Source organism: Liquorilactobacillus cacaonum DSM 21116 (genome assembly GCF_001436735.1).
GTDB classification, from domain to species: domain Bacteria; phylum Bacillota; class Bacilli; order Lactobacillales; family Lactobacillaceae; genus Liquorilactobacillus; species Liquorilactobacillus cacaonum.
Map to the genome: position 1 here is coordinate 118,557 of NZ_AYZE01000015.1, position 57,671 is coordinate 176,227.

General features: G+C 33.6%; 54 protein-coding genes, 1 tRNA gene and 1 pseudogene (2 of these 56 cut by a window edge). 10 read left to right on the plus strand and 46 right to left on the minus strand.

All coding sequences use genetic code 11. The features are described 5' to 3' along the window. The 14 genes from FC80_RS07235 to FC80_RS07300 all read right to left on the minus strand — a co-directional run. Positions 1 to 1,761, minus strand: partial view of a PBP1A family penicillin-binding protein gene (locus tag FC80_RS07235; RefSeq protein WP_057829472.1) — the 5' portion only. Its footprint begins 357 nt before the window's first position; 1,761 of the gene's 2,118 nt are visible here — the first part of the coding sequence; it begins with the start codon at positions 1,759 to 1,761; its stop codon lies beyond the left edge, outside the window. 102 nt (positions 1,762 to 1,863) lie between these two features. Further along, a complete protein-coding gene (locus FC80_RS07240; RefSeq protein WP_057829473.1) occupies positions 1,864 to 2,322 on the minus strand; it encodes an arginine repressor in 459 nt (152 codons plus the stop codon). A 74-nt stretch (positions 2,323 to 2,396) separates the two neighbouring features. Beyond that, entirely contained in the window at positions 2,397 to 3,116 is a 720-nt protein-coding gene (locus FC80_RS07245) for a Crp/Fnr family transcriptional regulator (protein WP_057829474.1), read from the minus strand. A 142-nt stretch (positions 3,117 to 3,258) separates the two neighbouring features. Further along, positions 3,259 to 4,308, minus strand: coding sequence for a recombinase RecA (recA, locus tag FC80_RS07250; RefSeq protein WP_057829475.1), 1,050 nt, complete (start codon positions 4,306 to 4,308; stop codon positions 3,259 to 3,261). Positions 4,309 to 4,410: 102 nt separating this feature from the next. Beyond that, a complete protein-coding gene (locus tag FC80_RS07255) occupies positions 4,411 to 5,649 on the minus strand; it encodes a competence/damage-inducible protein A (protein WP_057829476.1) in 1,239 nt (412 codons plus the stop codon). Positions 5,650 to 5,745: 96 nt separating this feature from the next. Beyond that, the gene (gene pgsA / locus FC80_RS07260) at positions 5,746 to 6,333 is read right to left on the minus strand and encodes a CDP-diacylglycerol--glycerol-3-phosphate 3-phosphatidyltransferase (RefSeq protein WP_057829477.1); all 588 of its coding nucleotides are present in this window, start codon (positions 6,331 to 6,333) and stop codon (positions 5,746 to 5,748) included. Positions 6,334 to 6,362: 29 nt separating this feature from the next. After that, complete coding sequence (locus FC80_RS07265) at positions 6,363 to 7,271, minus strand: helix-turn-helix domain-containing protein (protein ID WP_057829478.1); 909 nt, start codon at positions 7,269 to 7,271, stop codon at positions 6,363 to 6,365. An 88-nt stretch (positions 7,272 to 7,359) separates the two neighbouring features. Then, a complete protein-coding gene (ymfI, locus tag FC80_RS07270) occupies positions 7,360 to 8,085 on the minus strand; it encodes an elongation factor P 5-aminopentanone reductase (RefSeq protein ID WP_057829479.1) in 726 nt (241 codons plus the stop codon). A gap of 2 nt (positions 8,086 to 8,087) precedes the next feature. Next, entirely contained in the window at positions 8,088 to 9,383 is a 1,296-nt protein-coding gene (yfmH, locus tag FC80_RS07275) for an EF-P 5-aminopentanol modification-associated protein YfmH (protein ID WP_057829480.1), read from the minus strand. Continuing rightward, positions 9,370 to 10,641: an EF-P 5-aminopentanol modification-associated protein YfmF gene (yfmF, locus tag FC80_RS07280; protein ID WP_057829481.1), complete on the minus strand. Its 1,272-nt coding sequence runs from the start codon at positions 10,639 to 10,641 to the stop codon at positions 9,370 to 9,372. Before yfmF ends, yfmH begins: the two co-directional genes overlap by 14 nt. A gap of 150 nt (positions 10,642 to 10,791) precedes the next feature. Continuing rightward, positions 10,792 to 13,101, minus strand: a complete 2,310-nt coding sequence (locus FC80_RS07285) for a DNA translocase FtsK (protein ID WP_057829482.1) — start codon at positions 13,099 to 13,101, stop codon at positions 10,792 to 10,794. A gap of 46 nt (positions 13,102 to 13,147) precedes the next feature. Further along, entirely contained in the window at positions 13,148 to 13,660 is a 513-nt protein-coding gene (locus FC80_RS07290; RefSeq protein WP_057829483.1) for a tRNA (cytidine(34)-2'-O)-methyltransferase, read from the minus strand. A 205-nt stretch (positions 13,661 to 13,865) separates the two neighbouring features. Further along, complete coding sequence (locus FC80_RS07295; protein ID WP_057829484.1) at positions 13,866 to 14,726, minus strand: methyltransferase domain-containing protein; 861 nt, start codon at positions 14,724 to 14,726, stop codon at positions 13,866 to 13,868. 15 nt (positions 14,727 to 14,741) lie between these two features. Continuing rightward, complete coding sequence (locus tag FC80_RS07300; protein WP_057829485.1) at positions 14,742 to 15,239, minus strand: aminoacyl-tRNA deacylase; 498 nt, start codon at positions 15,237 to 15,239, stop codon at positions 14,742 to 14,744. 209 nt (positions 15,240 to 15,448) lie between these two features. On the opposite strand from FC80_RS07300, the gene FC80_RS07305 reads away from it, so the two are divergent. Next, positions 15,449 to 16,426, plus strand: a complete 978-nt coding sequence (locus FC80_RS07305; protein WP_057829486.1) for a GMP reductase — start codon at positions 15,449 to 15,451, stop codon at positions 16,424 to 16,426. 135 nt (positions 16,427 to 16,561) lie between these two features. Here FC80_RS07305 and FC80_RS07310 read toward each other — a convergent pair whose 3' ends face one another. After that, positions 16,562 to 16,918: a PTS glucitol/sorbitol transporter subunit IIA gene (locus tag FC80_RS07310; protein ID WP_057829487.1), complete on the minus strand. Its 357-nt coding sequence runs from the start codon at positions 16,916 to 16,918 to the stop codon at positions 16,562 to 16,564. Between the two features lie 141 nt (positions 16,919 to 17,059). Between FC80_RS07310 and FC80_RS07315 the strand changes: the two genes are divergently transcribed. After that, a complete protein-coding gene (locus tag FC80_RS07315) occupies positions 17,060 to 18,091 on the plus strand; it encodes a lactonase family protein (RefSeq protein ID WP_057829488.1) in 1,032 nt (343 codons plus the stop codon). A 136-nt stretch (positions 18,092 to 18,227) separates the two neighbouring features. Here the strand turns inward: FC80_RS07315 and FC80_RS07320 are convergent, their stop codons facing one another. The 5 genes and pseudogenes from FC80_RS07320 to FC80_RS07340 all read right to left on the minus strand — a co-directional run bounded on the left by FC80_RS07320 (position 18,228) and on the right by FC80_RS07340 (position 22,399). Then, positions 18,228 to 18,464 (minus strand): hypothetical protein, encoded by a 237-nt coding sequence (locus FC80_RS07320; protein WP_157055603.1) that lies wholly within the window; start codon positions 18,462 to 18,464, stop codon positions 18,228 to 18,230. Positions 18,465 to 18,604: 140 nt separating this feature from the next. Next, positions 18,605 to 19,972 carry a magnesium transporter gene (gene mgtE, locus FC80_RS07325; protein ID WP_057829490.1) on the minus strand — a complete coding sequence of 456 codons (1,368 nt, stop codon included), beginning with the start codon at positions 19,970 to 19,972 and terminating at the stop codon, positions 18,605 to 18,607. A gap of 7 nt (positions 19,973 to 19,979) precedes the next feature. Next, positions 19,980 to 20,882 (minus strand): RluA family pseudouridine synthase, encoded by a 903-nt coding sequence (locus tag FC80_RS07330; protein WP_057829491.1) that lies wholly within the window; start codon positions 20,880 to 20,882, stop codon positions 19,980 to 19,982. Next, on the minus strand, positions 20,872 to 21,678 hold the full coding sequence (locus tag FC80_RS07335) for an NAD kinase (protein WP_057829492.1): 807 nt from the start codon (positions 21,676 to 21,678) through the stop codon (positions 20,872 to 20,874). The genes FC80_RS07330 and FC80_RS07335 overlap by 11 nt, the downstream gene beginning before the upstream one ends. Before the next feature lie 88 nt (positions 21,679 to 21,766). Next, positions 21,767 to 22,399 (minus strand): annotated as a pseudogene (locus FC80_RS07340) (GTP pyrophosphokinase). A 210-nt stretch (positions 22,400 to 22,609) separates the two neighbouring features. Here FC80_RS07340 and FC80_RS07345 point away from each other — a divergent pair. Continuing rightward, a complete protein-coding gene (locus tag FC80_RS07345; RefSeq protein ID WP_235807260.1) occupies positions 22,610 to 23,233 on the plus strand; it encodes a DsbA family protein in 624 nt (207 codons plus the stop codon). Positions 23,234 to 23,417: 184 nt separating this feature from the next. On the opposite strand, the gene pepF is transcribed toward FC80_RS07345, so the two are convergent. The 5 genes from pepF to FC80_RS07370 form a co-directional block, all read right to left on the minus strand. After that, positions 23,418 to 25,244, minus strand: coding sequence for an oligoendopeptidase F (gene pepF, locus FC80_RS07350; RefSeq protein WP_057829494.1), 1,827 nt, complete (start codon positions 25,242 to 25,244; stop codon positions 23,418 to 23,420). A gap of 77 nt (positions 25,245 to 25,321) precedes the next feature. Beyond that, positions 25,322 to 26,332 (minus strand): competence protein CoiA, encoded by a 1,011-nt coding sequence (locus tag FC80_RS07355; protein ID WP_057829495.1) that lies wholly within the window; start codon positions 26,330 to 26,332, stop codon positions 25,322 to 25,324. Between the two features lie 52 nt (positions 26,333 to 26,384). Continuing rightward, the gene (locus FC80_RS07360; RefSeq protein ID WP_057829496.1) at positions 26,385 to 27,194 is read right to left on the minus strand and encodes an adaptor protein MecA; all 810 of its coding nucleotides are present in this window, start codon (positions 27,192 to 27,194) and stop codon (positions 26,385 to 26,387) included. Positions 27,195 to 27,422: 228 nt separating this feature from the next. Then, positions 27,423 to 27,821, minus strand: a complete 399-nt coding sequence (locus FC80_RS07365) for a Spx/MgsR family RNA polymerase-binding regulatory protein (protein WP_057829497.1) — start codon at positions 27,819 to 27,821, stop codon at positions 27,423 to 27,425. A gap of 369 nt (positions 27,822 to 28,190) precedes the next feature. Further along, on the minus strand, positions 28,191 to 28,931 hold the full coding sequence (locus tag FC80_RS07370) for an MBL fold metallo-hydrolase (protein ID WP_057829498.1): 741 nt from the start codon (positions 28,929 to 28,931) through the stop codon (positions 28,191 to 28,193). 70 nt (positions 28,932 to 29,001) lie between these two features. Here FC80_RS07370 and FC80_RS07375 point away from each other — a divergent pair, with 70 nt between their 5' ends. Next, a complete protein-coding gene (locus FC80_RS07375) occupies positions 29,002 to 29,463 on the plus strand; it encodes a hypothetical protein (protein ID WP_057829499.1) in 462 nt (153 codons plus the stop codon). A gap of 32 nt (positions 29,464 to 29,495) precedes the next feature. Further along, entirely contained in the window at positions 29,496 to 30,053 is a 558-nt protein-coding gene (locus FC80_RS07380) for a M15 family metallopeptidase (protein ID WP_057829500.1), read from the plus strand. A 146-nt stretch (positions 30,054 to 30,199) separates the two neighbouring features. Here the strand turns inward: FC80_RS07380 and nrdG are convergent, their stop codons facing one another. The 5 genes from nrdG to FC80_RS07405 form a co-directional block, all read right to left on the minus strand. After that, a complete protein-coding gene (nrdG, locus tag FC80_RS07385) occupies positions 30,200 to 30,790 on the minus strand; it encodes an anaerobic ribonucleoside-triphosphate reductase activating protein (protein ID WP_057829501.1) in 591 nt (196 codons plus the stop codon). Positions 30,791 to 30,796: 6 nt separating this feature from the next. Then, complete coding sequence (gene nrdD / locus FC80_RS07390; protein WP_057829502.1) at positions 30,797 to 32,944, minus strand: anaerobic ribonucleoside-triphosphate reductase; 2,148 nt, start codon at positions 32,942 to 32,944, stop codon at positions 30,797 to 30,799. A 218-nt stretch (positions 32,945 to 33,162) separates the two neighbouring features. After that, the gene (tsaE, locus tag FC80_RS07395) at positions 33,163 to 33,642 is read right to left on the minus strand and encodes a tRNA (adenosine(37)-N6)-threonylcarbamoyltransferase complex ATPase subunit type 1 TsaE (RefSeq protein WP_057829503.1); all 480 of its coding nucleotides are present in this window, start codon (positions 33,640 to 33,642) and stop codon (positions 33,163 to 33,165) included. A 26-nt stretch (positions 33,643 to 33,668) separates the two neighbouring features. Further along, positions 33,669 to 34,643 (minus strand): phosphate acetyltransferase, encoded by a 975-nt coding sequence (gene pta / locus FC80_RS07400; RefSeq protein ID WP_057829504.1) that lies wholly within the window; start codon positions 34,641 to 34,643, stop codon positions 33,669 to 33,671. Between the two features lie 11 nt (positions 34,644 to 34,654). After that, positions 34,655 to 35,347 carry a uracil-DNA glycosylase gene (locus FC80_RS07405; RefSeq protein WP_057829505.1) on the minus strand — a complete coding sequence of 231 codons (693 nt, stop codon included), beginning with the start codon at positions 35,345 to 35,347 and terminating at the stop codon, positions 34,655 to 34,657. Positions 35,348 to 35,506: 159 nt separating this feature from the next. On the opposite strand from FC80_RS07405, the gene FC80_RS07410 reads away from it, so the two are divergent. The 3 genes from FC80_RS07410 to FC80_RS07420 are packed head-to-tail and all read left to right on the plus strand — an operon-like array spanning position 35,507 to position 37,528. Beyond that, a complete protein-coding gene (locus tag FC80_RS07410; protein WP_057829506.1) occupies positions 35,507 to 36,373 on the plus strand; it encodes a Cof-type HAD-IIB family hydrolase in 867 nt (288 codons plus the stop codon). A 36-nt stretch (positions 36,374 to 36,409) separates the two neighbouring features. Continuing rightward, positions 36,410 to 36,925 carry an LURP-one-related/scramblase family protein gene (locus FC80_RS07415; protein WP_057829507.1) on the plus strand — a complete coding sequence of 172 codons (516 nt, stop codon included), beginning with the start codon at positions 36,410 to 36,412 and terminating at the stop codon, positions 36,923 to 36,925. 33 nt (positions 36,926 to 36,958) lie between these two features. Next, positions 36,959 to 37,528, plus strand: coding sequence for a GNAT family N-acetyltransferase (locus tag FC80_RS07420; RefSeq protein WP_057829508.1), 570 nt, complete (start codon positions 36,959 to 36,961; stop codon positions 37,526 to 37,528). A 254-nt stretch (positions 37,529 to 37,782) separates the two neighbouring features. On the opposite strand, the gene FC80_RS07425 is transcribed toward FC80_RS07420, so the two are convergent. The 10 genes from FC80_RS07425 to rpoN all read right to left on the minus strand — a co-directional run bounded on the left by FC80_RS07425 (position 37,783) and on the right by rpoN (position 49,966). Continuing rightward, complete coding sequence (locus FC80_RS07425) at positions 37,783 to 38,892, minus strand: 3D domain-containing protein (RefSeq protein ID WP_057829509.1); 1,110 nt, start codon at positions 38,890 to 38,892, stop codon at positions 37,783 to 37,785. 292 nt (positions 38,893 to 39,184) lie between these two features. Next, a complete protein-coding gene (gene smpB / locus FC80_RS07430; protein ID WP_057829510.1) occupies positions 39,185 to 39,652 on the minus strand; it encodes an SsrA-binding protein SmpB in 468 nt (155 codons plus the stop codon). 27 nt (positions 39,653 to 39,679) lie between these two features. Then, positions 39,680 to 42,031, minus strand: a complete 2,352-nt coding sequence (gene rnr / locus FC80_RS07435) for a ribonuclease R (RefSeq protein WP_057829511.1) — start codon at positions 42,029 to 42,031, stop codon at positions 39,680 to 39,682. Between the two features lie 112 nt (positions 42,032 to 42,143). Next, positions 42,144 to 42,380, minus strand: coding sequence for a preprotein translocase subunit SecG (secG, locus tag FC80_RS07440; protein WP_057829512.1), 237 nt, complete (start codon positions 42,378 to 42,380; stop codon positions 42,144 to 42,146). Between the two features lie 319 nt (positions 42,381 to 42,699). Then, positions 42,700 to 44,025 (minus strand): phosphopyruvate hydratase, encoded by a 1,326-nt coding sequence (gene eno, locus FC80_RS07445; protein ID WP_057829513.1) that lies wholly within the window; start codon positions 44,023 to 44,025, stop codon positions 42,700 to 42,702. Between the two features lie 105 nt (positions 44,026 to 44,130). Then, positions 44,131 to 44,886, minus strand: a complete 756-nt coding sequence (gene tpiA / locus FC80_RS07450) for a triose-phosphate isomerase (RefSeq protein WP_057829514.1) — start codon at positions 44,884 to 44,886, stop codon at positions 44,131 to 44,133. A gap of 34 nt (positions 44,887 to 44,920) precedes the next feature. After that, entirely contained in the window at positions 44,921 to 46,111 is a 1,191-nt protein-coding gene (locus FC80_RS07455) for a phosphoglycerate kinase (protein ID WP_057829515.1), read from the minus strand. A gap of 101 nt (positions 46,112 to 46,212) precedes the next feature. Next, the gene (gene gap / locus FC80_RS07460; protein ID WP_057829516.1) at positions 46,213 to 47,226 is read right to left on the minus strand and encodes a type I glyceraldehyde-3-phosphate dehydrogenase; all 1,014 of its coding nucleotides are present in this window, start codon (positions 47,224 to 47,226) and stop codon (positions 46,213 to 46,215) included. 61 nt (positions 47,227 to 47,287) lie between these two features. Continuing rightward, on the minus strand, positions 47,288 to 48,316 hold the full coding sequence (locus FC80_RS07465) for a sugar-binding transcriptional regulator (RefSeq protein WP_057829517.1): 1,029 nt from the start codon (positions 48,314 to 48,316) through the stop codon (positions 47,288 to 47,290). Positions 48,317 to 48,613: 297 nt separating this feature from the next. After that, positions 48,614 to 49,966, minus strand: a complete 1,353-nt coding sequence (gene rpoN, locus FC80_RS07470; protein ID WP_235807251.1) for an RNA polymerase factor sigma-54 — start codon at positions 49,964 to 49,966, stop codon at positions 48,614 to 48,616. Positions 49,967 to 50,030: 64 nt separating this feature from the next. On the opposite strand from rpoN, the gene FC80_RS07475 reads away from it, so the two are divergent. Both FC80_RS07475 and clpP read left to right on the plus strand, forming a co-directional pair. Further along, a tRNA-Arg gene (locus FC80_RS07475) sits at positions 50,031 to 50,102 on the plus strand. Between the two features lie 441 nt (positions 50,103 to 50,543). Beyond that, entirely contained in the window at positions 50,544 to 51,137 is a 594-nt protein-coding gene (clpP, locus tag FC80_RS07480) for an ATP-dependent Clp endopeptidase proteolytic subunit ClpP (RefSeq protein ID WP_057829518.1), read from the plus strand. A 104-nt stretch (positions 51,138 to 51,241) separates the two neighbouring features. Here the strand turns inward: clpP and whiA are convergent, their stop codons facing one another. The 6 genes from whiA to uvrB all read right to left on the minus strand — a co-directional run. Next, complete coding sequence (gene whiA / locus FC80_RS07485) at positions 51,242 to 52,183, minus strand: DNA-binding protein WhiA (protein WP_057829519.1); 942 nt, start codon at positions 52,181 to 52,183, stop codon at positions 51,242 to 51,244. A gap of 23 nt (positions 52,184 to 52,206) precedes the next feature. Then, the gene (locus FC80_RS07490) at positions 52,207 to 53,226 is read right to left on the minus strand and encodes a gluconeogenesis factor YvcK family protein (protein WP_057829520.1); all 1,020 of its coding nucleotides are present in this window, start codon (positions 53,224 to 53,226) and stop codon (positions 52,207 to 52,209) included. Next, positions 53,223 to 54,107: an RNase adapter RapZ gene (gene rapZ / locus FC80_RS07495; protein ID WP_057829521.1), complete on the minus strand. Its 885-nt coding sequence runs from the start codon at positions 54,105 to 54,107 to the stop codon at positions 53,223 to 53,225. The genes FC80_RS07490 and rapZ overlap by 4 nt, the downstream gene beginning before the upstream one ends. Positions 54,108 to 54,267: 160 nt before the next feature. Continuing rightward, positions 54,268 to 54,738 (minus strand): S-ribosylhomocysteine lyase, encoded by a 471-nt coding sequence (locus FC80_RS07500; protein WP_057829522.1) that lies wholly within the window; start codon positions 54,736 to 54,738, stop codon positions 54,268 to 54,270. Between the two features lie 76 nt (positions 54,739 to 54,814). Then, positions 54,815 to 57,646, minus strand: a complete 2,832-nt coding sequence (gene uvrA / locus FC80_RS07505; protein WP_057829523.1) for an excinuclease ABC subunit UvrA — start codon at positions 57,644 to 57,646, stop codon at positions 54,815 to 54,817. Between the two features lie 15 nt (positions 57,647 to 57,661). Then, positions 57,662 to 57,671, minus strand: partial view of an excinuclease ABC subunit UvrB gene (gene uvrB, locus FC80_RS07510; protein WP_057829524.1) — the final stretch only. The gene runs 1,994 nt beyond the window's last position; only the last 10 of its 2,004 coding nucleotides appear in the window; its start codon lies off the right edge, out of view; its stop codon occupies positions 57,662 to 57,664.

Consider the following 57,671-nt stretch of genomic DNA (forward strand, 5'->3'; position numbering starts at 1 on the left):
CGTCCCAGAGTCAGCTTTTGTAGTTCCAGTTTTTCCAGCAATTGTATAGCCATAAGGTTTCGCATTTACACCTGTTCCATCATTAAAGACATCAATCATCATACTAGTCATTTCATTTGCAGTCTTTTTACTAATTACTCGCTTGGATGATATTTTATTGTTAACAATCGTTTTCCCCGAGGCATTAACTATCTTAGTAATTAGATATGGTGAGCTTTTTACACCATTATTTGCAAATGCCGTATATGCCCCAGCCATTTCATATGGAGATACTCCCTTCGTTATTCCTCCTAAAGCCAAGCTTAAGTTATCATCACTTTTGGAAACATCTAGGCCAAATTTTTTAACCATATTGTAGCCATTTTGCACACCTATTTTATTAAGTAGCCATACTGTAGCAGCATTTTTACTCTCCGCTAAGGCTTTATACATCATTATTTTCCCTGCATATTCATTACCAACATTATGCGGGGTATAATTATTAGTCCCATACGATTGTAATTTGTCTTTTAAAATTGAATCATAATGATAACCCGCTTCAAGTGCCGGTGTATAAACCGCAATAGGCTTGATTGTTGAGCCAGGTGAACGAATTAACTGCGTTGCTCTATCATAACCACGAAAAACATGAGTTCCTTCTCTACCCCCAACAAGTGCAAGTACTCCTCCAGTTTTGGGATTAATTGCGATTGAAGCTCCTTGCGCTTTTGTACCATCACTTGCATTATAAGGAAATAAATTCGAATTCGAAAAACTGGATTGCATCTTAGTTTGGTACGTTTGATTAAGTGACGTATAAATTTTATATCCACCATTCATTATCTGTGTTTCTGTCAATCCATATCTATTTATTGCTTCACTAATCACAGCATCAAAATAATAAGGATACTTATACCCTGATTCATATTGATAATTATCATGCAAAGTCATTGCTGATTTTTTATACTGATTTGCTTGAGCTGTTGTTAATTTATTATTTTCGACCATTAAATTTAAAACAACATTTCTTCGATTTATTGAATATGTTAATTGATCTATTGGATTATATTTGGTTGGATTAGTAAGCATTCCAGCAAGTGTGGCTGCCTGAGCAACTGTCACATCTTTTGCAGAGACTCCAAAATATTTTTCAGAAGCATCTTGTACTCCCCAAACACCATTGCCAAAATAAGCGCTATTCAAATACATTTCCAAAATTTCTTTTTTTGTGTATTCGTTCTCAACCTGCATAGCAATAAATATTTCTTTTGCTTTACGTGAAAAAGTCTGTTCCTGCGATAAGAATGCATTTTTTACTAGCTGTTGAGTAAGCGTACTCCCACCACCACTAATATAGTCTCTCCCAAGTAATTTATTTTTGAGCAACAAAAATGCCGCACGACCAATACCCTTAAAAGAAAAACCATATTCGTGATAAAAGTTCCTATCTTCTGTTGAGAGTACAGCACTTGTGATATTTGTTGAAATATTATCCATATTCTCCCAAGTTCCTTTTTGAGAATATAAATATCCAGCTCTATTATTAGAACCATCATATATTTCAGTTGTTTGTTGTAATTCTTTTTTCAAATTTCCAACATTAGCTGTTTTAGCAACAAAAACTAAATAAATACTCATCATCAAAAAAAGAAATAAAAATAAAACAATCAGCCAACGTACTAGTTGATATCTTAGTATTTTTGTTTTTAGCCAATCACCGAGTTTTTTTAAAAAATGCATTGTAGCACTTAGTATTTTTTCCAAAAAAGAATCATTCTTCATTCACATTAATCCATTCCTTATAAGTGTTTCTACTAATTCTAACACACTTATAAATAGTACCAAAACTCAACGAAAAAAATTAAAAATATTTAAAATCCTTTATTATTCATTTTTCAAATATTTTTTAAATGTATCTCTTACCAATCGTGCATCTTGTTCATTCTTACTAATAATTAAAATCGTATCATAACCAGCAATAGTTCCCACTACCTCACTCACTTCAAGTTCATCAATAATTGCAGATAACACATTTGCTGTTCTCGGAAGTGTATGAACAACATTCATTGTTTGTACTAATGTTATATCTATTACAGATTCCGTAATCGCGTTATACATTTTTTCTTCTTCAGATGGTAGCCCACCTTTAAAAATTGCATAATGAATTTTTCCTTTTGCATTTTGCTCTTTAATTATTCTCATTTCTCTAATATCACGAGAAATAGTTGCCTGAGTTGCCTTGATACCATTTTGAGCTAAAATTTCCATTAATTCTTCTTGTGTACCAATTTCATTTTGTGTAATTAGTTGTTCGATTTTAGCTTGCCTAATTTCTTTTTTCATAATACGCAACCTCGTATTTATATTTTGCATTTATTATAGCAAAAAAAAGAGAGTACTTCGAATATTACATTAAATTAAAAGTATTCTTTAAATTTTTCAAAAAAAGCACTTGTTAACTCTATCTTTCTCAAACTTTGAGTCAACAGTTCTTCATTCTTCAACATTTTATAAGTTTTACCAACAGTTTCTCTTGTAGTTCCAGCTATCTTAGCAATTTTAACTTGAGTCAACCAATTTGGAATACTATAATCATCAGAATTACATTTCTCACCAAATTTTTTTGCCATATATATTAACGTCAATATAACTCGCAATCTCGGATGTGGAAGAGAGTTTATATAACTATTTTGCATTAAATCAGTTATAATTTTCCCGGTTTTATAGTGTAAAAAATCACTCACTTCTCTATTATTATTGACTATGTTTTGATATTTTTTTTGTGGCATAGACACGATTGTTAAATCCATACACGCTTCCATACTAAAATCTTCCAGATGCTTATTTAAACTCAATGAGAATGGTAAAAATTCATTTTTACCCAAAAAAAATGAACTCATTGCTTCCCCATTAAAGCTACATTTATTTACTCGAATCACACCTTCTGTCAGCAAATATACTATCTGCTCACCTTTGTTATTGAGAAAAAATTTTTCGCCTTTTTTAAAATTTAAAATACTTGCTTCCCTTAAAATCTGATGTAACTCAATTTCAGTGAAATAAGAAAAAAATTCCTTCTTTTTTATTTCAAAAAGTGCTAAATTAACTTTACTTTGTTTAGTAATTCCTTCTTTCATATTTTATAGCTCCCCCTAAGATTAATTCTATAAAAATATATTTTAATTTAATACTATATTCATTGTATAACATGTAAATACGCAAAAAAAGATATTTATTCAAATCCTCTTCACAGAAAATTCAATAAATATCTTTTTAAAATTATTTAGTATCAAGTTCATCGAGTGGCAAATCCGTTGAAATTTCAGATGTTTCTTCTTCATCAGCAATCCCGTATGCCTGTCTCACTTTTAATGTAACTTCTTGCATTATTTCAGAATGATCAGCTAGATATTGTTTTGCATTTTCTCTACCTTGGCCAATTCTATCTTCCCCATATGAATACCAAGAACCACTTTTTTTGACAATATCTTTTTCAACTGCCATATCAACTAGTTCACCAGTTTTAGAAATACCCTCCCCGTACATTATATCAACTTCTGCACGCTTAAAAGGAGGCGCAACTTTATTTTTGACAACCTTGATTTTTACACGATTACCAATAATCTCAGTACCATCTTTAATTTGTTCAGCACGTCTAACTTCTAAACGAACTGTAGAATAAAATTTTAGAGCTCGTCCACCTGGAGTCGTCTCAGGATTTCCAAACATTACTCCGACCTTTTCACGTATTTGATTAATAAATATCGCGATCGTTTTAGTCTTATTTATAGTACCTGATAACTTACGTAACGCTTGTGACATTAATCTAGCTTGCAGTCCAACATGCGCATCCCCCATCTCACCTTCAATTTCTGCTCTGGGTACAAGTGCAGCAACGGAGTCAACCACTACAATATCTATTGCTCCAGAAGAAACAAGGGCATCTGCAATCTCCAACCCTTGTTCACCAGTATCTGGTTGAGATAATAATAATTCATCAATATTTACACCCAGCTTGGTTGCATAGGCAGGATCTAAGGCATTTTCAGCATCAATATATGCAGCTACTCCCCCATTGCTTTGTACTTCTGCAACAGCATGTAAAGCAACCGTTGTTTTACCAGAACTTTCTGGTCCATATATTTCAACGATTCTCCCCCTTGGGTATCCACCTACCCCCAAAGCTTCATCAAGAGCTAATGATCCACTTGATATGGTTGAAATTTGCGTATCAGCCTTTTCACCCATACGCATAATTGAGCCTTTACCAAAATTTTTTTCTATTTTTTTCAATGCAGCATCTAATGCTGCTTGTCGTTCATCTGCCAAATTTACTCCTCCTAGTGACACCAGTCATAGACAAGGTTTTATAATTATATAATACAGAATCATATAAAAAAAATCAAGAAAAAAGGGAACATAGGTTCGAAATTATAAAGATTTCCTTATATAGTCTAACCCAGATAAAACAGCTCGTTCTCTAACTAGATATCGATTACTAGAAAAATGATACAATTTTGCAGTCGTTTCTTTCCCTTTTATAGATAATCCAATCCAAACAGTACCAACCGGTTGCCCTTCTAATTCAGTTGGCCCTGCTACTCCCGTAAAAGAGATACCAATATCTGTTCCTAACTTTGTTCTTACAGATGTGGCCATTTCCTTAGCTGTTTCTTCACTAACAGCCCCTTTATTCAGCAATGTATCGTGTGAAACATTTAATAATTGTTCCTTAGCTTTATTAGAATACGTTACTACGCCTCCCAAAAAAACCTCCGAAACACCTGATATGCTTCCCAATGTTGACTGAAATTCACCAGCTGTTAGACTTTCAGCAGCAGAAATTGTTAGCTTTTTCTTTTTTAATTGTTCTACAATCACTGCAACTAAACTGTTATCATCTCCATAACCATACATAAATTCCCCAACTCTCTTAGCTATTTCTAGTTCGAGTTGATCCAATAAATTAACTGCTTCATCTTCACTCTTACTACTTGCAGTCAAGCGTAATGTAACCTCACTTGTCTTTGCATACGGAGCAATCGTAGGATTAGTTTGCCCATCTATCAAATCCTCAAGTTTGGTCACTAAAAGTGATTCTCCAATACCAAAAAAGCGTAAAACTCTTGAAAACAACAAATGATCATTAAAATATGCTTCTTGTAATATAGGTTGTGCTTGATGAACAAACATTGGTTTCATTTCGCTGGGAGGCCCTGGCAATAGAAGAAAATCTGTTCCATTCGCATTTTTGAAATAATTTCCGACTGCAAAACCTGTTTCGTTTTTTAATGCAATCGAATCTTCAATAAAAAGCGCTTGTAACTTGTTATTTTCTGTCATTGTCTTCCCAGTTTCATGATAATAACGGACAATTTTATTCATGGCTTTGCTATCTTCGATGAGTCGTTTACCAAGAAACTTTGCTACTGTTTGCTTAGTTAAATCATCCTTTGTTGGCCCAAGTCCACCTATTAAGATAACAAGATCACTTCTTGAGTCTGCTTTTTTTATCTCTTTTAAAAGCCGACTCTCATTATCCCCTACCACTGACTCAAAGTAGACATCAATACCCATGTCTGCCAATCTTTTAGCAACAAAAGTAGCGTTGGTATTAACTATCTGACCTAAAAGTATTTCTGTACCTACTGCAATAATTTCTGCATGCATTTTTTATGCCTCCTGTAGTTTATAAATACGCAAAATCTGAAAAAACAACTAATCTTTAACTTTCCAGTCTGTACAAGATTAGTTGTTATTATTAACTTATTTATTAAATGAATCCGAAAAAATATCTTTACTATTTATAAAATATTCAATGCCAGAATACACAGTAAAGAATAAACAAATGTACAGCAATATTTCTCCAACCGGAATCCCAATAATAGAAAAAAAGATATCATTTAAGAACAAGAAAATTATAGACAACATTTGCGTCATTGTCTTAATTTTTCCCGGCATTGCAGCTGCAATAACCTCGCCGTCATTTTCAACAACTATTAGGCGTAGACCTGTAACTGCAAGTTCCCGACAAACAATAATTGCTGCTACCCAAGCTGGGACTTTCCCAAAAGAAACTAAAATTACAAATGCTGTCATCACTAACATTTTATCAGCCAATGGATCAGCAAACTTCCCAAAATTAGTTACTAAATGCTGCTTACGAGCAATTTGGCCATCTGCAAAGTCAGTAATTGATGCAACTGCAAAAATTAATGCCCCAAAAATTTGAGTAACCGGAATCATCGCTCCACCAACAAAAACAGTCCCCCAGTCAAGCGGCAACAATAGGACTAACATAAAAATCGGGATTAAAATTATACGTAAAACAGTTAATTTATTTGGTAAATTCATTTGAAATACAAACCCCTATCCTTCAAAAACTAATTTTCTACATTAATCGTCAATGTTCTGACTGTTAACTCACTATTATCCTTTTTGAAATTAAATTTCTTCCCGTCAATTGTTAATGTTGTAGCTCCGGAGTTTCCTAGATTAATAGTAATTACAGTTGTTCCACTTGGTAAATTAACCTCGTGTTCCTGTCCACTACTAAGCGTTCCTTGCCATTGTTGTGTCCCATTAGCAGAAACAGCACTCCATGCATTTCCACCATCAATTGCAAGCTTAACGGTTCCAGAACCTGTAGAATTCTTAGAATTTGTCATAGTATAAACAAATTTTGATCCTGTATTTGAAGATAGTTTAATTTTTTGCTTACTATTTTGTTTTGCACTTGCCTTAGAACTAGAACTGCTCGAATCTTTTGAAGTCGATTCTTTGCTTGAAGAAGAATCTTTAGACTTAGTTGAAGTTGTTTTTTGCGAAGACACTGAAATCTTCGAACTACTTTCAATTTGTTGAGTCTGCGCATCTTTTTGATGATTACTCCATGCAACATAGTATATTGAACCCAATATTACTAAGACAACTGCAACAACAATAATTGTTGGAAGATACCCCAATATATGATTAACCTTATTAGATTTTTCAATATTCTCTCTAGTAACTTCGCTTCGCGTCCTTGCAACTTTTTCACTTGCATTAGCAACATCACTTGATGTTTTACGGCTTTCAAAGGCACTTAAAAATTCAGTTGCATCTATATCAACTGTTTCAGCGTATTGCTTAATGAATGCTTTTACATAAAAATCACCAGGAAGTGCTTCGAAGCGCTCATCTTCAATTGCAATTAAATATCTTTTCTGAATTTTTGTGATTTGTTGCAAATCATCTAGAGTATATCCTTTTTCGATTCTAGCAGCTTGTAAATCTTTTCCAATTTCAACCATTTTTAACTCTCCAATATCAACTTATATCCGAAACCTTAATCTATATTAATTATATCATAGACATCTAAATAAATTAATTAAGAATTGCTTATTTTAGCCAACCGCCAGTAATATAAATTGTTTGTCCCGTCAGATATGCTGCTTGCGTATCCAAAAGTGCATTCACCCAGTAACTTATCTCCCCTGTGTCTGCAAACCTTCCCATCGGAATTTGCTCATTTATCTCTTCTTTTTGATTGTTTGAAAATAAAGAATTCATACTTGTATTTACTGCGCCAGGAGCAATTGTATTTACCGTAATTCCAAGTGATGCGACTTCCTTACTATATGCACTTGAAAATGCTGAAATTGCTCCCTTAGCGGTACTATAGGCTACTTCCATCGCACTTCCTGCACCACCATAAACTGAACCAATGAATATAATTCTTCCATACCCATTTTTTGCCAGCTTATCTTCAAGTAGCTGAATTAATCTTAACGGACTTAAAACTTGCATCTGCATAATTTCTAAGGTATCCACATAGTCACTTTGACTATATAGTCCATACTTAGTTGTCCCCTGTGCAAAAATAATTGCATCTAACGAAAATAAATGAGCTGTTATCTTCTCCACTTGTTCAATCTGATTAAAGTCCACTTTAAGTACCAGAAAATCCTGTTTTTTGTATTTTTCACTCAAACATTCAGCTAAATCATTAACCTTATCAACTCTGCTATTTCCATGTAAATATAGCGACCAACCTTTTTGCGCCAAATCTTTTGCAATGTTTTCCCCGATATCACCTGATGCACCAATTAGTAACGCCCATTTCATTTTTAAATCTCTTCTTTCGGTAAAACTTGATAAACACTCATATTATTTTCTTCAATAAAGTATTCCATCGCTTTGAGTATATCAATTAACGTCAATTTTTTTAATATTTCTACTGTATCAAAGCTCATGGCATTATCAAATAAACTTCCTTCATAGCGATTTGCAATTCCTTCAAGAGAGTTCATTGACTGAATCTGCCTACCAATAAATTCCTTCTTGGTGAGTTGAAATTCTTTTTCTGATTTGCTTAACTTCTCAGGTGCCACCTTAATTAATTTAATTATTTCAGATGTAAGCTTCTCTGCATTATTTGTTTCCCCACTTATAATACAAAAATGATAGCCTCGGCCCATTGAAATATCATAATCAAAACTATCATCAATCACACCCGTATCATATAAATCATTAAAGGCCTCAGAGGACTCACCCATTAAAAGATAGAATCCGAGATTTAAAGCTACTTTGTATATTAACCCCATTCTTCCTGCTGGAAGATTACCATTTCCTCGAATCCCAACTGCTACCTTAGGCCGTTTTGTATCAACTTCCAACATACGATATGGAATTATTTCATATTCTTCATTAATCAGTGATTTTTCATGTGCAATTTTTTGAAATAAAGAAAAATTTTTATTTTGTTGATTTTTCTCAATCCACTCTATTATCTCATCTGGGTTAATTGCTCCAACTACTAATAAATTCATGTTTTTAGGATGATAAAAAGTTTCATAGCAGGCATATAAATCATGAATCGATATTTTTTGAATAGACTCAACAGTTCCAGCAATATCCTTACTAAGAGGACTATTGGGATATAAGTTCTCAATTATTCCATTATATAGACGCCAATTATAATCATCATTGTACATCATGATTTCCTGGGCAATTATCCCTTTTTCTTTTTCTACAGATTCATCTGTAAAATAAGGCAATTGAACAAAGTCTAATAACGTTTCAAGACACTCTCTAACATTACCAACAGTTGAAAAGAGATAACTGGTTTTGGTATAAGATGTATAAGCATTCGAATCCGCACCTAATTTTCCAAATAATTCAAAAGCATCATAATTTTCTTTTTCAAATAATTTATGTTCTAAAAAATGTGCTACACCATCTGGCTTATGAATAATTTTATTATCAGCAGAAATAACTGAAGAATCAACTGAGCCATAATTCACCGTAAAATTTGCATATGTTTTATGAAATCCATTTTTAGGAACCAAAGTAACTGTTAGACCATTGCTTAATACTTTTTGAAAAACTTTTTCTTCAAATTGAGGATAATCAATTATTTTCATTTTTCAATTCTCCATCTAAAAAATAACTAGCTTCCAAGTGAACTTTCCTTGCAATTTGTGTAACATCATAAATCGTGACCTCATTTAACTTTTCCATCCATTCTTGTTCTGAAAAACTTTTTCCTAGCAAGCTATTGAATAATGCTCTATTTAGTACAACACTTTGATGATCTAATTGGCTTAAATAACTATTTTTTAGTCCCTTTTTTGCTGTTTCAATTTCTAATTCAGTAATCATACCCTTTTTTAATTCGCCTAGTTGAGCATCAATAATGCCTAGCACCTTCTCTTTGTTTTTCGCTTTAATTCCAGTTTTTACAGTTAAAAAACCACGAAAACTATCATAAGAGCTGCTTGCATAATAAGCTAAGCTAGCCTTTTCCCGTACATTAATAAATAGTTTTGATAATGGTTGGCCGCCAAAAATATCATTAAAAATTAACGCTGCATAGTATTCATTGTCCTGAAAAAAAACAGGCAATGAATAACCTAAATTCAATTTAGCCTGACTAACATCCAAATAGTCAATTCCCTTTTTTTCTCTATCCGTTCCTTTTTGAATATAAAACAATTCAATTTTAGGTGGCACTCTCTTTGCAAATTCAAAATCAAATGCTATTTTTTTTGCCTGATCATCCGTAATATCTCCAACAACAATTATCTCAATTTGATCGTTTTTAATACTGTCTAGATAGTAACTATACAAGTCCTCATTAGTAATCTTTTCTAGTTCATCAATACTACCAAATGATGGCATTGACTGAGCTTTATCTTCAAAAAACAATTTGTTTAATTCTATTGAAGCAAATAGTTGTCTATCATCTCGGACAGAGTCAATATAATCGGCAAGAATTTCTTTTTGGCGCTCAAACACCTGAGTATCAAACTTATTTTTATCTATTAGCGGTTTAAAAATAATTTCTCTTAAAAAATTAACACCTTGATCCAAAAGATTTTCAGTGGTTCCTAAAAAGTTTTCATTAACACATTCTAAATTAAAACTAAGAGCATGCAAATTGCCCTTTCTTTCCGTAGAAACACCAAATCCTGCTCCATACATTTGTGCAAGTTTCTCTGTTAGAATCTTTTGACTAGAATATTTTTGACTACTATTTTCTAAAATACTAGCTAATAATAAACGTTTTGTTAGTGCTTCAGACTTTAGTGGAGCTACAAAATCAACAGCTATTCTAGTTGTCTTGAATTGTTTAGTTTTCACTACTGACAAATTAACTCCTGGTTTCAAGCTTATATGCACTAATTACCCCTCCCCAAAATATACATAATGTTAATAATAGTCGAAAAAAAAATAAAAAACAATCATCCTTCTAAATTATAAATACATACAAAAAAATAAAAGTTACAAAATTCAATTACTTGAAGTAACTTTTTTAATTTCAATCTATTCTCACGATGATTGCCCATCTTCTTTTTGAACAAATACTTTCCGTGGTTTGCTCCCCTCAGATGGCCCAATCATTCCATGAGCCTCCAATTCGTCCACCAACCTTGCCGCACGATTGTAACCGATTCTAAATCTACGTTGTAACATTGAAATACTGCAAGATTGTTCTAATGAAATCAAATTAACTGCATCCGAAAACAACTCATCTTCAGAATCATCACCTTTATCTTGTTGCGTCTCTTCATCCGAAACAATCAAAGTTTCGTCATACTCAGCCGCTTGTTGTCCTTTTACATAATTAACAATATTCATTACATCCTGATCTGAAATGAAAGCTCCTTGAACACGAATTGGTTTATTAAGCCCCATGGGCAAAAACAACATATCTCCTCTACCCAATAATTTTTCGGCTCCATTTGAATCAATAATAGTTCTTGAATCAGTTCCGCTTGAAACTGCAAATGCCATTCTTGAGGGTACATTAGCTTTTATTAAACCGGTAATAACATCTACAGAAGGCCTTTGAGTTGCCAAAATCATATGAATGCCCGCGGCTCTAGCCATCTGAGCAAGTCTTATAATTGCATTTTCAACTTCATTAGATGCAACCATCATTAAATCAGATAATTCATCAACAACAATTACAATGTACGGCAATAACTGTTCCGCACTTTTCATTTCTTGATTTTGTCGCCCAATCATTTCGTTGTAACCGGCGATATTGCGTTGTCCAGTATTTGCAAAAAGCTCATATCGTCGTTCCATCTCTTCTACTAACTTATTGAGTGCTTTTGCAGCTTTCTTTGGATTAGTCACCACAGGGGTTAGTAAATGTGGTATCCCGTTATAAACTCCTAATTCCACTTTTTTTGGATCAACTAACATTAATTTAACCAAATGAGGCGGGCAATTCATTAATAAACTAGTAATGATACCATTTATCGCAACTGATTTACCACTCCCTGTAGATCCAGCTATTAATAAATGTGGCATCTTGCCTAAATCAGCAACAACCAAGTTTCCAGCAATATCGCGCCCTAAAGGAACCTCTAATAGTTTTGACACTTGTTTCTTTTGCTCCTCAACTATACTTCTAAACGATACTGTCGAAACTTTTTGGTTAGGAACTTCGATTCCTATCAACGATTTGCCAGGAATAGGAGCTTCAATCCTAATATCTTTAGCTGCTAAGGCTAGTGCTAAATCATCCGTTAGCCCAACGATTTTGCTAACTTTTACACCAATTGCTGGATGCAACTCATACTTAGTAACTGAAGGACCTAAAATTGCTTTTTTTATTTCTACATCAACCCCAAAGCTCTTAAACGTTTCTTTTAGAACTTTTGTATTACGTTCAATCTTTTGATATTCCCCGCTTTGATCTTCTGCATCAACTTCTTGCAATAGGTCCGTGCTTGGTAATCTATAATTTGGATTAATTGAATTATCTACATTTTCATCATTTACTTTTATTTCATCGCTTTCAATTTTTCCATTTTCTTTTTCTTTATTTTCATTATTCCAACTATTAGTCTTTACAAATTCAGTTACAGAATCGGTAATAGTTTCATCTTGTATTTCTTTTTTTATATCACTCTCTTCGAAATCATCTACTTTTTTCGTAGCAAGTTCTTTTTGTTTATTAAGTATTTTTTGCTCATGATTTCTTTTATAATTTAATTTTTTCTTGGAATAGATTTTGCTAGCTAAATCAAAAATTTTCTTACAAAATACTCGGCATATCTTAATAAAGTAATTGATACTTAGACCAATTATTTGCAACACTTTTGCAAACGAAACTTTGAATAAAACACATAAACTAAACACTACTAAAATTATATCAATAATGTACGTGCCAACTTGCGAAAACAAAAAATAAGAAGGTGTATACAGTATAGCTCCGATTAGCCCACCACCTACATTTGATCCAATATTTTCAGATATTAAATCACTTTGTAAATACTGCCAAGTGATACTAATGAATCGTGAGTGTAAATCCAACTTAGCAAATAATAAAGCATGTAGTAATAGTAATATTGCACTAATCAGACCTGTTGTCCCCCATAGCCAGTTTTTTTTCAATCTAGGTTCAGTTCCAGTTACAAGAAGATAAAAACCTGAAAGTACCAGTAAAGTCAACCCTGCTGGAGCAAAATCACCTATAAAAATTCGGAAGAGATTTAAACATAAAATACCAAGAAAACCAAATTTAAAAATTCCAAATACACCAAAGAAAATAAAAAATCCCCCACATATTCGGTTTGCTTCTCTTTTTCTCGATGCAATACTACCTTTTCTTTTTCTATTTGCCATCGATATTCACCTCACTTTCTGACAATAAAGGTATTGGACCATATAATTATTTCAACTTATCATTTTCATACAAGTGTGTCTGCTCCAAGTCAGGAAAATTCTGTTGCCTCAAAACTTCAAAAATCGTAATTGCAGCACTGTTGGACAAATTTAGTGCTCTAATATTTTTGTCATTTTGAGGTATCCTAATACATTTCTCCATATTCATACGCATGAATGGCTCAGGTAATCCTGTAGTTTCTTTTCCAAACAACAAATAATGATCCTTGCCAGACACTGTATAATCTACCTGTGCATATGATTTGGTCGCAAATTTTGAAACCAAATATAATTCATCATTAACTCCAAGTGTCTTCATAAATGCTGGTAAATTTTGGTGGTACGTGATTTTTACCTTATCCCAATAATCAAGACCAGCCCTTTTTAAATACTTGTCATCAGTTGAAAAACCTAGTGGTTCAATTAAATGTAATTCGGTGTTTGTCCCTGCACAGGTTCGTGCAATATTACCTGTATTTGCTGGCATTAAAGGTTCAAACAATACAATATGATTTGTCATTTTTATACTTCCCATCTAAATAAGTATTTTCTCAATAAAAAAAGCGTAACTGTTCGGTATGGGTACGGCGAACAGCTACGTTAAATGAAGTACAATTATGTAATGACTAACGAAAAAATCGATAATCACTAAAAACCGATTTCTTATCATTATACTAGCATGCTCTTATTACGTTTTCAAGGTTTTCTTACAAAAAAATTAATTTTCATTTGTTTTTCACTACTAAAACAGAAACATCAATAGTTACGCTTTTCAACTTATTTGTGAGAGCATAATCCATTTTTTGTTTCTTAGCTCCCCAATGAAGTGGAGTCATAAACAATAAATTTTCAAACAATTCATCAGTTAATTCAAAAGTATATTTTAATTGCTCAACTTCGACATCTGCATAGTTTTCCCTAACTAAGTTAATTACATTATGATTGCTATACGAATAATTTTTATCGCCTTCATCGTACAGTAAATGTCTTAATTCAACCAAATAATTACTGTTTGGAATAATTTTGATTAATATTCCGTCTTCCGCAAGTACACGCTTAAATTCACTATACGATGATGGGGAAAACATATCGATAATGACATTGAATATATGCTGGTCAAATGGAAGCTGTGCGAGATCAGCAATACAAAAAAAAGCATCAGTTTCACGCTGTGCAGCTAAATTTATTGCCCTTTTTGAAATATCAAATCCTATCATTGTATCTTGCTTGCCTTGTCTTTGATTTTCAATATACGAAAGGGTAGACCCCTCCCCACAACCAACATCCAATATCCGCTGATTTTGTCGATTCCCAATAATCGAAATTATTTTTTCTACAATTGGTTCAAAAAAACCAGCAATTTGGATTTCTTTTCGTGAATTCCACATTTGGTCATCATCGTAATCACTTTTGATAGGATGCGTTAGAAAATATAGCGTTCCTTTTTTGGAAAAATCAAAGGTATGCCCATTCACACAAACTATGCTATAGGATTTCGTTTCAGCAAACTTTTTTTTACATACTGGGCAAATAAATAAATCCTTGTGTTGCGCAACAAACTCTAATTTTTTTTCGATTTTTTTCAAATTTTTATTCCTTTTCTATTGAACTTTCAAATATTCGCCTGAAACAAGGCGCACTAAATCATTTTGCTTCAATCGTACAGAACGACCTATTTTCCCAGCAGATACTGAAACTTCATCAAAATCTTTAATACGCTCATCAAAATAAATTGGAAACCCTTTTCGTATATTGATACCTATTGGTGTATTTGCACCATGAACATAGCCAGTGATATTAATTAATTTTTTATTATCTGCAAGATGTACTTGTTTCTTTTCTAACTGGTTAGCAATTAATTTCAAGTCAATTTCAAATTCTAACGGTAAGCAAACAACTAAGTAATCATTTGCATCTTCACTACCCTTTAGAACAATTGTTTTCAAAATACTATGAGCTGCCACACCAGTTTTTTTAGCTTCATTTAAAGCTGTCACACCTTTTTCCAACCAATTAAAAGAAATTTCTTGATAGTCAATATGATGCTGATCAAGAATTCTTTCATCATTTGTCTTTTTTAGTTTCTCTTTTTTTGCCATATCATATACTCCTTGCCATACTGCACTGTTTTTATTATAACCCGAATCAATCATTTAGTCATTTACATACTTAAAATGCGAATAATGGGATGATATTGCTTATTTTTAATTTGACTTTTATAACATAATGATGTAATTTATTCTGTGTTTGTTTTTTTATAAACACCATTGTCGAATTATACGCTCAATAAAGAATGAGGGGTTTTAAAATGTCCGTATTCGATTACGAAGATATCCAACTTGTACCTAATAAATGTATTGTTAAAAGTCGTTCAGAGGTTGATACAACTGTAAAGTTTGGCCCTTTGACTTTTAAAATTCCTGTTGTGCCTGCAAATATGCAAACAATAATTGATGAACCGCTTGCTATTTGGTTAGCTCAAAATGGCTATTTCTATATAATGCACCGCTTTGAAGAAGCTAAAAGAGTTTCCTTCGTTAAAATGATGCATTCAAAAGGGCTTTTTGCATCAATTTCAGTTGGTGTAAAACCAAATGAATATAAACTAATTGATGAACTATCTACGCTCAAAACTGTACCTGAATATATTACTATTGATGTTGCACATGGCCATTCTGATACAGTTATTGCCATGATTAAGTACATTAAAACTAAATTACCTGGTACCTTCGTCATTGCCGGTAATGTTGGTACTCCCGAAGGTGTTCGTGAACTTGAAAATGCTGGTGCAGATGCAACAAAAGTAGGAATTGGTCCCGGTAAAGTCTGTATTACAAAGCTCAAAACCGGCTTTGGTACTGGTGGTTGGCAACTAGCTGCTGTTCGTCTCTGCGCAAAAGCTGCAAGTAAACCGATTATTGCCGATGGAGGAATTCGTCATAATGGCGATATTGCAAAGTCAATTCGTTTTGGAGCTTCAATGTGTATGATTGGATCATTATTTGCTGGTCACCAAGAAAGTCCTGGTGATATTATTGAACAAGATGGTGAGAAATTCAAAACATACTTTGGCTCTGCATCACAGTACCAAAAAGGGCAGTATAAGAATGTTGAAGGAAAAAAAGTGCTTGTTCCTTATCGCGGACCTATCGCAGATACATTACGTGAAATGCGTGAAGATTTACAATCATCCATCTCTTATGCAGGTGGCCGAGAATTGAATTCATTACGAAAAGTAGATTATGTAATTGTAAAGAATTCAATTTTCAACGGAGATAACATCTAGTATTAAAATTCATTTCAAAATATAACAAAAAACGCTAGGTTATTTTGTAACAATCCTGAAATTAGATTACTAATTTATAGGGGATTGCCACATATTTAACCTAGCTCTTTTTATACTTATACAAAACAATTAAATTTAATAATATTTAATGACACTTCCAACTGAAATATCTGGTAACTTATATGGTTTCACATATATCCCACTATGTTGTGGTTCTTCAGGGACTGGTTCAAAAAACAAAGTAGCATGCCCAATCATTTCCATATTACTCTGAACCAACTCACCAATATGTTTTACTTCATAAATTTGATTATCAATACTTATCTTCTCTAAATTCTTAAGCTTTCTTTCTTCACTATTTAAATCTAAAAAATGTTGTACTACAGATACACGTCTTAGTTGAACTGATGCAGTTTCGTCAAAAAGAATTATCAATGGATCATCTTTTGAGATAGCTTCTGGTCCAATTTCAACAACTTTTGCTTCTAACATACTACTAACCCCTTCTCCGCTAAGTGTTTGTCTCTATTTATTGTATCACATTGTGGGCGAACTATACTAAGTAATTGTTACCGTTTTTATAAGATATGATATACTTTAAATTATAAGAAGTATATTAAAGGAGGACATACATTGACTCAAAAAATTTTATTCGGCACATACACTAAAAAGACTTCAAAAGGAATCTACGAAGCAATTCTCCATGAAGACAAAAAAGAATTATCCACTCCGGAGCTATTTATTGAAATTGATAATCCTACCTATCTACAAAGCACTTCTACCGGAATAACTTTTACTGTTGTTAAAGAAAACGAATTAGGTGGCATTGCTAGTTTTGCTGGTAAAACAAGTCCTCAACTTGTCAATACTCAGACAACTGTTGGTGCACCGCCATGTTATGTTGGTACAGATATTGAACGTGGCCTAGTGTTTACCGCAAACTATCATAAAGGAACAATTACAGTCTATAAAGTTGATAAAGCTGGAAAATTAACAGTCGTTAATGAAGTTAAACTAACAGGTCATGGTCCATTACCAGAACAAGATACGTCAAGAGTCCACTTTACTGATTTGACTCCGGATAAGCGCTTAGTTGTCTGTGATTTAGGATCTGACAAGGTTCATATCTATAACATTAGCACAGATGGACAATTAACCTTGTTATCTACCTTTGTAACAGCTCCTGGCTTTGCACCGCGTCATATTGTTTTCCATCCAAATGGTAAATTTGCGTATTTAGTAGGCGAGCTCAGCAGCAATATATCAACCTTATCGTATGATAGTGAAACAGGTAAATTTGGCTTGCTCCAAACACTTCCAACCGTTCCAGATAATTTTGATACGGCTAATAATGGAGTTGCAGCAGTTCGTATCTCTTCTGATGGTAAGTTTGTCTATGTCTCCAATCGTGGACATAACACAATCGCCATATTCAAAGTTGATTCTGACTTCACACTCAGTCATTCTGGCTATACAGCAACAGAAGGTGAGTTCCCACGTGACTTTGCATTAGATGCTACCGAAAAATTTTTGGTCGTTACCAATCAAAATACTGACAACGCTACTCTTTTTGAACGTTCTAGTACAGATGGTACCCTTACGCTACTTCAAAAAGATATCCCTGTTCCAGAAGGTGTTTGTGTTTCGTTTGCTCGTTTCAATTAAGTATATAGATTATTTAGTAATTGAGTCAAAATAAGATATAGCTCGTTACAAAAGAGACTATACCATATGGGGTTAGGCCAAAAATTTAATTTCTGGCCTAACCCCTTTTTCATACTCTTAATTATTTTTGTTTCTTTCAATAAACTGTATAAGTACCCACAAGATGGAAGACCAACAGTAACACAGTAGCTAGCACAAAAATACTTATGCCTTCGTCGACACCGTGAATAAAACTTTTTTGCAAAAGAAAAATCATTATAAATGAGATTAATAACATTAGGCCTATCGCAACTCCACTAATCCCATCTCCAAAAAGAATTGTAACTGCAATATATGCAGACGTATTAAATACCGCGAATAATGACTGTAGCATACTTATATTTCTCTGCACAAGACATCGTTTCCCTATTCTAATTTCAACAAAAATGCTCCCCAACAGTTCACTCCAAACAAAGAAGAGTATGATATTAATCTATATTGATTTACTGTCATTCTAATTCTAAGATACATCTTTCATTTTCCAACAATGAAAGACAAAAAAAAGCTTGCAATATTGAAATAAATTAAAACAGAAGTTAAATCACTCAATGTTGAAATAAATGGACCTGAAGCAACCGCTGGATCAAAACCCATTTTATCCATTGCCATTGGAATAATGCTGCCAGCTAAGTTCGCCACAACAATTGCGCACATCATAGCTAACCCAATTACGAATCCTAAAACAAAGTTATTCTTCCAAATTCCAACAATTATAAAAATTGTTAATCCTGTGGTTACACCAATTATAAGACCCGTCAACAATTCAGTAATAATCGTTCTAACAAGTCCTTCTTCATCGTCTTTAGAGGCAAGTTTTCTAACTGCAACCGCCAAACTTTGCGTACCTGCATTTCCCGCAGTACCAGTGATAGATGAGATAAACACCGCTAAGATACTCGCTTCACTTACCAATTGTTCATAATGTGAAATTAATGTTGCTGTCGACATCCCTAAAAAAAGTAACGTTACAAGCCACGGTAATCTTTTTGAGGCAGACTTAAACGGATTATTAGATACCTCTTCTGTGTTAACACCAGCAAGTCCCGAATAATCTTCTGCAGATTCTTCATCAATAACATCAATAATATCATCAACAGTAATAATTCCAATCATCTTTTCATCGTAATCAGTTACAGGTATCGCTAAAAAATTATAATCACGAATTGTTTTTGCAACATTTTCCTGATCTTCATCAACTTTTACTGACATCACCTGATTATTCATGATTTCTTCAATCAATAAGTCATCATCACTAACTATTAAATCTCTAAGTGTCACCACTCCAATTAACTTATCATCATCATCTACAACATAAGAATAATAGATGGTTTCAGCATCCACTGCAGCTTTTTTTAAAACATGCAATGCTGAACTAGCTGTTTGATTAACGACTATTTTGACAAATTCAGTTGCCATAATAGCCCCAGCAGTCTTATCCTCATAATGCAGCATTTCTTTTATTTCAGCCGCACTTTCACGGGGAAGTAATCGCAGATATTTATTTAAATTTGTTGCATCTACATATGCTAAAATATCAACAGCATTATCTGTATACATCTCAGAAATTACCCCAGCCGCATATTTTGTTGACATTTCTTGAAAATATTGTGCAACAATTTCAGGCTCTTCTTCAATTGCATTGAATGTATCAGCTAATTCAGCAGGAGTGAGATATCGATATACACGTGAACGATTTGTTTCATCTAAGCCACCAAAGACCAAAGCCTGTTCGTACACATGAAGCATTAAAAATTGCTCGCGAAACTTTGTAGCCCGTTGCTGATCTAATAACTCAACAATCTGCTCCTTTGTATATGAATCTCTTTTTTCTCTATCTCCCATGAATTAATCACCCCTTGATATTAATCTTATTATTAATAAACATTTGCATATCAGCTGCAATCTCACTTTTAATTGTCAATTCTTTATTTAAAAAAGGATGAAAAAAAGTAATCTGTTGGCAATGTAGTGCCTGCCTTTGCAACGAACACTGACTACTTCCCCCATATAATGTATCCCCCACAAGTGGCATCCCCAAAAATGCACTATGTACTCTGATTTGATGAGTTCTCCCTGTATGTAATTGAACCTTGCAAACATTATATTTTTGAAACTCTGCTATTTTCCAATATTCAGTACTTGCAGATTTCCCCTTTTCAACAACTGTTCTTTTTACAAGTGAACCTGGCATTCTGCCAATTGGCAAATTTACTAATAAATGCTTTGTTATTAGCTTTCCTTGCAATATTGCATAATAAAATTTCTTAATTTTATGTCGTTTAAGTTGCTCATCAATCATTGCATGTGCATAGCGGTGCTTGGCAAATAGCACAATCCCCGAAGTATCACGATCAAGTCGAGTTGCAATATGTGGTCCAATTCCTTTATATCCTCTAATTCGATAATATCCTAACACTCTTGCAACAAGTGAATCTTCCTTATGTAAATTTGATGGGATTGATGCTACACCCGCTGGTTTATCAACAACCAAATAGTCTTGATCTTCATACAAAATACTAATTGGTACAAATGAAGGCACAAGAAAAGAACTAATTTTTTCAGACGGTAAATTAATTACTAATTCATCCCCGTTAACCATCTTATCAATTTTTCTTCCTTCGCTACCATTTATAAGTAATTTTCCACCGTTAAAACGGATTGATGCTAATAATCTTCGTGATACTCCTTCTTGTTTTAGAAAAGTCTTTACACTTATTGGACTCTCCCCATCATACGACCAACTAATTTGCATACTCTGCCCCAATAAATGCATCTTGGACTCTTTGCCAAAATTGCATATGACGATACTTGGCAAAGTGAATATTCTTATTAGATATTTTGAATCTAATCTGTTCTATTCTTCGACCATGATAACTATCTTGATCAACTGTCAAAATATAATCGCATTCTCTTGTAGGAATTAATGTAACCCAATCATTGGGTGCAATTATCATTGGAGAACTAAGAGTTCTAAAAACTTTATTATTAATTGAGCTAATTTCTGTCATTTGTAAAACTTTTAAGTTTGGATGAATAACAGCTCCCCCAAGAGACTTGTTATAAGCTGTTGAACCTGTAGGCGTAGAAACACAAAGTCCATCTCCCCGAAACTTTTCAAACAAATCCCCACCCACAAACACATCAGTAACCATTGTGGCACTATTTCTTTTCAATGTAGCTTCATTTAACGCTAACAAATTAACTGGCCGTTGTTGGTTCTCATATTTAATCCTGATGTCTAGTAAAGGGTAACTAACAGACTGGCCGTTATCTGATTGCAAGCTAATAACTAAATCATCGATTTCATCATCACGCCAATCAGTATAGAAACCAAGATGACCAGTATGCACAGCAACGAATCGAACAGTATCAAGAATATACTCATACTTATGAAATGCTGCCAACAAAGTTCCATCTCCACCGATAGTTACAACAATATCTGGGTTTTTTTCATCCATAATAAAATGAGTTTCTTCAAATTTTTTCTTGAGTTTTTGACTCACCTTCAATGATTCTCGTCCATCATTTGCAAAAATCGCGATTTTCATAGTCAACCTCTTTTTAATTCCATCGTTAAGTTAATTCCTAAAATACATTATCTCACGACTACATTGTAAAAGAAAACAATTTAATAAATCAATTCTTTTCATTTCTTCGACGATAAGAAAATTCTTGTTGTGCTTCCTTTATTTCTTCTCGAATGGCAAACATCTCTTGATCCAACTGATAAGCCGCTTCTGCTGCTCTTTTAAGCCTGTTCCCCAATTATTCAGGAAATTTTCCTTTATACTTATAATTTAAAGAATGCTCAATTGTTGCCCAAAAATTCATTGCTAGCGTTCTAATTTGAATTTCCGCCAAAATCTCTTTTTGACCTATTAATAACTGAACTGGATATTTTATTATTAAATGATAAGATCGATACCCGCTTTCTTTCTCATTTGCAATGTAATCTCTTTCTTCAATAACAACCAAATCACTTCTTTTTCTAATTACTTCTACTAATTGATAAATGTCGTCAACAAATTGGCACATAACTCTGATACCAGCAATATCTTCCATTTCTACATCTAGGTTTTTTTCTAAAATATTACGGCGGTTCATTTTTTCAATTATACTTTCACGCGGTTTAACTCTGGCAGTTACAGATTCAATTGGGACATGTTGCCCTGATAATTTGTATTCTTCTTGTAATGAAATGAACTTTGACTTCAGTTCTGAAGTAGTTTTTTTATAAGGCAATAAAAAGCTTGTCCAATCTGTTTCCAAAAAAATCCCCTCTAACTCTAGTTAAATTATCTCCTAAAGTTTACCACACCTTTCATATAAACGTAATAATTGCAACTAAATTCAAATTTTAATTTTTTAATTAAAACAAGCACAAAGGTTGAATTATTTTTTTTTTTTGTTAAAGTTAGGTTAGCATATATCAATAAGAGAGATTACGTATATTTATATGGGGGAAAAATTGTGTTAGAAATGTATTTATTTATTAACCCGGTCGGAAAAGAATCTTACCAATCAGAAAAAAATATTATCAAACTTGTAAACAAACTTGATACGGAGATCCGTTTCAGATTTATTCCTTTTTTAAATCTGAACACAGTAACCAAAGTTTTAGTTGAACATAATTTACCTTTGAACGATCTCGATATAAGAAATAAAGTTTTTCACGATATCTATCAATCAGCTTTAGATTACAAAGCTGCACTTTTTCAAGGAAAAAATCATGGCTGTAACTTCTTATTAAACCTTCAAGCGCAAATTTTTGATAATCATCGTATATATTCAAACGATGTCATTCAGGATGTACTTTCTTCATTAAAAATTGATACTGAAATGTTTGAGGCTGATCGTTATTCCGATTTTACAATTGAATCATTTAAAAGAGATCAACAAATGGCTGCCGAAATGAATGTTTCCAATCATCCGACAATGGTTTTGTATAATCTAAAAGGTATCGATTTTGGAGTTTCTTTGACAGATTGTTCTTCCTACAATATGCTCGAGGATTTATGTTCAGGCAAACTAAATAGTGAGCTAATGTTATGCAAAAATAATAAGTCTCATAAAGGACCTATCACATCGTTACACACAATTTAAAAACTCAATAGGCTATTATAGCAAAAGAACAGGGCCATATCATAAGCCTTACAAGCATAGAAGAGATTAATGAAAGTCAAAAAATGATTTCATTAATCTCTTCTATTAGTTTACAAATATATCTAGGTTAATTAACCTTAGCAATTTTTATTTCGGCCTAATTTCGTTAAGTTTGACGTTTACCTTAATTCCTATTTTGCTTTATTTTTATTTTCTTTAGAATTCCTTCTAATTCATTCAATCGTTGTTCAAAAACTGCAAAAGCATCATCTAAATAATCAGGTTTCGTCATATCTACTCCTGCTTGTTTAACAACTTCTATAGGCAACTCTGAGCTTCCTGATTTTAAAAATTTAAGATAACTTTTTGGGCCCTCTTTAGAAATCTTTTTTGCTAGTGCACTTGCTGCCGCAAATCCTGTTGCATATTGATAAACATAAAAATTATAATAGAAATGAGGAATCCTCGACCATTCTAACGCAATTTCAGGATCATTTACAATTTTTGGACCATAATAATGTTCATTTAGATTGGCATATTTATTATTCAACTCCTGTGAAGTCAATGGTAACCCCGCTTTATCTTGATCATGAATCCATCTTTCGAATTCTGCAAACTGTGTTTGACGATATACCGTTCCTTTAAATCCATCTAAATAATGATTTAAAATAGATGCTTTAAATTCTAAATCATCGGTATTATCAAGTAAATACTGTGTCAAAATATTTTCATTGGTTGTTGAAGCAATCTCTGCCACAAAAATTGAGTAATCACTATATTGATATGGTTGATTATGATTGCTAAGATATGAATGCATACTGTGTCCCATCTCATGAACTAAGGTAAAGAGACTTTCCAAATTATCTTGCCAATTAAGTAAAATATATGGTGGTGTTTCAAACATTCCGGAAGAATATGCTCCACTTCGTTTTCCTACATTTTCAACAACATCTATCCAACGACTTTCAAATGCTTTTTTAACTACATGAGTATAGTCATCACCAAATACATTTAATGCTTTTAAAGCAATTTTTTTAGAATTCTCATAATTATATTCCTGATCAGGTAATTTTGTAATTGGAGTGTATAAATCGTACATGTGAACCGAATCAAGTTCTAATAATTCCTTTCTTATCTCAATGTATCGATGTAATAACGAAAGTTTATCATTCACTTTTTCGACTAATGTATCATATACCGATATCGGAATGTTATTGGATTCTAAAGCCGCCGATATTGCATCTGGGTAATTTCTAATATTTGCTTGAAAGTTATGAATGTGTACATTTACTGCTAGTGCAGCTGCAAAAGTATTTTGAAATTGGTCGTATGTTTTATAAAGTGCTTGAAATGCATTTTTTCTAACCTCTCGATTATCTGACTCTAGTAATTTTTCAAACAATCCATGCGATAATTCCACTATATTTCCTTTTTCATCTGTTACTTGCGGAAATTTCAAATCGGCATTATTTAGTATTCCAAAAATATTTTCTGGAGTTGAAAAAATATCAGAAGCACTCGCCAAAACTTTTTCTTCTTTATCGGACAATAAATGGTCCTTTCTTGCTAAAACATCTTCAATATATTTTTTGTATTCTAATAATTCTTGGTCATTTTCATAATACGAATTTAACTTTTCTTCACTCAATGTCAACAACTCTGGCTCAAGCCAAGAAAATGCTGCTGCAAATTTTGCATACATCTGTTGTACCTGTGAAAACAGTCCCTGACTTTTTTTATCATTTGTATCTTGATCATTCAACATACTTGCGAATACATAAGTCTTGACTACCTTTTGTTCAATTTTAAAATAATGTTTTAATGCCGTTTTCAAAAAAACTGAACCTTGTGCTAACGTTCTTCTTAATTCATCAACCTTTTTAATTTCATTTTGAATCTCATCAAGCTCGGCAGTAAGTTCTTTTTCTGATTTGTAGACCTTAGTTAAATCCCACTTCAATTCATCAGGAATCTCATTTCTTTTTTTAATTTTTTTTAATTCTTTTCCCATATTCTAATTCCTCCCAACAAGTTTGTCTTAATTAATAGAATCATAGTTAAAGTTAGAATGCAATAGAATATATGGTATCAATCTAATCTACCATTTTTTAGACTATCTAAAAATATTTTTACATGCGTTCTAGCGATTCTCTCCCTATCTATAATAGGAACTTCAAACATATATTTTTCACACTCGAAAATTGCTTTATAATAAAGCTGGTCCGAACTAACTTTTTTTTCAAAAAATAAATAGATGACTTCGTTTTTCCAATAAAGTTCTTTAGTAACAAAAATTGGCGGCGAGTAGTTATTAGAAAAATATAAATTTCTAAATTTTTCGATTTTTTGCTTAACTAAATACCATTTGATTTGAATATTTCTAAACTTTCCCTGACTCCTTAATTTTTCTATCTCAAAAGCCTTTAACTGGATTACTCTTTCACCATTACTTATTTTGAGAAACCGAACTGAATTACCTTGTACAAAAAACTCTTTTAATGATACCACTGAGCTAAATTCGAGTGTCCTATACTTTAATGGTAAATAATCAGTTTGTTGAATTCCATACAATAACCTAAATTTCTTTTTACTCGTTAAATAATAAATTAAATAATATCCTAAAGAACTACGCCATAGAAGAAACTTTGCAATTTGTTGCGTCATTTTCTTTTTTAAAAGATAATGTTGTCCTAATATCCATAGAAAGTTTATTTTGGCCTTCTTATAACCTAGACTTCGTTCTTTCATTTTTTTTACCGATAGTGCAGCACACTGAAATTCAATGACACTCTTCTTAAATTCATTTTGAATGATAATATCTGGCCTTTGTCTCAGTACTTCATCGTAACTTTCTAGTTCAGACCTATATCCCGCTTTTTCAAAAAGGTTCGCTATTTCAAGTTTTCCCTTAAGATGCTCATCAGTTTCACCTTCAGAATAGCTCTCACAATTTTTTTTAATATGTGCAAAATGCGTTTGTTTTAAGTTTCCTTTCTTTATAATCAATTTTTTATGACAAGAGGGACAATAGTAATCTTCTTTTGATAGTGCCTCATTAGCCCAAATAAGTTTCCCATTAACATTCTGTGCTCTTAACACAAAAAAACACCTCCGATAACTAAATACGCAATTATCAGAGGTTAAATTATAATTATTTAAAATAGTACCTTGAAAGTTCAAGTGCAGATGATCTGAAGATACATCTTCCACGCTCTTCTAAAATATCAGGAGACAAGTTAACACGCTTACCATATTCAACAGTTAATGCCAAAATATCTTTAACTTGACTACCACTCATTTGATCTACAAAGAAAATTAAATCTAGAAAATATTTATTCCCCAACAAATATAAATTTGTCGCCACATTTTCTACCCTTAAAACTTTGGCCAAGTCAACAAAATCTTCAAAATCATTAAACTCTACAACATAGTGCTTACGTTCGAGGTTTTTATCATTCAAATATTCAGAAATCCCATCTTCATCATTTCCAGAATTTTTTTGCTTATTTTTTTCGATACCATTTAGCAAACCTTGGTGTAGCAATTCAGTTACATCCCTACCTTCACTTCCATCAGGTTCAAGAAATGTAAACCGAACATCATCAGTAAAGTTTCGTGGTTTTTCCTCTTCTTCAGTTCCGTTATCTTCATCAGTATCAAGATTTTTTGAATCATCCAAATCATCTTTATCTTGTTCATCACTATATTCATCTAGTTCTTTCGGATTTATTTTGCTAATAAACAGTTCCAATCCATTTCTATTTGGCAACAACTGAAAAGTTACAGCATCATTTTCTCGAAATTCATTATCAATATCAACTTCGTCCAAAATACTATAAAAAAAGCTTTCAATTTCTTTGCGACTACCTAATAAGTCCAAAACAGTAATCCCTCGTTCGGTCAAATCATCTGTTTCAAGCAATACTCTAATAGTATTATCGTTGATTTTCTCCATCTCCATTGAGATCACCCACCTTTCCGATATAACCCTCTTGCTTAATGATAACTAAAATAACAAAATTGTAAAGCACTTTATGTTAAAAAAAGAAGCCTTGAGCTAAATATTAAAAAAATCAGCAACTACACTAACAAAAGTAACCTACACTGTTTTAAGTATACAAAAAGACCTTGACGAAATCAATGTCGATGCGCCAAGATCAGAAAAATAAATAATACTTTTATTAAAATTTTAGAAACCCGCAAGTTCTTGTGCTCTTCTTAATTCTAAAGCTCTAACCTCACGAGGCAAAAATCTCCGAATTTCATCTTCATTATATCCAACTTGCAACCTTTTTTCATCAAGAATAATTGGTCTTCTCAATAATCCAGGATTCTCTTGTACTAAATCAAACAGCTGTTTCAATGGAATATCATCCAAATCAACATTCAATTTCTGATATGCTTTTGAACGTTTAGAAATAATTTCCTCTGTACCATTTTCAGTCATTTGTAAAATCTGCTTAATTTCATTAATATTTAATGGCTCCGAAAAAATATTTCGCTCTTTAAAAGGAATATCATGTTTCTTTAACCATGTACGCGCCTTACGACAAGAAGTACAACTAGGTGATGTGTATAAAGTAACCATAATTTTTCGCCCCTTTACATAAATAACAACCAACAAATAATATCGTTTACAATATTATTATAACACTTGTCTCAAAAAATTAACACCTTATTTTTTTAAAAAAAAATTTTTTTTTTGAAAACAGCTACGTTTATTAGATTAAACAGCTATAAAAGGAGCAAAGCATTTGACTCTTACTTGCTATTACAGTTTTGCTTTTTAAATTAAATTAAGGCAAAAGTTATCATTATCATAACATTTCATTATGATAAAGCACCTTTTTTTTTTTAAAGTACTAATTTAAAAGCAATGATGAACTTTCTCTTCTTTAAATTATATTATTTTATATTATGATTTTTAATATTCAAGGGTATTTTTTGAACCTTTTTTTTATACTTTTTCACTCAGACCTACAAAAGCCGAAAAAACTTCAACTTTGTTCTTAGTAATCAATTTTGCTTCTTCTACCAGGCTTGTTGCAGCTATCTTTTGTGGTAAATGAGAAAGCATCAATTTTTTTGAGACTGAGTTAACTGCTAGTTTAGCAGATTCGGTTGATGTCATATGCCACTTTGTTCCTTCTTTATCTGCACTATAATTCGTATCTGTAATCAGCAAATCAGAGCCTTGCGCAAATGCTACCATCTGTTGAATTTCTGCTGTATCTGCAGTGTAAGTTATAACCTTCTTTTCTAGAAGATCTTCAATTCTTATTGCATACGTAACAACCGGATGTTTAGTTTTCAAAAAAGAGATATTAAAAGGTCCTATATTTAAAACTTCGTTTGGATTATATGCAATTCCAACTGTTGCCCTTGCCCAAGTTAACTCATCAAAATGATTTTTATCTTCATCATGACCATAGATTGGCAATATCTTGTCACCAACTTCTTGATTGTTTAACTGCCAATAATATTGTAAAACACCTATGTCCGCGATATGATCATTGTGATAGTGCGAAAGTAATACTGCATCTAATTTCAGCGGATCTATATATTTTTCAAGACTCATTAATGCCCCACTGCCACAGTCTAGAAGTAAATTAAAGCCCTTGGCTTGGATCAAATAACTGCTTGTTCCTTTACCTGCAAACGGATAGCCACCATACATTCCCAAAACAGTAATTTTCAATACCTATCACCCTTTCCAACCTAGTATAATTATAACACAATTATTTTATCAAATTTAAGGAGAATATATTATGGAAAAACTTCATTTAACTTTTGGTTCTCCATCCGTACTTACCAACATTACAACCAGAAATACTGATAAACCATTCTTTTATTTTGTAGATAATAATAACCATCAACAATATGCGTTAATCACAATTGACCTTAACTCTACTTTTTTTAAATCAAATTTAAATTTCAAAATATTAAATGGTCAACTAAATAATAACATTGACTCTCTTTGGTTCTTTAATTACTTCTCTTTAGATATTAGGGAGCAAGAAACTTACTTATCTAAACTAAAAATAATTCCTACAGACTCACTCTCATTTCTTTGTTGTCAATCCTTTGATAGCGATTTTAAGTTTTTAATAATTTCTAATTGGTCAAACGAAAAAAATTATAAAACATGGCAAAATGCGAATAATTTTGTTCTAACCAAGATTGATTCCTTTAATAGTTTATATTCTCAAAAAAAGAACTTATCTCATTAACATTAACTTACCCTAACATAGGAGAAATCATTATGGATTCAAAAAAAACAGGTTTTTCAAATATACAAAGATTAGATTCTGAAATTATTGTTGATCTCAAGTATGCAACAATTGATAACTTTACACACCAAATAATTTATGATTTCAAAACAGCGATTGCACGGACTGGAACTGCAAATAAACTGGTTGTTGCAAGTAGAATTGTTAAAGAAAAAGGGTATTTTTTAAAAGTATGGGACGCATATCGTCCTGTGCGTGCACAAAAAAAACTGTTTGAAGTTTATCCTGATCCTACTTTTGTTGCAGAACCAAACCCTAATTTTAGTCATCAAAAAGGAGTTACATTTGATTTAACATTAGTTGATAAAAATAGAAAAAATGTCCTAATGCAAAGTGACTTTGATGATTTTTCAGAAAAGGCCAATCGTAATTTTGTTCGTAGTAATGAAGAAGAAACTAACTATCAAATTTTAAATCAAGCAATGATTAAAGCGGGTTTTGTTGGTTATTCAGAAGAATGGTGGGACTACCGTGATTCAGAAATGGATTTCTATCCGCCTTTAGATGCAAATCCGAATGATTATTGTTAAATTAAGCGAGACCGAATCAAATTGATCCGGTCTCGCTTTTTTCTAAGAAAATGTATTTCATTATTAGACTACAGTCCTAGCAATTAAATATAATATTCATTTAAAAATTGATATTATTTTTGTAGTCTGAATAAAAAATAGCTGTCTTATCGTAATAACTTATCCCACAAAATCACTTTATCATTTTTTAAACTCTTTTGTACATCAATTATTCGTTGATTAGAACTACCTCTAAATTGTAGAGTTAAATCTTTTTTACCAAGTTCAAATCTACCATCAACCAATATATCAATCAAAGAAAGTAACTCTAATTTATCAGCTGATTCCTTTAATAATTCATCCCATTTATAGCCGCTCCAAGACCAAATATCTTTCGTATTTCCGTACTCTTTTTTCACTCTTTTGACCAGTTTTAAACAAACCTGGGTATTCAAAAATGGCTCCCCGCCTAATAGTGTTAATCCTTGACAATATTCAGCACCGATATCTGCTATAATTAAATCTTCCAATTCCTGTGTATATCGAGTTCCATAACGAAAGCTTTGCGCAACTTTGTTATAGCATCCTGGGCAAGCAAATTTACACCCACTTACATATAAGCTGCATCGAACACCTTCTCCATCTACAAAGTTAAATGGCTTGTAATCCGCAACAAATTCTTGACTTAAATCACTTGCTAACCATTCTTTTGCACTTGGATTTTTTGGCCTACGCTCTTTTTTTATTCTTTCAGCCACTTCTTATCACATCCCATCAAATAAATTTTTTTTGCGAGATGCAATTTCAACGTGTCTACCATGAACCATTGGTCTTTGGAGAGGATTACCCAAGTAACCACATGTACGCTTCACACAATCACAGGTTTTTGGATCGTGATTACCGCAATCCGGGCATTCAAATCCTCTAGCTGTTGGCTTAAACTCACCATCAAATCCACATTTAAAACAGTGATCAATTGGAGTATTTGTTCCTAAGTATCCAACTTTATCATATGCCCAATCCCAAACAGCCTCCAAAGCTCTAGGATTTTGCTTTAAATTAGGATATTCACAATAATGGATAAAACCACCCGATGCATATTTAGGATAGTCTTTTTCAAATGTAAGTTTTTCAAATGGTGATGGATGTTTTCTTACATCATAATGGAAACTATTAGTATAATACTCCTTATCAGTAATATCCTTAATTTTACCAAACCGTTTTGTATCAAGAACACAAAAACGGTCTGTTAAAGATTCACTAGGTGTGGAATATACACTAAAATGATAATCAAATTCATCAGACCAAGCTACACAATTTTCTTTTAGTTGACGCACAATTTCAACTGTAAAATTATGTGCTTCTTCGTTATGCTCCCAATCCGGGCCATAAAAGGCAGTACCAACCTCATATAGACCAATATAGCCAAGTGAAATCGTTGCTCTTCTTTTTCTGAAAAGTGAAGAAACTTTATCAGTTTCACTTAATCGCTTTCCAAAAGCCCCATATTGATACAAGATTGGCGCATTCGCGGGAATTGCTTCTTCAACCCTTTTGGCTTTAAAAACCAATGCTTCTTTACAAATCAGCATTCTTTCATTAAAAATCTTCCAAAATAGTTTCTTATTCTTCCGAGCTTCAAGTGCGATTCTAGGAAGATTAACAGTAACTACGCCTAAATTCATCCTGCCTGAATTAACTTCTTTTCCAAATTCATCTTTCCATCCTTGCAAGAAACTGCGACACCCCATAGGTACCTTAAAACTACCAGTTAATTCTTTAATTTTATCGTACATCAAGATATCTGGGTACATTCTTTTAGTAGCACATTCAATCGCCAATTCTTTAATATCATAGTTTGGATCTTCGGGCTTTAAATTCAAATTACTTTTTAAAGTGAAAACTAGTTTTGGAAATATTGCTGTTCTTTTTTCTTTACCTAGACCCTTTATTCTAATTTTTAAAATGGCTTTTTGAATCTCACGTTCAATCCAAGAAGTCCCTAGACCAAATCCTAATGTTGTAAAAGGAGTTTGCCCCTGTGACGAAAATAATGTGTTTATTTCATATTCAAGTCCTTGCATTGCATCATAAATATCTTTTTTTGTTTTCTTTTTCGCAAATTCATGTAACTTTTCATTATCTTCTATATAATCTTTAGCATCGTTTAAATGCTTCTTAAAATTTTTTTGAGCAAAAGGAGCCAAAAGTTCATCAACTCTGTCAGCAGAACAACCACCATACTGACTCGAAGCGACATTAGCAATAATTTGTGCCATTTGGGCAGTCGCAGTTTGAATTGAATGTGGTGTTTCTACCTCAGCATTTCCAATTTTAAAACCATTTGTCAACATCTCTTTAAAGTCAATCAAACAGCAATTAGTCATCGGACTCCATGGAGTATAATCTAAGTCATGATAATGAATATCTCCACGTAAATGTGCCTTAGCAATATACATTGGCATCATTTTTAATCCAAGAGTCTTTCCCACTGCACCTGCTGTTAAATCTCTTTGTGTGTTAAAAACATTGCTGTCTTTATTTGCATTTTCATGAACCAAAGAAGGATCCTTGACTTGCAAACGTTCTAATCTACGGTTGGGATTTGTTTGTTCTTGCCAATACTCCTCATTTTTTTTATAAACTTTTATATATTCAATAGCTTTATTTTGTAACCCGTTTTTATTTAATACATTGATAACACTACGGTGAACTTCATGTGCTGTTACATTTACTACTCCATTAATTTCCTTCAAAACTTGCTGAATTAGTACTTCCTTTTGTTGCTCTAAACCCATTTCATCAAATATTATTCCGATTTTGTAAGAAGCAAAATTCATTCTACTGCCATCACGTTTAGTAAAGTATGTTGGACTTTTCACATTGTTAATTTCTTGAATATCTACTATCATAAATTTTTCCCCCTTGCAACAATATAATATATATATTGTATGCCCAGGTGATATTTAATACAACAAATAGTGTTATTAAAATAAACGTACACTATATATTGTTTTTTATCTTTGTGATAATAAAAACTTTTAAAGTAGTGTAAGAACCGCCTTTCAGGTTAATTGTTTGATATTCCATATGTGAACTCGAACTCATCTTAAAATGATAATAGTTTATTTCATTCTTCCCTGGTTTTTAGTAATTCCTTAAATAGTTCAATTAACTCAACATAATGTTTCCCATGACCAATCAATTCTAATTCACGCCACTCATCATGCTCACCATTCTTATACAAATTAACTACTAAATTGTCTTTTGGAATATCTTCTGCAACAAATTCTGACCATTCCAAAACACAGACACCATTACTATTAAAATACTCTGAAAGTTCCAAATCACCAGCACCAAAGCCTTCAAGTCGATATAAATCCATATGAAATAAAGGTAGCTTACCGTCGCGATATTCTTTAACTAAATTAAAAGTTGGACTCTTGACATTTCTTTGAATGCCAAGGCCTAATGCAAGGCCCTTAGTAAAAGTTGTTTTTCCCGCACCTAAATCACCATTTAGCAAAACTATATCGTTAGGTTTTAAAATCTGCGCAAGTAAATAGGCATACTTTTTAGTCTCTGCTTCATTTTTTGCAAAAATTTTCATCACAAATCAATCCTTATCTTAAAACTTTATAAAGTGGCTTGCAAAGCTGTAATTATTGCAACCTTATAAACATCATCTTCATTAGCTCCACGAGACAAATCTGACACTGGTTGATTAAGTCCTTGTAAAATAGGCCCTATAGCCTCAAATCCACCTAATCTTTGTGCAATCTTATATCCAATATTTCCAGATTGTAATTCCGGAAAGACAAAAACATTGGCCTTTCCGGCAACATTTGAAGAAGGAGCCTTTTTTAATCCGACTGATTCAATAAATGCAGCATCAAACTGTAATTCACCATCAATTTGTTCCTTTGGTGCCAACGCTTTTGCTATTTTTGTAGCTTCACTAACCTTCGTAACCTCATCAGATTTAGCGGATCCTTTTGTGGAAAAGCTAAGCATTGCAACTTTAGGATCGATGTCAAACAGCCGGGCTGTCCTAATACTTTCAACTGCAATTTCAGCTAATTCTTGTTCATTAGGATTAATATTAATTGCACAATCAGCAAATAAATATCTCTCATCTCCACGTGTCATTATAAAGGCCCCACTAGTTCTTGTTGTTTTAGGCCTCGTCTTGATAATTTGTAATGCCGGTCTCACTGTATCCCCCGTTGGATGAACAGCACCTGAAACTAATCCATCAGCTATTCCCATATAAACAAGCATTGTTCCAAAATAATTAACATCTTGTAACATTTTTCTTGCTTGATCTACAGTATTTTTCCCGTTCCTTCTTTCGACAAAAGAGTTAACCATTTTCTCAAATTCTTCTTTAGGATATTTTGTAATATCTATTACTGAAACATCATTTGGTAGAATATCTAATTTGGCAATTTTTTTTATTTGTACTTCATTTCCTAGAATAACACTGTTAATAATTCCCTCATCCGCTAATCGTATCGCTGCATTTACAATTCTTTCATCATTTCCTTCAGGGAAAACAATTTTTTTCCCTTCTCCCTTAATTTTACTAATCAAATTTTCAAATAAATCCATCATAATTCCTCCTAATTAATATCTTCTGGATCCTCTGGTAATTTCCAATCAATCGGTTCTTCATCCATTGCTTTAAGTGCAAGATTTGTCTTTGAAAATGGTTTTGACCCAAAAAAACCACGATGGGCAGATAACGGGCTAGGATGGGGTGAAGCTATTACAATATTCTTTTTTTGATTAATCAACTTTATCTTATCTTGAGCAGCTTTCCCCCACAAAATAAAGATAACCGGGGTTTTTCTGTCCGACAAACTTTGAATTGCCCTATCAGTCAGCAATTCCCATCCCTTACCCCGATGGGAAAATGCTTGACCATCACGAACAGTTAAAACCGTATTTAAAAGCAAGACCCCCTGTTTGGCCCATTTCTCCAAATAGCCATGCTTAACCGGCTTATATCCTAGATCACTTTCTAATTCCTTATAAATATTTTGCAATGATGGTGGAACTTTAACTCCTGGTAAAACAGAAAAGCTACACCCATGAGCTTGTTTTGCACCGTGATATGGATCTTGGCCTAATATACAGACCTTGACTTTTGAAAATGGAGTCCATTCAAAAGCTTGAAAAATCTGAAACATATCTGGATGAATATTTTGACTTGCATATTCTTTTTTTAAAAAATTATGCAACTCTAAATAATATTGTTTTTGAAACTCGGGTTCTAAAATTTCTTGCCAATCATTATGAATAAGCGTTTTCATTTGCGACACCTCGCATTAATTTTAACATATTTATTTTTAAAAAATAATAGCTCTCATTAGTTTTTCAGCGAATTTATTTTTAAAGAATTAACCTACTAAAAAAAATCATCTATTCATGGTAAGATGTACCTAAAGATGAATTAAAATGGAGGAAAAAGGATGATAAAGATTATTGCTTCTGATATGGATGGGACTCTTCTTAACGATCGTATGGTTATTTCAAAAAAAAATGCAGCTGCTATTAAGACCGCACAACAATTAGGTGTACATTTTGTTGTTTCCTCTGGTCGCGGATATACCGAAATTAAACCACTGATTGAAGAAGCTGGTTTCAATTGTCCAATGATTACTTTAAATGGTGCACAAGTATTTGATGAAACTGGAAAACTTATAAGTTCTTCCCCGATAAATGACACACTTTCTAGTAATGTTTTACATGTATTGAAAAAGAAAGGATTATATTTTGAAATTGTAACATCAGCAGGTATTTATTCTGACAGCAAAACAAATCGTATCGAAAATTTTGCTGAATTGTTAACAAATGTCAGCCCAGAAACACCTTATAAGTTAGCTGTTTCAATGGCTGCAGCTCGTTTTGAATTGATGAATATCAATTATACCGATGATTATCTAAATATTATTGAAGATCCAGCGTTAAAAATCTATAAATTCGTAACTTTTAGTAACAAAGGGGCGAGCGATCTGGATCCAATTAGAGAAGAGCTAAAAAAATTTGACTCATTAGTTGTTACCTCTTCTTCGAGCTCAAATATCGAAATTAACCATGTAAATGCCCAAAAAGGAAAAGCTCTACAAGCATTTGCCGATTTACTGAATATTCCAATGGATAACGTTATGGCAATTGGGGACAACAATAATGATATGTCAATGTTAAAGGTTGCAGGAGTAAGTTATGCTATGGGTAATGCAATTACTGAAGTAAAGCGTACTGCCAACCGTTTAACCAAAAGCAATACGGAAGACGGCGTAGGCCTTGCTATTGAAGAAGTACTTCAAGAAAAATAAATTTTATAATTAACTAACGTAAAAGGAGGTTTTGAATTGCGCAACTTGTATGCCCACCGCTATCGTCTAAGTGCTCAAGGTGCCACTAAAATTGTTGATGAAAATTCGAAGGCAATCTACCTTGTTGTTGGCAATTGGGGAAGGCATCAAGATGTTTTATCCGTATATTCAATCTCTGGAGAGTTGTTAGCACATATAAAACAACGTGGATTCGGGGTTTTCCCCAAGTTTGAACTTTTTGCTAACAATCAAAAAGTTGGTATTCTTCGTAGAATTAATTTTGCGAGCAAAGATTTAATTCTTATTAGAGGGTTAAATTGGATAGTTACAGGTAACATTCCAAATTTCAACTACAAAATATATCAAAAAAAAGATTTAATAATGTCTCTACAAGAAGTTTTGCTAGCCTCAGGTAGTTTTTTGGAGTTAACTATTTCAAAAAAAAGTAAGGAACCACTTTGCCTTTGTATTGTAGCCATCTTAGATTATTTTGAGAACTCAACCAACAAAAAGGGCCAATTTCGTTACCGATTCCAAATTAAATATAACTAATTGAATCGGTCCATTTTAAAAGGAGCGTTTGATTTGCAAATTCGAAAAGCTACAAAAAAAGATGCACCAGCAATTGTTTCCCTATTCAATATAATTGTTGATGAAATGATGCTAGAAACAATCAAAAGAATCGACCGTTCTAAATTAAATATTGTAATCCAAAATTCATTTGAAACTCCAGAATTTTTGGGTAAATGGTCCCAGACTTATGTTGCTACAAAAAATAATTTAGTAGTCGGATTCTTATATGGCTATCCGGCTGAAAATGAAGAAAAAATGAACGATCTTATGCATTCATTTCTAAAAATTGCTGGCCTTGATTCATCGCTCAAAATATTCACCGACCTTGAAACTCTTCCAAATGAATGGTATCTAAATTCAATTGTTGTTGATCCAACATATCAAAATCAAGGAATTGGAAGTGAATTATTAGCTTTAACAAATTCAATAGTGAAAGACCAAAACATAGAAAAAATGGGGCTTAATGTTGACTGGGAGAACCCCCGCGCAGAAAAATTATATAAAAGTCTTGGATTTGAAAAAGTTGGATTTAAAATTTTGGGCAACCATAATTATAATCACCTTCAAAGAAAAATACAGTAATACTAATAATTATAGTTCATCTGCAAGTCGCTCATATATTTAGTTATGACACATCTAAATTTTTTTCAGAAAAAGTCACCTTCAGAAATCCAATCGAGAATTTTAATTACACATAACTAATCATTTTCTTGCATCAAGTATCCATTCAAATATAAAAAGAGTCCTAGGTTATAAAATACCCAGGACTCTTTTTAGTGAACTTAGAGCTATTACTTTAAATCACAGCTAGAGTTTTATTTCTCTAATAATCGAAATCAGCTTAATATTTTAACTGTTACAGTCCGTCGTCCCCAGCTATTTGCTTGTCCAACAGTTGCAAAATGAACATCAATTATGTTTCCCTTTATTGCACCACCTGTATCACCTGCAACTGTCACACCATAACCTGAAACCCAAACGATACTTCCCAACGGAATTACACTGGGATCTACTGCTATGCAATTTGGATGCTCTCTTAAATTAATACCAGTCGCACTGTATGCACTCAATCCACTTTGTTCTGTTGAATACCCAGTTGACTGCATAACAAGCGTCTTTGAGGTGCTAATATTGGTTGTAGTAGCTGTTGCCTCACTACTATTTGAAGTTGAAGATGTATTACTATTTGCATCTTCACTTTGCCTTGAGGCAGTTGTTGATGAGGTACTATTTGTTGCTTGTGTGCTATTTGCTTGCGTAGTTTGCTCAGCATTTTTTGCAGCTACTTCCTCTGCTGCACTTTCTTTTGCCCATGCAACTTTGTTTGCAAGCGTAGCTACTGTTGCTTGATTATTCTTGACAAGTTGCTTCAAAGAATTCAATGATGTGGTCATCTGATTTTTCTTGGAAACCAAACTTCTAGACTGTACGTTCAAACTTGATTGATACGTTAGCAATTGTTTTTGATCATTTTCAATCTGATTTACACTTTGCTTAACTAAACCTAAACTGTCATTATAAACAGCTTGCAGCCGTCCTAATGCAATTATATCACCCAACCACTGCGTTAAATTACTAGAGTTCTCCAAAATTTGAATGGTCGTATTTGTACCTTCCCTCAATTGAAGTTCTCTCAACCGTTCCTTTGCATCTGTAATTCTTTTTTGTTTCTCAATTTTAGCTGTAACTAGTTTTTGTTTAACAGCTGTTATTTTATCGCTCATTTCTTTTTTTTCAGTATTTAACTGCTGTATGTCTTGATATACTTGGTTTACCGCACTTATTTCATTGGATAATTGATTATTGTTATTATCCAATTGTTTTTGTGCACTATCTTGTTTTCCTTGTAAATCACTGACCGTATCAGCTGAAACACTGCTAATCATTGTTGTAACTATAAGTATCGCTATTACGCTATACTTTATACAAACACCAATTAATTTCATAAAAAATAACCCCTTTACCTAGAAATATTATACGCACTCTAATAAATTCATTGGTTGCGGGTAGCTTACAAAATGTTACTTCTATGTTTCAATATTACTATTTTCTTAAGAATTGTAATAAAATTAGGTAGAATCACAAATAATCTATTATTCTTCAATTAAAAAAGATAGCTTAACGTAATAAATAAGGTATGTTGTCAAAGATGAAATTTGAATTTCAACTTTATCATATCTTAAACGTTAAACTATCTTTTATTAGATTCATTTAGAATCTTATAACATCCTTGTATTATCAACCAAAATTCTTTAAGCTTCTTTGAATTTGTCGTTCTTGATCTTTACGCTTAATTGTTTCACGCTTATCATAATCATGTTTCCCTTTTCCAACTCCAAGTAAAACCTTTGCAAATCCACTTTTGATATATACTTTTAAAGGTACTAATGTTATCCCTTTATCTGATGTTTTTTTATCTAAATCTATAATTTGTTTCTTGTGAAGTAATAACTTTCGATTTCTTAATGGATCATGATTGAATTGATTACCTTGTTCGTATGGAGAGATATGAACATTCATTAACCATACTTCTCCATTTCGAACTTGAGCAAAACCATCCTTAAGATTTATACGCCTTGCTCGTACAGACTTGATCTCCGTTCCTGTCAAAACAACTCCAGTTTCAACAGTGTCAATTATTGTATAATCATGGCTTGCCTTCTTATTTTGAGCCAATGGTGGGATATCAATCTTCTTTTTTACCATTGTATACACTCCTAACATTACTTGCCATCAATGTCTTTTTTTTAGTTTGTCCTTAAAAGGCCGGTATCCATGCTGCTTATCATTTTTCTTAAATTGGCCTTTTTTGCCATTATCATACTTATGATTTCCTTGATATTTTTTATCATTGCCGTTTCTTCTATTAGAATTACCCTGCCCTGATTTATCAAGTAAATCCGTTTTGGGTGCATTTTCTGGATTCAACAACGTAAAATCAACTTCTTTTTGGTCGACATTAACGTTAACTAGTTTAACTCTAATTGGTTGGCCAATTCGATACGTTCGCTTACTGTGACGACCAACTAAAACCATATGTTTCTCCAAGTATTCATAATAATCGTCTTTCATTTCACTTATATGAATAAGGCCTTCAACTGTGTTAGGCAACCCAACAAACATTCCAAATTTTGTAACTGAACTAACAACTGCATCAAATTCTTCGCCAACATGATCGGCCATATATTCAGCCTTTTTCATTGCATCTGTATCACGTTCAGCATCAATTGCACGTCGTTCCATTTGAGAACTATGCAAAGCAATCTCAGGTATTTCCTGTTTATACTCTTCCCTTGACTCTTCATCAATTCCATTTTGCTCATAAAAACGAATTAACCGATGCACTAATAAATCCGGATATCTTCTAATTGGTGACGTAAAGTGAGTATAGTCCTCTGCACCTAATCCAAAATGACCTAATGGTTGATCCGAATACTTAGCTTGTTGCATTGATCGTAAAAGCATTGTGGATACCATAGCTTCTTCAGGTTTGCCAGCAACCTTCTTTAAAATTGTCTGTAACATTTTAGGCTTTACATCATTACTACTTCCTGATACTTCTATTCCTAAACTTGATAAAGCCTCAAAAAAAGATAACATTTTCTCGGCTTTAGGGGTTTCATGAATACGGTAAATAAAAGGCACCCGCAAGTGATTAAAATGTTCTGCAACAGTCTCATTTGCAGCTAGCATAAATGACTCAACCATTCTCTCACTCGTCCCACGTTCACGCAACTGGATATCTGTTGGATGCCCTTTTTCATCAACAATTATCTTCGCTTCGGTGTCCTCAAACTCAATTGCACCTCTTCTTTTCCTCATTTTGAGTAAAATTTTATGAAGCTCATTCATTGTTTCAAACATAGGTACCAAATTTTCATAACGTGCCATTGTTTTTTCATCATGTGACTCAAGAATTTTATTAATAGCAATATAAGTCATTCTCTCCGTCGTTTTAATAACACTTGGAAAAATTTTATGATTGAGCACATTACCATCAGAATCTATCTCCATTTCACAACTCATTGCCAGTCGTTCAACTTTTGGATTCAATGAACAAATTCCATTCGATAATTTGTGCGGTAACATCGGAATTACCCGATCAGTTAAATATACTGAGGTTCCACGGGAAAAAGCTTCATCGTTAAGAGCAGTGCCTGTTCTTACATAATGAGAAACATCAGCAATATGCACACCTAAATGATAATTTCCATTTTCCATTTTCCAAGCTGTAACAGCATCATCCAAATCTTTTGATTCAATACTATCAATTGTTACTAAATCCTGATTTGTCAAATCAACTCGACCAATCCGTTCACTTTCAGTAACAAAATCTGGAATTTTATCAACTTCAGCCATTACTTCGTCCGGAAACTTTGTAGGAATATCGTGTTGGTAAACTACTTGTAAGATATCAATTCCAGGATCATTGACATTACCTATAACCTTTTTTGCAACACCTTTTAGAATACCTGGTTCGTGTGCATCTGGGTAGGCAGTAATATCAGCTAAAATCACCTCTCCTGGTACCGGATTTAGTCCTTTGTCTTCAACCAAAAAAGTGTAACGTGCTAATTTACGATCCTTTAACTTAATAGTTCCAATAATTCCTTCCTCATATTGCACTGAACTATCTTTTTCGAATTCACCTACCACTTGTTCAATAGAATGTTTTACTATCCCTACAACTTTTCCTTCAGGACCTCTTCCAGTTTTTTCATCTGCTTCTCTGAGCATTATGACTTCAACTTCATCACCATTTAAAGCTGCCATTGTTTGGGTTGGATTAATAAAAAAATCAGGTGTTTCTACATCAACTGTTACAAAACCAAAGCCTCGTTCATTTGCATGAAAAACACCCTCAAATTTAGGCAATGAATCATCTTTAGCAATTGTAAATGCTCCATTTTGATTAAGTCTAATTTCCTTGTCATGTTCTAATTGAGCTAATGCTTGTACAACAAATTTAAACTGGACCGCCGTTGTCATAGCAATTGCTTCTGCAATTTCTTGAGCTTGAAAATCACGATCTGGTGATTCTCTTAATTTTTTAAGTATTTTTTCCTTAATAATATTATTTTCCATTAATTTCCTCGTTTATTTACTTGATTATCTATTATAAACTATTAATCATTATTAAAACAAAAAAAAAGCAAGCCTCCCCTAAACACAAAGTCAAACAGGAGGAATACTTTTATCAATGCGCTGAAATATAAACTAGAGCCAACGAAAGTACAAAGAAAATTATCCCTAGTACAGCCGTCACTTTCTGCATAAAAGCTTCAAATCCCCGAGGCTTTTGCTTACTAAACAAATCGGCTGCTCCACCTGATAAAGCAGAAGCCGCATTATCATTTTTTGCTGGTTGCATCATCACTGCGATAATTATTAATACAGATACAATTAATAAAATAGTTAAAATTAAATTATACAAACTTTTACCCCCTCACTCCATAGGTAATCTATATCTATTATAATGTAGCATAAAAAAAATTTTTTTTCCAGTTAGTTTTATTACTTGTGATTATTATCACCTCGTAAGTATTTCAAATTAACTACTGACTTGAGTTTTTGCATTATTTAAATAAAACTTACTTAATTCTAATTAACAATAAATACTCCTATGAATAGTTGATCTATTAAATAATTTTATTATAAAAAAAGAGACCCAGTCAAAGTAATTTTGACTTAGCCTCTCTTTTAACAAATATATTTAAAAACTATCCGTAAAATTTACAGTAATAGTTATTTAATTATTTGCTTTCAATGTCTTGACGAGCTTGCTCACTTAAATTGTAGAAAGAATGAATACCCTTATATTGGGCAACACTTTCACTCAATTGATCTTCAATTCTCATCAACTGGTTGTACTTAGCAATACGGTCTGTACGACTCATTGAACCAGTCTTGATTTGGCCTGCATTTGTAGCAACAACCAAGTCTGCAATTGATGTATCTTCAGTTTCACCAGAACGATGAGAAACAATAGCAGTATAACCAGCTTCTTTAGCCATTTCGATTGCTTCTGCAGTTTCAGTTAAAGTACCAATTTGGTTAACTTTAATAAGGATAGAGTTTGCAGCACCCATCTTAATACCTTTTTTCAAGTATTCTGTGTTTGTAACAAAGAAATCATCACCAACAAGTTGAACTTTCTTACCAAGCTTATCAGTAATTGTTTTCCAGTCATCCCAATTATTTTCATCAATAGGATCTTCGATCGAGATAATTGGATACTTATCAACTAAACCTTCAAGATAGTTAATAAATTCTTCTGTAGTGAATTCTTCACCAGTTGACCAACGTAATTTGTATTTACCAGTTTCGCCATCCCAAAGTTCTGAAGATGCAACATCAACGGCAATTGCAATATCGCTACCTGGTTTATAACCAGCAGCTTCGATTGCTTCAATCAAGAATTTCAAAGGTTCTTCGTTGTTCTCAAAGTCAGGTGCAAATCCACCTTCATCACCAACTGAAGTTACTTTGCCTGCTTTAGCAAGTAATTTTTGTAGGTTATGGAAAGTTTCTGAACCCATACGAATTGCTTCTTTGACTGTCTTTGCACCAACAGGCATAATCATAAATTCTTGGAAATCAACCTTGTTGTCAGAATGAGCACCACCGTTGATAACATTCATCATTGGTGTTGGTAAAACATGTGCGTTAAAACCACCAAGGTAGTTGTAAAGAGGCACTTGTAATTCGTCTGCAGCTGCACGAGCAACAGCAATTGACACAGCCAAAATAGCATTTGCGCCTAATTTACCTTTGTTAGGTGTACCATCTAAAGCAATCATAGCTTTATCAATAGCAACTTGGTCTGTAACTTCGTAACCAACAATCTCTTTTGCAATAAGATCGTTAACATTAGCAACAGCTTTTTCTACACCTTTACCCATGTAACGTGACTTGTCGCCATCACGTAATTCAACAGCTTCATGTTCACCTGTAGATGCACCTGAAGGAACAATTCCACGACCAAAAGCACCTGCTTCTGTGTAAACTTCTGCTTCAACTGTTGGGTTACCACGTGAATCTAAGACTTCGCGTGCATAGATCTCTGTAATACTAGACATAATATACTCTCCTTTGAGTTTTAGATTGGCTTAGGCTTTTTAAGCCCAAACCTATTTTAAGGCTTTTTCCAATCACTTTCAATCACTTAATAATTAAAAAAATGATTATTTTTTGAAATTAACTAGGCCCAAGTAAGATTCTGGAACCAATGAGGCACCACCAACAAGACCACCATCAATATTTTCCTTACTCATAAGCTCTTTTACATTAGCTGGCTTAACAGAACCACCATATTGAATACGAACTTTATCAGCAACAGTTTGATCATATAATTTGGCAACTGTTTGGCGGACTACCGCACAAATCTCTTCTGCTTGATCAGAAGATGCAGTCTTACCTGTTCCAATTGCCCAGATTGGTTCATATGCAATTACAAGGCTTGCTACTTGATCACTTGAAAGATCTTTTAAGGCAGCAGTAACCTGACCTTCAACCCATTCTTCAGCCTTACCTGATTCACGAGTTTCAAGTGACTCACCACAACAAACAATTGGTAATAAACCATTTTTAAAAATAGCATGTGCTTTTTTATTGATATCTTCATCTGTTTCATGGAAATAATCACGTCGTTCTGAATGACCAATAACAACATAATCAACTCCCATTTCTTTAAGAACTTTAGGTGAAGTTTCACCTGTGTAAGCACCTTCATCTTCAAAATAGCAATTTTCAGCAGCAACTTTCAACTCTGAACCTTTTGCAGCTTCTAAAAGAGCCGGAAGGTCCACAGCTGGTGCAGCAATCACTGACTCAACTTCACTTGAAGAAGGTAAATCATTTTTTACAGCTTTGACAAATTCAGCAGTTTGTTCTGGATTCATATTCATTTTCCAGTTTCCTGCAATAATTGGTGTGCGCACTTAAATCATCCTTTCGAATTTACTCAACTTAAAATTACTTATCTGAAACAGCAGCAATTCCAGGAAGTGTCTTACCCTCAAGATATTCAAGAGAAGCACCACCACCTGTAGAAATATGTGTCAATTGATCAGCTACACCTAGTTGTTGCACGGCAGCTGTTGAATCGCCACCACCGACAATAGTTGTTGCATCGCTAAGTGTTCCTAAGAACTTACCAACTTCAAGAGTTCCTTCAGCATAATTACTCATTTCAAACACACCCATTGGTCCATTCCAAACAACTGTCTTTGCATCTTTAAGTACATCTTTAAACAATGCAATAGACTTTGGTCCGATATCAAGAGCCATGTAGCCATCAGGAATATCACCATCAACAATTTTATTTGGAACATCATTGTCAAATTTTTCTGCAACAACTGAATCAATTGGTAATACTAATTTATCGCCAGCTTTTTCAATAATTTCCTTAGCTAACTCAATTTTATCCTTTTCAACTAATGAATTGCCAATACCCATGCCCTTTGCAGCATAGAAAGTATAAGTCATTCCACCACCAATAATAACCTTATCAGCTTTTGAAAGAAGGTGATCAATCACACCAATTTTATCAGAAACCTTTGCACCACCAAGAATTGCCACAAAAGGATGGACTGGTGTATCAACAGCATTACCTAAGAATTTAATTTCTTTTTCAAGTAAGAAACCAGCTGCAGCTTTTTCCATATTACTTGCAATTCCAACGTTTGATGCATGTGAACGATGAGCAGTACCAAATGCATCATTTACATAAAGGTCGCCAAGTGATGCCCAGTACTTACCTAATTCAGGATCATTTTTTGATTCTTTCTTACCGTCCAAATCTTCAAAACGAGTATTTTCAACTAATAAAATATCACCATCATTCATTTTATCAATTGCTTCTTCAAGTTGTGCTCCTCTAGTTGTTGGAACAAAAGTAACTGGTTTTTTAACTAAGTCAGCTAATCTTTCAGCAACCGGACGTAATGACAATTCTTTCTTATCTTCTTCAGTCTTTATACGTCCAAGATGTGAAAATAGAATTGCCTTCCCGCCATTATCAACAACATATTTAATTGTTGGTAATGCAGCAACAATACGGTTATCATTTCCGATAACACCATTTTTTATAGGAACATTAAAATCCACACGGATTAAAACTTTTTTACCCGTAACATCTAAATCAGAAACTGTTAGTTTTGCCATGAGTGTAATTCCTCCATTTTATTTAAAATAAAAAGCGAAGAGAGTTGCCTCCCCCCGCCTTGACGAACCGAATCATTTAAAAATTTAGTGTCAACTAAATCTTAAAGCATGCTAGCAAATTTTTCCAAAGTACGGATCATTTGTGCTGTAAACCCAGATTCGTTATCATACCAAGCAACAGTCTTAACAACTTGGCCTTCACCTGAACCAACAACTTGTGTTTGAGTTGGATCAAATACAGAACCAAATGTTGTACCAATAATATCTGATGAAACAATTCCATCAGCATTGTAACCAAATGATGCGTTACCTTCTGTAACTGACTTAACAGCAGCATTAACTTCGTCAGCAGTAACTACTTTGTCAAGAGTTGTAACTAATTCTGTTAATGAACCTGTGATAACTGGTACACGTTGTGCATGGCCATCCAATTTACCATTAACTTCAGGAACAACTAAGCCAAGAGCTTTAGCAGCACCAGTTGAATGAGGAATTGTGTTTGCAGCAGCAGCACGAGCGTTACGTACATTTCCACCACGATCTGGACCATCTTGTAATTTTTGTGTAGCTGTGTAAGCATGGATTGTTGTCATAGTACCAGCTTTAATACCAAAAGCATCATTCATAGCTTTTACTAAAGGAGCCAAGCAGTTTGTTGTACATGAAGCAACAGAAACAATCTTGTCATCGTTTGTCAATGTGTCATCGTTAACACCATAAACGATTGTCTTCATTTTTCCAGCTGGTGCTGAAATAAGAACACGTTTTGCGCCTGCTTCGATATGTGCAGATGCCTTTTCTTCAGATGTGTAAAAACCTGTTGATTCAAGAACTAAGTCAACACCATCGTTCTTAACCCAAGGAATGTTACGTGCATCTGCTTCTGCGTATACAGGAATTTCTTTGCCATTTACAACAAGTGCGTTGTCTGTAGCAGAGATTTCAGCATCAAATTGACCATGAGCTGTATCATACTTCAACAAGTGTGCCAACATAGCTGGAGAAGTTAAATCGTTGATAGCAACAACTTCCAAACCTTCTGAAGTTTCAGCAATACGACGGAATGCTAAACGGCCAATACGGCCAAAACCATTAATACCTACTTTAGTAGTCATACTAAAATTTCCTCCTTTAGGAAATAAAAAATTTATTTTAAAAAGTGTGTCTATATAAACACTACTCTTTTAAAATCAGATTTGCTGCCCCTTCGTCAGTGATTAAACACGTTCGTTTTGGGGCATGTTTCATGTATGCAGCAATCGCTTTTGCTTTGGACGAACCACCCGCAACTGCAATCACACATTTCATATTGGCGAGATCCTCTAATTGTAAACCAATTCTTGGAATCCTATACACCACTTTACCATGTTCATCAAAAAAACACCCAAATGCCTCACCAACCGCTTGATTTTTTCTGAGCATTTTAATAACCGATTCAGACATATCTCTTCGATTAGCCATCTTCATAGCATCACCGACACCATGAATAACAGCATCACTACATCTAATCAATTCGATTACATTTTGAATCGCTGGTTCTTTTAGTAAGGGACCAAATGCATCCTCACTAAGTTGTTCAGGTACATACAACGCTTTATGTTGACCACCAGTATGCTTTGCCATCTGGGAGCTGACAGTGTTAGCTTGAATATCGACACTTTCACCAACACCACCTCTAGCTGGTACAAATAACAATTCACGATTTTCTGCAACTTTTTTCGTGAGAGCCTTTGCAATTGTTGCCATTGTAACTCCACCCATCACAGCAATAACATTTTTCCCCTCAGGTAGCACTGAAACTAGCTGGCCTTCAACTAACTGACCCATCTCATCAACAATCTTAAATTGCTGATCAGAATCGCCCGAAACTATCATGCATTTTTCGATGCCTAATTTCTTAGAGAGCTCAACTTCTTGATGCTTTATATCTGCCAATTGATCCGTTAAGTTTCTAAGACCTTGAAGAACATCTCGACCATTTTCGGTAATAATCATACCTGACCTAGTCGATTCAAGTAACCCCTGCATCCGCAAAAAATCGGTTTCAGTTCTAAGCACTCGCTCAGTTAGGCCAAACTCTTGTGCAAGACTTCTTCGTCCGATTGGTCCCATCCAAAAGACATAGCGCAACACCATAAGACGCTGTACCATGGTTTCAACCATGTCGGGAGCGATTTTTTCAATCCATTTAAACTCCTGATGCATTACGGTTACCTTCCTAAGTGGGACTAAATACGTCCATCAGTGTCATTCTGCGACCCAGTAAATCAAAAAACAAAAAGCACAACAACAATCTATTCTTAATTGCTCTCATACCTTTATCAACAATTGCATTATAGCAATATTTCAATACCATTGCAAGTCATTAAATCTGCTTTCCTAATAGTCGGTATTAACATAGATTAATTACATTCAGGCCGATTTTTTGAATATCATTCCGAATATTATTACAAAAAAAAATAATAATATTCTTAACAAACGAACGATAAGATAAAATCTGTATTATTTTTCGTCCTTTTTATTAAACATCTCATACTTTTTTTTTCTTTCAATTGAACTACCAATCCCCATTTCTTCTCGGTATTTATTAATTGCACGTCTAGAAACTGTTATTTGTACTTCTCTTAATTTCTCACAAAGTTTAACATCTGAAAAAGGTTTTTTTAAATCTTCATCAGCAATAAACTTTCTGATATATTCCTTAATAATTTCAACTGAAATATTATTGTTTTTACTACTTATCGGTCTTCTCAAGAAACCCTTAAGTTCAAAAACACCGTAATCACAGCGTAAATATTTACCATTTACTGCCCTACTAACTGTTGATTCATGCATATCTAGTTTTTGAGCAACATCACGTAAAAGAAGTGGTTTTAATGGCCCATTCCCAGTCTCGAAAAAAGTCCGTTGTTGCTCAACAATTATTTGAGCAACCTTTACAACTGTTTGATTTCTCTGCTCAATATCTCTCACTAATTCTTGGAAGTCTTTTTTCTTTTCTTTCAGAAAATTGGCGACAGCCTGATCATCATTATTTTTGAGCTTATCATAATATTCTTTCTTAAAATGAACTGTTGGATTACTTCTCTTGGTTGCTTTAATAGAAAATTCTGAATTCTCCGCATGTCTTGTAACTATTATATCTGGGTAAACATAAGTTGTACTTTCTTGATTGAAACTTCCACCTGGACTAGCAGATAATTTTCTAATAAATTCAAAAATTTCTCTGGTTTCCTCAAGAGTGATATTCAATTCTTCCGTTATTTTCTTCCAATCATGTTCAATCAAATAATCAAATTTCTTTTGCACAACTTCATATGTTTTTTGAGGTACGTCTTTTGCATCTTGAATTTGTAAAAGCAAACATTCTTGTAGCGATCTCGCTCCAACACCTGGCGGATCCAGTTGTTGCAACAACGTCAACGCATCCAACAACACTACTTTCTCAACCTTGGTACGTTTAATTAGTTCATCAAAGTCAATTTTCAAGTACCCATTTTGATCAACTTGGCCTGCTAGATAAATGACCCAACTTCTTAAATCAGTTTTACGCATCGTTAATTTTATTTGTGCAATTAAATAATTGTATAGTGACTGCTTTTTTATATCTGAGTTAAATTCAAATTGTTGTATGCTTGACTGTGAATTTTTTATACCACTAATCTCCCCAGTGTATGTGAAAGAGTCTTTAATAAAGATGAACGGATTGTCTAACTCTTTTTGCTTCAAAAAACTTACTAAATCTTCACTACTATATCGTAATAATTGGATTGATTGTTGCATTTGTTGAGTCATAGCAAGTTTTTGGACTTGTTTTTGAATCTGTCCATATCCTAATTTTTGATTTTCTTGCACACCGTTCACCTACTTTTTTTGACTTGTAAAATTACCAATTTTCTTGTAAAATAGTACGAGTATCGCACCGCTAGTGTAATGGATATCACACAAGATTCCGGTTCTTGTAATGTGGGTTCGACTCCCACGTGGTGCATATATGATTTACATTAATTATGATTCATCATCAAAGCCTTAATATTAAAGGCTTTTTTATTTTGTATCTCGATAAACTTTCACTTAATTTTTAAAAGATGTAAAAAAATGTAAGTTATAAGCACTTCATATCAAGTCCAAGAAAACACTTTCAATTATACATTTTAACATTCTCTATACAAATATCCAATTCATATGTAGCTTAGATAATATTTATATATATCCCAATTCCTGCTTTAAAATGTAATTAAATGTAATTATAAGTTATTATTATTTTGGAATAATTCATTCATAAAAAAGGGCTTTTAAAAAAATTTCCCCATATTCATCTTTAAGCTCACTTTTTATTTGACCTTTTTTGACCATTAAGTTAAACTAGCAATACAATCGTTTGAGTGCTACACTTAAAACGTAGATAAAACAATGAGGGGGTCGATGTTCAATGAATTTAGTTCCTACTGTTATTGAACAATCAGCACAAGGTGAACGTGCTTATGATATTTATTCAAGGCTTTTAAAGGACCGTATTATAATGCTTTCTGGTGAAGTTAACGATGATATGGCTAATGCGATTATCGCTCAATTGCTTTTTTTGGACGCACAAGACGCAGAAAAGGATATTTACATTTATATAAACTCTCCTGGTGGTAGTGTTTCTGCAGGATTAGCAATTTACGATACAATGAACTTTGTGAAAGCAGATGTTCAAACAATTGTAATGGGCATGGCTGCATCAATGGCAAGTGTTTTATCAACGGCCGGAACAAAAGGAAAAAGATTTGCTTTGCCAAACTCAGAAATTATGATTCATCAACCTTTAGGTGGGGCTCAGGGACAAGCGACCGATATAAATATCGCTGCTGAACACATTTTAAAAACACGCAAATTAATTAATAAAATTTTGGCAGATGGTTCTGGTCAAGATATTGAAACAATCAATCGAGATACAGAACGTGATAACTTCATGACAGCACAACAAGCTGTTGAGTACGGTTTGATTGATGGTATTATGGAGAATAAGAAGAACCTTAAATAAGGGGTTTGATTCTATAAAGGAATAGGCTATGTCAAAATAAATTTTGACATAGCCTATTTTTACTGTAAAACACTTTTAAAACAATCCTATTAACAAATTCATATTTAACTTAATATTTCACCTTGCCTTAATTGTTCCGCCAATTCGTTCAACTTTCGCAAACGATGGTTGACACCTGATTTCGAAATTGGGCCATTTTCAACCAAATCACCTAATTCTTTAAGACTAACTTCTGGATGTGCTAATCTTGCACGTGCAATATCTTGAACTTTGGGAGGTAATTTATTGATGCCAAAATTATTGTCGATAAATTCAATATTTTCAATCTGATGTTTAGCAGCATCTGCCACTTTATTCATATTTGCATTTTCACAATTAACAATACGGTTAACTGAGTTTCTCATATCACGCACAATTCGAATATCCTCAAATTTTAACATTGCACTTGTAGCACCAATTAATGACAAAAAATCAGCAATTTTTTCAGCCTCTTTTAAATAAGTTATGTAGCCGCTACGCCTTTCAGTTTTCCGAGCATTCAACCCATACCTATTTACTAAATCACAAATTACATCATTTTGCTCTTCATATAACGAATAGATTTCAAGATGATATCGACTTGTTTCAGGATTATTGACAGATCCAGCAGCCAAGAAAGCACCTCGTAAATAAGACCGCACTTTGGCATCATCCGCTAAAAAGTCAAGTGGCACACCGGTTTTTAATTGAAATCCATCCAAAATATCAAGATCATTTAAAACCTGTTCACTTCCTGTTTTTAAACGCACAATATAAAGATTATTCTTTTTTAACTTCATTTTTCGTCTAACTAAGAGTTCACTTTCAACATCATAGAACTTCTTCAAAAGTTGATATATGCGCCTAGCAATTGCTGGATTTTCTGTCTGAACATTTAACACAAAATGATGGTTTGCAAGACTTAAAGACCCATTCATTCGAATTAATGCCATTAACTCTGCCTTAGCATTTCCAAAATGAACTTCGAGTGTTGTCAATTCCTTTTTAACATCACTAGCATAAGACATGCGAACCACCCCCTTTTCAATTCTTAATTTAATTCACTATCTTTCCATGACAACGGTCGGCTTGTTAATCCAAGTAATTCGCTAACGACTTGTTCTCCATTATGAAAAACACCATGATTTCTGAGTTCCAAAAAATTATTGGAAACCACTCTACAACCTAAATCTCGTAAACCATTAAAATCATGCTTGACTTGGAATAAATACTCATCATATTTTTGTTGATCCATATAATCCGCAGGAACTGGTTCAGTATTCACTAAAACTGTATCTATAAAATTCATCCCCAGATGTCGATTTAATACACGTATGTGATCAGCATCCGTAAAATGTTCCGTTTCTCCTTTTTGTGTCATAATATTGCAAATATAAATTACTTCTGCATTCGTTTTGCAAACAGCCTCTCCAACATTTGAAATCATCAAATTTGGCAAAATACTTGTAAACAGACTGCCTGGTCCAAGCACAATTTGATCAGCCTCCATAATAGCATTTATTACTTCTGGCACTGCTTCTGGCATGTTATCGGACATTCCCGAAACCCAAACCCTGTCTATTGTTTTTCCAGCAGCCGAAATTTCAGATTCTCCTGCCAATGTTGAACCATCTGTAAAGCATGCATTAAGTACTAAAGGTTCATTTGAAGCCGGATAAACATTTCCTTCAACCTTCATTAATTTTGTCAATTCTTGGACTGCACTGAATATTCCAGTATCATTCATCTCTGAAAGAGCTGCAATAATCAAATTACCGATTGCATGTCCAGAAAAAAATTGGTCTTTTGAATTAAAACGATATTGAAATATATTCTTATAAATTTCCGGTAAATCAGAAAGAGCCACCAGAACATTTCTAATATCACCTGGAGGTACAACGTTAATATAATCTCTAATAATTCCAGAAGAACCCCCATCATCTGCTACAGTTACAACGGCTGTAATATCAGCTTTTTTTTTCCTCAAAGCTTTTAAGATAACTGGAAGCCCAGTTCCCCCACCAATCACAACAATATTAGGTCGCTTTTTTCTTAACAAATACTTTGTCATGATCGATTTACAGTCTCCTTTCTTTTTGCAATATCTCGATGTGAAATTCGCACCGGATTATCTTTTTTTAAAGCCTTGCCAATTCTTTCAGAAAGAGCCACAGAACGATGTTGTCCACCAGTACAACCAATCGCAATTGTCAAACTTGTCTTACCCTCATCTTTATAACCAGGAATGACAGTCTCAAGCATTGTCACAAACTGTGTGTAAAAAGACTCGGTCTTATTTGATTTCATTACATAATCATAAACCTCTTGATCAAGTCCAGTCTTTTTTTTCAACGATTCAATATAATAGGGATTTGGCAAAAAACGCACATCCATCACAATATCTGCATCAATTGGTACGCCATACTTAAATCCAAAGGACATCACTTGAATATGAAAAGGCGTCTGTGCGTTGGTTTCAAAATTACGAAAAATTTCTTCACGCAACTGCCTAGGAGTCAACTTACTTGTATCAACAACAAATTGAGCCTTCATCCGCATATCACGTAACAAATCTCTTTCCAAATTGATACCATCCATTAAACGTCCTTCCATCGCTAGCGGATGTGAACGTCTTGTTTCTTTATAACGCGCTACCAATTCTTCATTAGATGCATCTAAAAAAAGTATCTTCGTATCAATTGTTTCATCATTTCCTAAATTTCTTAATAATTCTATTATTTCGTCATAAAATGCTCGTGATCTTAGGTCAATTACTAATGCAATCTTATTTATTTTTCCAGATTCGCGAACTAGCTCCCAAAACTTTGGTAACAATGAAGGTGGCATGTTATCAATACAAAAGTAACCTAAATCTTCAAAACTTTGTACCGCAACTGTCTTACCTGCACCACTCATTCCAGTAACCACAACAAGTTTCAATGGCTTTTTCATCTATATAACCCTCCACTAATTATCCTTTCGCCATTATAACATACCGGGCATGTCATAGCGATTTTTTTAAGATTCAGACTTGAACACTTATTCAAAAAAACGAGATAAGATCAAGTTAAATTGACCTAATCCCGCTTTTTTAAGGCTATTCTTTACTTAATTAAATTACTTTACGTTCAAAAGGATCTGATGAAATTCCTTCTGCAAGAATCTTCTTGCACCATTCTTTTGCTGAAAACAGTGAATGATCCCGATAATTGCCACAACTCTTGATATCAGTACCTTGTACATCGTCCCAAGTTGATTCCACAATTTGTTCCAATGATCCCTTTAAAGCTTTTGCAACATCAGCTGTATCCTGTTCACCCCATACAATCAAATGAAACCCAGTTCTGCAACCAAAAGGAGAACAATCAATTACACCATCCATTCGATCACGTAAATAACCAGCTAACATATGCTCAATTGTGTGCAATCCTGCAGTCGGTATTGCATTTTCATTTGGCTGAACAAGACGCAAATCGTAATTTGAAATCTTATCGCCCTTTTTCCCTTCCTCAACTGTAATCAAACGAACATAAGGTGCCTTAACCGCTGTATGATCCAGTGCAAAGCTTTCAACTTCTGCCATCTATCCAACACACTCCATTCTAAGATATTTACTCTTTAACTCTAGCATTTTAACTTCAAAAAGCAATACCTACCTATCAACTCTTAAGCTTATTTAACATTACTTTTAAATACTTTCCTGTATAACTTCTAGAATTTAGGACCAATTGTTCAGGTGTACCTGTGCCAACAATTGTGCCACCACCTTCTCCTCCTTCTGGTCCTAAGTCGATCAAATAATCGGCTGTTTTTATAACATCAAGGTTATGCTCAATCACCAAAACTGTGTTCCCTAATTCAACTAATCGTTCCAAAACCTTTAGTAAATTTTTAATATCTTCCGTGTGTAGTCCGGTTGTTGGCTCATCTAAAATATAAAATGTTTTCCCATTTGACTTACGATGCAACTCAGATGCTAACTTCATTCGTTGCGCTTCTCCGCCTGATAAAGTTGTAGCTGGTTGCCCAAGTTGGACATAACCTAGTCCAACATCAACTATCGTTTGTAATTTACGCTTAATTTTAGGAATTGCTGCAAAAAACTTTAGCCCTTCGTCAACTGTCATCTCTAATATTTGTGCAATATTTTTGCCTTTATATTCAATTTCAAGTGTTTCTGAATTATACCTAGCTCCATGACAGACCTCACAAGGAACATAAACGTCAGGCAAAAAATTCATCTCAATTTTAATAATTCCATCACCCTTGCATGCCTCACAACGTCCACCCTTAACATTAAAACTAAATCGGCCTTTGGTATATCCATGAAGTTTGGCAGCATTTGTTTGTGAAAATAAATCTCGTACATCATCAAAAACACTTGTATAAGTGGCAGGATTACTCCGTGGTGTACGGCCAATTGGGCTTTGATCGATGTCGATAACTTTCTCAAGCGCTTCTGTCCCACTTATATTATTGAATTTACCAGGCTTTTCAGAATTATTATTTAACTTCTGTGCCAACGCTCGTTTCAAAATCGTATTGACCAATGTTGACTTGCCAGAACCTGAAACCCCAGTAACTGCAATGAAAGAACCTAATGGAAAATCAACATCGATATTTTTTAGATTATTTTCGCTGGCACCTGTTATTGTAATAATCTTTCCATTACCACTACGCCTTTTTTGAGGAATAGGAATAGATTTTTTTCCTGATAAGTATTGCCCGGTTAGTGACTTATTATTTCTGGCAACCTGCTTTGGTGTACCTGCAGCCATCACTTCTCCACCCTTGTCTCCTGCACCTGGTCCAATATCAATCAAATAATCGGCAGCTCGCATTGTATCTTCATCATGTTCGACAACAATCAATGTATTCCCAAGGTCTCGCATTTTTTTCAAAGAATCAATGAGTCGATCATTATCTCGTTGATGCAACCCGATTGAAGGTTCATCAAGAATATAGAGTACTCCTGAAAGATTTGATCCAATCTGTGTTGCAAGTCGAATTCTTTGAGCTTCCCCGCCGGAAAGTGTCCTTGCAGAGCGGCTAAGTGTTAAATATGCTAAACCGACATTAATCAAAAATGTTAAACGATCCTTAATTTCCTTTAAAATAGGTTTAGCAATCATCTCATCTTTTGAATTAAACTCTAATTTTTCAAAAAAATCTAGACATGCCTGTATATTAGTTTCCGAAACTTGACCAATATGTTGGCCACTAATTTTGACAGCCAGTGCCTTTCGATTTAGACGATATCCGTGACAAGATTGACATGTTAAACTTGTCATGTACTTGCGCATTACGTCTCTGGTAAAATCACTGTTAGTTTCATGATAACGCCGCTCAATATTTAAAATAACCCCTTCAAACTTTGCATCAACATCTCTTACACCACCGAAATCGTTCTCATAATGGAAATGAAATGTTCGTTCTCCACCACCATACAATATTATTTTACGATCTTTTTCAGGTAGCTTATTAAAGGGTGTATCCATATCAATTCCAAAAGATGCACACATCTGTTCAAGCATCGCTGGATAGTATTGCGAACTAATGGGATTCCAAGGCTCAATTGCCCCCTCATGTAAAGTTTTAGTGACATCTGGTACCACCAAATCCTGATCGACTTCTAACTTCATTCCCAATCCATCACATTCAGTGCAAGCTCCAAATGGTGCATTGAAAGAAAATAGCCGTGGCTCTAATTCACCAATTGTAAAACCACAATATGGGCAAGCAAAGTTTTCCGAAAACTGCAAAATCTTATTATCGCCAATATCAGCACTTGCATAACCATCAGACAAACGTAGTGCGGCTTCAAAGGAATCAAACAGCCTCGATCTTATCCCTTCTTTAACAACGATTCTATCAACAACAATTTCAATTGAATGTTTTTTATTCTTATCTAAATCTAACTTTTCTTCTACATCCAAAATTTCCCCATCTACACGAACACGAACAAAACCATCACGTTTTATTTTTTCGAAAACTTTCTTGTGTTGTCCTTTTTTTTCACGAATAATTGGTGAAAGAATTTGAACCTTGGTTTTCTCAGGTAATGCTAAAATTCTATCCACCATTTGTTCAGGTGACTGACTAGTAATTTCTTGCCCATCATTTGGACAAAAAGGCGTCCCAACTCTTGCCCATAATAAACGTAAATAATCATTTATTTCAGTCACAGTTCCTACTGTTGATCGCGGATTCTTGGATGTTGTCTTTTGATCAATTGAAATCGCTGGTGATAAACCATCTATCGAATCAACATCTGGTTTATCCATTTGTCCAAGAAATTGACGTGCATACGCAGATAAACTTTCAACATATCGTCTTTGCCCTTCAGCGTATAAAGTATCGAATGCAAGTGAACTTTTACCTGATCCTGATAACCCAGTGATAACAACTAATTTATCTTTTGGAATTGTAACATCAATATTTTTAAGATTATGAGCACGCGCACCATGAATAACAATCTTATTTTGTACCAAAATATAACCTCTTTTCTATTTTATT

Coding starts and splice junctions, on each gene's coding strand:
- rapZ (WP_057829521.1), bottom strand. CDS start 54,107: ATGAAAAAGCCATTGAAACTTGTTGTGGTTACTGGAATGAGTGGTGCA.
- FC80_RS07410 (WP_057829506.1), top strand. CDS start 35,507: ATGATAAAGATTATTGCTTCTGATATGGATGGGACTCTTCTTAACGAT.
- FC80_RS07375 (WP_057829499.1), top strand. CDS start 29,002: ATGGAAAAACTTCATTTAACTTTTGGTTCTCCATCCGTACTTACCAAC.
- eno (WP_057829513.1), bottom strand. CDS start 44,025: ATGTCTAGTATTACAGAGATCTATGCACGCGAAGTCTTAGATTCACGT.
- FC80_RS07365 (WP_057829497.1), bottom strand. CDS start 27,821: ATGGTTACTTTATACACATCACCTAGTTGTACTTCTTGTCGTAAGGCG.
- pgsA (WP_057829477.1), bottom strand. CDS start 6,333: ATGAATTTACCAAATAAATTAACTGTTTTACGTATAATTTTAATCCCG.
- whiA (WP_057829519.1), bottom strand. CDS start 52,183: ATGTCTTATGCTAGTGATGTTAAAAAGGAATTGACAACACTCGAAGTT.
- ymfI (WP_057829479.1), bottom strand. CDS start 8,085: ATGAAATGGGCGTTACTAATTGGTGCATCAGGTGATATCGGGGAAAAC.
- FC80_RS07245 (WP_057829474.1), bottom strand. CDS start 3,116: ATGAAAGAAGGAATTACTAAACAAAGTAAAGTTAATTTAGCACTTTTT.
- FC80_RS07425 (WP_057829509.1), bottom strand. CDS start 38,892: ATGAAATTAATTGGTGTTTGTATAAAGTATAGCGTAATAGCGATACTT.
- yfmH (WP_057829480.1), bottom strand. CDS start 9,383: ATGAAAATAATTGATTATCCTCAATTTGAAGAAAAAGTTTTTCAAAAA.
- FC80_RS07405 (WP_057829505.1), bottom strand. CDS start 35,347: ATGAAAACGCTTATTCATAATGATTGGCAAGAAATTTTAGAACCCGAG.
- FC80_RS07465 (WP_057829517.1), bottom strand. CDS start 48,316: ATGCATCAGGAGTTTAAATGGATTGAAAAAATCGCTCCCGACATGGTT.
- clpP (WP_057829518.1), top strand. CDS start 50,544: ATGAATTTAGTTCCTACTGTTATTGAACAATCAGCACAAGGTGAACGT.
- gap (WP_057829516.1), bottom strand. CDS start 47,226: ATGACTACTAAAGTAGGTATTAATGGTTTTGGCCGTATTGGCCGTTTA.
- tsaE (WP_057829503.1), bottom strand. CDS start 33,642: ATGAAAATTTTTGCAAAAAATGAAGCAGAGACTAAAAAGTATGCCTAT.
- FC80_RS07290 (WP_057829483.1), bottom strand. CDS start 13,660: ATGACAAATCATATTGTATTGTTTGAACCTTTAATGCCAGCAAATACA.
- FC80_RS07285 (WP_057829482.1), bottom strand. CDS start 13,101: ATGGCAAATAGAAAAAGAAAAGGTAGTATTGCATCGAGAAAAAGAGAA.
- FC80_RS07255 (WP_057829476.1), bottom strand. CDS start 5,649: ATGCATGCAGAAATTATTGCAGTAGGTACAGAAATACTTTTAGGTCAG.
- FC80_RS07305 (WP_057829486.1), top strand. CDS start 15,449: ATGTCCGTATTCGATTACGAAGATATCCAACTTGTACCTAATAAATGT.
- FC80_RS07490 (WP_057829520.1), bottom strand. CDS start 53,226: ATGACAAAGTATTTGTTAAGAAAAAAGCGACCTAATATTGTTGTGATT.
- FC80_RS07455 (WP_057829515.1), bottom strand. CDS start 46,111: ATGGCAAAACTAACAGTTTCTGATTTAGATGTTACGGGTAAAAAAGTT.
- FC80_RS07310 (WP_057829487.1), bottom strand. CDS start 16,918: ATGTTAGAAGCAAAAGTTGTTGAAATTGGACCAGAAGCTATCTCAAAA.
- FC80_RS07345 (WP_235807260.1), top strand. CDS start 22,610: ATGTATTTATTTATTAACCCGGTCGGAAAAGAATCTTACCAATCAGAA.
- FC80_RS07330 (WP_057829491.1), bottom strand. CDS start 20,882: ATGCAAATTAGTTGGTCGTATGATGGGGAGAGTCCAATAAGTGTAAAG.
- pta (WP_057829504.1), bottom strand. CDS start 34,643: ATGGATTTATTTGAAAATTTGATTAGTAAAATTAAGGGAGAAGGGAAA.
- mgtE (WP_057829490.1), bottom strand. CDS start 19,972: ATGGGAGATAGAGAAAAAAGAGATTCATATACAAAGGAGCAGATTGTT.
- rnr (WP_057829511.1), bottom strand. CDS start 42,031: ATGGAAAATAATATTATTAAGGAAAAAATACTTAAAAAATTAAGAGAA.
- nrdD (WP_057829502.1), bottom strand. CDS start 32,944: ATGATAGTAGATATTCAAGAAATTAACAATGTGAAAAGTCCAACATAC.
- FC80_RS07360 (WP_057829496.1), bottom strand. CDS start 27,194: ATGGAGATGGAGAAAATCAACGATAATACTATTAGAGTATTGCTTGAA.
- pepF (WP_057829494.1), bottom strand. CDS start 25,244: ATGGGAAAAGAATTAAAAAAAATTAAAAAAAGAAATGAGATTCCTGAT.
- smpB (WP_057829510.1), bottom strand. CDS start 39,652: ATGGTAAAAAAGAAGATTGATATCCCACCATTGGCTCAAAATAAGAAG.
- FC80_RS07240 (WP_057829473.1), bottom strand. CDS start 2,322: ATGAAAAAAGAAATTAGGCAAGCTAAAATCGAACAACTAATTACACAA.
- FC80_RS07300 (WP_057829485.1), bottom strand. CDS start 15,239: ATGGCAAAAAAAGAGAAACTAAAAAAGACAAATGATGAAAGAATTCTT.
- FC80_RS07265 (WP_057829478.1), bottom strand. CDS start 7,271: ATGGTTGAAATTGGAAAAGATTTACAAGCTGCTAGAATCGAAAAAGGA.
- FC80_RS07380 (WP_057829500.1), top strand. CDS start 29,496: ATGGATTCAAAAAAAACAGGTTTTTCAAATATACAAAGATTAGATTCT.
- FC80_RS07320 (WP_157055603.1), bottom strand. CDS start 18,464: ATGCTACAGTCATTATTCGCGGTATTTAATACGTCTGCATATATTGCA.
- FC80_RS07500 (WP_057829522.1), bottom strand. CDS start 54,738: ATGGCAGAAGTTGAAAGCTTTGCACTGGATCATACAGCGGTTAAGGCA.
- FC80_RS07335 (WP_057829492.1), bottom strand. CDS start 21,678: ATGAAAATCGCGATTTTTGCAAATGATGGACGAGAATCATTGAAGGTG.